Origin of the sequence: Devosia sp. Root105, from assembly GCF_001424865.1 — a bacterium.
Classification (GTDB): Bacteria; Pseudomonadota; Alphaproteobacteria; order Rhizobiales; family Devosiaceae; genus Devosia_A.
The window spans coordinates 783,846-839,283 of the sequence record NZ_LMCR01000012.1 but is presented as its reverse complement, the minus strand read 5'-3'; the positions used below and the strand labels follow the sequence as shown (position 1 = coordinate 839,283).

Annotated in this window: 56 protein-coding genes and 1 tRNA gene (2 of these 57 only partly in view); 23 read left to right on the top strand and 34 right to left on the bottom strand. The window is 65.6% G+C overall.

The window, feature by feature from the left end:
- Both ASC68_RS12730 and ASC68_RS12725 read right to left on the bottom strand, forming a co-directional pair.
- On the bottom strand, window positions 1-996 hold the 5' portion of the coding sequence (locus tag ASC68_RS12730) for a M42 family metallopeptidase (RefSeq protein WP_055879465.1). 102 nt of this gene lie to the left of the window's left edge; 996 of the gene's 1,098 nt are visible here — the first part of the coding sequence; its start codon is at window positions 994-996; its stop codon lies beyond the left edge, outside the window.
- Complete coding sequence (locus tag ASC68_RS12725) at window positions 996-1,808, bottom strand: BtpA/SgcQ family protein (RefSeq protein WP_055879463.1); 813 nt, start codon at window positions 1,806-1,808, stop codon at window positions 996-998. Before ASC68_RS12725 ends, ASC68_RS12730 begins: the two co-directional genes overlap by 1 nt.
- 129 nt (window positions 1,809-1,937) lie before the next feature.
- Between ASC68_RS12725 and ASC68_RS12720 the strand changes: the two genes are divergently transcribed.
- Window positions 1,938-2,216, top strand: coding sequence for a hypothetical protein (locus tag ASC68_RS12720; RefSeq protein WP_156387325.1), 279 nt, complete (start codon window positions 1,938-1,940; stop codon window positions 2,214-2,216).
- 182 nt (window positions 2,217-2,398) lie between these two features.
- Here ASC68_RS12720 and nagA read toward each other — a convergent pair whose 3' ends face one another.
- The 13 genes from nagA to ASC68_RS12655 all read right to left on the bottom strand — a co-directional run bounded on the left by nagA (window position 2,399) and on the right by ASC68_RS12655 (window position 14,834).
- Window positions 2,399-3,526: an N-acetylglucosamine-6-phosphate deacetylase gene (gene nagA / locus ASC68_RS12715; protein WP_055879458.1), complete on the bottom strand. Its 1,128-nt coding sequence runs from the start codon at window positions 3,524-3,526 to the stop codon at window positions 2,399-2,401.
- 52 nt (window positions 3,527-3,578) lie between these two features.
- On the bottom strand, window positions 3,579-4,373 hold the full coding sequence (locus ASC68_RS12710; protein WP_055879457.1) for a sugar isomerase domain-containing protein: 795 nt from the start codon (window positions 4,371-4,373) through the stop codon (window positions 3,579-3,581).
- 24 nt (window positions 4,374-4,397) lie between these two features.
- A complete protein-coding gene (locus ASC68_RS12705) occupies window positions 4,398-5,144 on the bottom strand; it encodes a GntR family transcriptional regulator (protein WP_055879454.1) in 747 nt (248 codons plus the stop codon).
- Window positions 5,137-6,018, bottom strand: a complete 882-nt coding sequence (locus tag ASC68_RS12700; protein ID WP_055879452.1) for an ROK family protein — start codon at window positions 6,016-6,018, stop codon at window positions 5,137-5,139. Before ASC68_RS12700 ends, ASC68_RS12705 begins: the two co-directional genes overlap by 8 nt.
- A complete protein-coding gene (locus tag ASC68_RS12695; protein WP_055879450.1) occupies window positions 6,015-6,752 on the bottom strand; it encodes a PIG-L family deacetylase in 738 nt (245 codons plus the stop codon). Before ASC68_RS12695 ends, ASC68_RS12700 begins: the two co-directional genes overlap by 4 nt.
- Window positions 6,749-7,579: a carbohydrate ABC transporter permease gene (locus tag ASC68_RS12690; protein ID WP_055879447.1), complete on the bottom strand. Its 831-nt coding sequence runs from the start codon at window positions 7,577-7,579 to the stop codon at window positions 6,749-6,751. The genes ASC68_RS12695 and ASC68_RS12690 overlap by 4 nt, the downstream gene beginning before the upstream one ends.
- Window positions 7,576-8,511 carry a sugar ABC transporter permease gene (locus ASC68_RS12685; RefSeq protein ID WP_055879445.1) on the bottom strand — a complete coding sequence of 312 codons (936 nt, stop codon included), beginning with the start codon at window positions 8,509-8,511 and terminating at the stop codon, window positions 7,576-7,578. The genes ASC68_RS12690 and ASC68_RS12685 overlap by 4 nt, the downstream gene beginning before the upstream one ends.
- Before the next feature lie 56 nt (window positions 8,512-8,567).
- Complete coding sequence (locus tag ASC68_RS12680) at window positions 8,568-9,818, bottom strand: extracellular solute-binding protein (protein ID WP_055879442.1); 1,251 nt, start codon at window positions 9,816-9,818, stop codon at window positions 8,568-8,570.
- Window positions 9,819-9,947: 129 nt separating this feature from the next.
- Window positions 9,948-10,823, bottom strand: coding sequence for a carbohydrate ABC transporter permease (locus tag ASC68_RS12675; protein ID WP_055879440.1), 876 nt, complete (start codon window positions 10,821-10,823; stop codon window positions 9,948-9,950).
- Window positions 10,820-11,716 (bottom strand): sugar ABC transporter permease, encoded by an 897-nt coding sequence (locus ASC68_RS12670; protein ID WP_055879438.1) that lies wholly within the window; start codon window positions 11,714-11,716, stop codon window positions 10,820-10,822. Before ASC68_RS12670 ends, ASC68_RS12675 begins: the two co-directional genes overlap by 4 nt.
- A gap of 232 nt (window positions 11,717-11,948) precedes the next feature.
- Complete coding sequence (locus ASC68_RS12665) at window positions 11,949-13,244, bottom strand: sugar ABC transporter substrate-binding protein (protein WP_055879435.1); 1,296 nt, start codon at window positions 13,242-13,244, stop codon at window positions 11,949-11,951.
- Between the two features lie 317 nt (window positions 13,245-13,561).
- Window positions 13,562-14,107, bottom strand: a complete 546-nt coding sequence (locus ASC68_RS12660) for a hypothetical protein (RefSeq protein ID WP_055879434.1) — start codon at window positions 14,105-14,107, stop codon at window positions 13,562-13,564.
- A 653-nt stretch (window positions 14,108-14,760) separates the two neighbouring features.
- A tRNA-Gln gene (locus tag ASC68_RS12655) sits at window positions 14,761-14,834 on the bottom strand.
- Window positions 14,835-15,356: 522 nt separating this feature from the next.
- Here ASC68_RS12655 and ASC68_RS12650 point away from each other — a divergent pair.
- A complete protein-coding gene (locus tag ASC68_RS12650) occupies window positions 15,357-16,280 on the top strand; it encodes a Ppx/GppA phosphatase family protein (protein WP_055879432.1) in 924 nt (307 codons plus the stop codon).
- Window positions 16,280-16,993, top strand: a complete 714-nt coding sequence (locus tag ASC68_RS12645; RefSeq protein WP_055879430.1) for an RlmE family RNA methyltransferase — start codon at window positions 16,280-16,282, stop codon at window positions 16,991-16,993. Before ASC68_RS12650 ends, ASC68_RS12645 begins: the two co-directional genes overlap by 1 nt.
- 193 nt (window positions 16,994-17,186) lie before the next feature.
- Here ASC68_RS12645 and ASC68_RS12640 read toward each other — a convergent pair whose 3' ends face one another.
- A complete protein-coding gene (locus tag ASC68_RS12640) occupies window positions 17,187-18,584 on the bottom strand; it encodes an MFS transporter (protein WP_055879428.1) in 1,398 nt (465 codons plus the stop codon).
- 8 nt (window positions 18,585-18,592) lie between these two features.
- Window positions 18,593-19,960 (bottom strand): MFS transporter, encoded by a 1,368-nt coding sequence (locus ASC68_RS12635; RefSeq protein ID WP_055879940.1) that lies wholly within the window; start codon window positions 19,958-19,960, stop codon window positions 18,593-18,595.
- A 212-nt stretch (window positions 19,961-20,172) separates the two neighbouring features.
- Between ASC68_RS12635 and ASC68_RS12630 the strand changes: the two genes are divergently transcribed.
- Window positions 20,173-21,489 carry a hypothetical protein gene (locus ASC68_RS12630; RefSeq protein ID WP_055879426.1) on the top strand — a complete coding sequence of 439 codons (1,317 nt, stop codon included), beginning with the start codon at window positions 20,173-20,175 and terminating at the stop codon, window positions 21,487-21,489.
- Window positions 21,490-21,739: 250 nt separating this feature from the next.
- Here ASC68_RS12630 and ASC68_RS12625 read toward each other — a convergent pair whose 3' ends face one another.
- Both ASC68_RS12625 and ASC68_RS12620 read right to left on the bottom strand, forming a co-directional pair.
- Window positions 21,740-21,973 (bottom strand): GIY-YIG nuclease family protein, encoded by a 234-nt coding sequence (locus tag ASC68_RS12625; RefSeq protein WP_248310535.1) that lies wholly within the window; start codon window positions 21,971-21,973, stop codon window positions 21,740-21,742.
- 118 nt (window positions 21,974-22,091) lie between these two features.
- The gene (locus tag ASC68_RS12620) at window positions 22,092-24,143 is read right to left on the bottom strand and encodes an elongation factor G (RefSeq protein ID WP_055879425.1); all 2,052 of its coding nucleotides are present in this window, start codon (window positions 24,141-24,143) and stop codon (window positions 22,092-22,094) included.
- A gap of 432 nt (window positions 24,144-24,575) precedes the next feature.
- Here ASC68_RS12620 and guaB point away from each other — a divergent pair, with 432 nt between their 5' ends.
- From guaB to ASC68_RS12590, 5 genes are all read left to right on the top strand, one after another.
- Window positions 24,576-26,078, top strand: coding sequence for an IMP dehydrogenase (guaB, locus tag ASC68_RS12610; protein ID WP_055879419.1), 1,503 nt, complete (start codon window positions 24,576-24,578; stop codon window positions 26,076-26,078).
- Window positions 26,079-26,227: 149 nt separating this feature from the next.
- Window positions 26,228-26,647, top strand: coding sequence for an MAPEG family protein (locus ASC68_RS12605; RefSeq protein WP_055879416.1), 420 nt, complete (start codon window positions 26,228-26,230; stop codon window positions 26,645-26,647).
- Window positions 26,648-26,708: 61 nt separating this feature from the next.
- Window positions 26,709-28,001, top strand: coding sequence for an RsmB/NOP family class I SAM-dependent RNA methyltransferase (locus tag ASC68_RS12600; protein ID WP_055879413.1), 1,293 nt, complete (start codon window positions 26,709-26,711; stop codon window positions 27,999-28,001).
- 2 nt (window positions 28,002-28,003) lie between these two features.
- Window positions 28,004-28,408 (top strand): hypothetical protein, encoded by a 405-nt coding sequence (locus ASC68_RS12595; RefSeq protein ID WP_055879410.1) that lies wholly within the window; start codon window positions 28,004-28,006, stop codon window positions 28,406-28,408.
- Window positions 28,409-28,440: 32 nt separating this feature from the next.
- Window positions 28,441-28,926, top strand: a complete 486-nt coding sequence (locus ASC68_RS12590; RefSeq protein ID WP_055879408.1) for a TspO/MBR family protein — start codon at window positions 28,441-28,443, stop codon at window positions 28,924-28,926.
- 5 nt (window positions 28,927-28,931) lie between these two features.
- Here ASC68_RS12590 and ASC68_RS12585 read toward each other — a convergent pair whose 3' ends face one another.
- Both ASC68_RS12585 and ASC68_RS12580 read right to left on the bottom strand, forming a co-directional pair.
- Window positions 28,932-29,507, bottom strand: coding sequence for a DUF1349 domain-containing protein (locus ASC68_RS12585; protein WP_055879406.1), 576 nt, complete (start codon window positions 29,505-29,507; stop codon window positions 28,932-28,934).
- Between the two features lie 4 nt (window positions 29,508-29,511).
- Window positions 29,512-30,738 carry an acyltransferase gene (locus ASC68_RS12580; protein WP_055879403.1) on the bottom strand — a complete coding sequence of 409 codons (1,227 nt, stop codon included), beginning with the start codon at window positions 30,736-30,738 and terminating at the stop codon, window positions 29,512-29,514.
- Between the two features lie 202 nt (window positions 30,739-30,940).
- Between ASC68_RS12580 and ASC68_RS12575 the strand changes: the two genes are divergently transcribed.
- From ASC68_RS12575 to ASC68_RS12555, 5 genes are all read left to right on the top strand, one after another.
- The gene (locus ASC68_RS12575; RefSeq protein ID WP_082528115.1) at window positions 30,941-31,642 is read left to right on the top strand and encodes a cyclic nucleotide-binding domain-containing protein; all 702 of its coding nucleotides are present in this window, start codon (window positions 30,941-30,943) and stop codon (window positions 31,640-31,642) included.
- Between the two features lie 75 nt (window positions 31,643-31,717).
- Entirely contained in the window at window positions 31,718-32,422 is a 705-nt protein-coding gene (locus ASC68_RS12570) for a cyclic nucleotide-binding domain-containing protein (RefSeq protein ID WP_055879400.1), read from the top strand.
- Between the two features lie 56 nt (window positions 32,423-32,478).
- Window positions 32,479-34,047, top strand: coding sequence for a glutamine-hydrolyzing GMP synthase (gene guaA / locus ASC68_RS12565; RefSeq protein ID WP_055879397.1), 1,569 nt, complete (start codon window positions 32,479-32,481; stop codon window positions 34,045-34,047).
- Window positions 34,044-35,444: an alpha-L-fucosidase gene (locus ASC68_RS12560; protein WP_197421184.1), complete on the top strand. Its 1,401-nt coding sequence runs from the start codon at window positions 34,044-34,046 to the stop codon at window positions 35,442-35,444. Before guaA ends, ASC68_RS12560 begins: the two co-directional genes overlap by 4 nt.
- Window positions 35,445-35,448: 4 nt before the next feature.
- Complete coding sequence (locus tag ASC68_RS12555) at window positions 35,449-35,847, top strand: YbaN family protein (RefSeq protein ID WP_055879395.1); 399 nt, start codon at window positions 35,449-35,451, stop codon at window positions 35,845-35,847.
- 128 nt (window positions 35,848-35,975) lie between these two features.
- Here ASC68_RS12555 and ASC68_RS12550 read toward each other — a convergent pair whose 3' ends face one another.
- Together ASC68_RS12550 and ASC68_RS12545 are read right to left on the bottom strand one after the other, a co-directional pair.
- The gene (locus ASC68_RS12550; protein WP_055879392.1) at window positions 35,976-36,350 is read right to left on the bottom strand and encodes a nuclear transport factor 2 family protein; all 375 of its coding nucleotides are present in this window, start codon (window positions 36,348-36,350) and stop codon (window positions 35,976-35,978) included.
- Complete coding sequence (locus ASC68_RS12545; protein WP_055879389.1) at window positions 36,325-37,242, bottom strand: NAD(P)-binding domain-containing protein; 918 nt, start codon at window positions 37,240-37,242, stop codon at window positions 36,325-36,327. The genes ASC68_RS12550 and ASC68_RS12545 overlap by 26 nt, the downstream gene beginning before the upstream one ends.
- Window positions 37,243-37,296: 54 nt before the next feature.
- Here ASC68_RS12545 and ASC68_RS12540 point away from each other — a divergent pair, with 54 nt between their 5' ends.
- Window positions 37,297-37,713 carry a helix-turn-helix domain-containing protein gene (locus ASC68_RS12540; RefSeq protein ID WP_248310534.1) on the top strand — a complete coding sequence of 139 codons (417 nt, stop codon included), beginning with the start codon at window positions 37,297-37,299 and terminating at the stop codon, window positions 37,711-37,713.
- 46 nt (window positions 37,714-37,759) lie between these two features.
- Here ASC68_RS12540 and ASC68_RS12535 read toward each other — a convergent pair whose 3' ends face one another.
- Window positions 37,760-38,179, bottom strand: coding sequence for a L,D-transpeptidase (locus tag ASC68_RS12535; protein ID WP_055879384.1), 420 nt, complete (start codon window positions 38,177-38,179; stop codon window positions 37,760-37,762).
- 209 nt (window positions 38,180-38,388) lie between these two features.
- Between ASC68_RS12535 and ASC68_RS12530 the strand changes: the two genes are divergently transcribed.
- Window positions 38,389-39,300: a tetratricopeptide repeat protein gene (locus ASC68_RS12530; protein WP_055879380.1), complete on the top strand. Its 912-nt coding sequence runs from the start codon at window positions 38,389-38,391 to the stop codon at window positions 39,298-39,300.
- Between the two features lie 34 nt (window positions 39,301-39,334).
- Window positions 39,335-40,765 carry a ribosome biogenesis GTPase Der gene (der, locus tag ASC68_RS12525; protein ID WP_055879377.1) on the top strand — a complete coding sequence of 477 codons (1,431 nt, stop codon included), beginning with the start codon at window positions 39,335-39,337 and terminating at the stop codon, window positions 40,763-40,765.
- Between the two features lie 36 nt (window positions 40,766-40,801).
- Here the strand turns inward: der and ASC68_RS12520 are convergent, their stop codons facing one another.
- Window positions 40,802-41,761 carry an aldo/keto reductase gene (locus ASC68_RS12520; RefSeq protein ID WP_055879374.1) on the bottom strand — a complete coding sequence of 320 codons (960 nt, stop codon included), beginning with the start codon at window positions 41,759-41,761 and terminating at the stop codon, window positions 40,802-40,804.
- Window positions 41,762-41,896: 135 nt separating this feature from the next.
- Here ASC68_RS12520 and ASC68_RS12515 point away from each other — a divergent pair, with 135 nt between their 5' ends.
- Window positions 41,897-42,778, top strand: a complete 882-nt coding sequence (locus tag ASC68_RS12515; protein WP_055879371.1) for an AraC family transcriptional regulator — start codon at window positions 41,897-41,899, stop codon at window positions 42,776-42,778.
- A gap of 124 nt (window positions 42,779-42,902) precedes the next feature.
- Window positions 42,903-44,165 (top strand): hemolysin family protein, encoded by a 1,263-nt coding sequence (locus tag ASC68_RS12510; protein ID WP_055879930.1) that lies wholly within the window; start codon window positions 42,903-42,905, stop codon window positions 44,163-44,165.
- Between the two features lie 143 nt (window positions 44,166-44,308).
- On the opposite strand, the gene ASC68_RS12505 is transcribed toward ASC68_RS12510, so the two are convergent.
- The 5 genes from ASC68_RS12505 to ASC68_RS12485 form a co-directional block, all read right to left on the bottom strand.
- Window positions 44,309-45,043 carry an SDR family NAD(P)-dependent oxidoreductase gene (locus ASC68_RS12505; RefSeq protein ID WP_055879369.1) on the bottom strand — a complete coding sequence of 245 codons (735 nt, stop codon included), beginning with the start codon at window positions 45,041-45,043 and terminating at the stop codon, window positions 44,309-44,311.
- A 245-nt stretch (window positions 45,044-45,288) separates the two neighbouring features.
- Entirely contained in the window at window positions 45,289-46,779 is a 1,491-nt protein-coding gene (purF, locus tag ASC68_RS12500) for an amidophosphoribosyltransferase (protein ID WP_055879366.1), read from the bottom strand.
- A gap of 92 nt (window positions 46,780-46,871) precedes the next feature.
- Window positions 46,872-47,522, bottom strand: coding sequence for a CvpA family protein (locus ASC68_RS12495; RefSeq protein ID WP_055879363.1), 651 nt, complete (start codon window positions 47,520-47,522; stop codon window positions 46,872-46,874).
- A gap of 124 nt (window positions 47,523-47,646) precedes the next feature.
- Window positions 47,647-49,035 carry a DNA repair protein RadA gene (gene radA / locus ASC68_RS12490; protein WP_055879360.1) on the bottom strand — a complete coding sequence of 463 codons (1,389 nt, stop codon included), beginning with the start codon at window positions 49,033-49,035 and terminating at the stop codon, window positions 47,647-47,649.
- Between the two features lie 313 nt (window positions 49,036-49,348).
- Window positions 49,349-49,963, bottom strand: coding sequence for a 2'-5' RNA ligase family protein (locus ASC68_RS12485; RefSeq protein ID WP_055879357.1), 615 nt, complete (start codon window positions 49,961-49,963; stop codon window positions 49,349-49,351).
- A gap of 202 nt (window positions 49,964-50,165) precedes the next feature.
- Here ASC68_RS12485 and ASC68_RS12480 point away from each other — a divergent pair, with 202 nt between their 5' ends.
- Window positions 50,166-51,380, top strand: coding sequence for an enolase C-terminal domain-like protein (locus ASC68_RS12480; protein WP_055879354.1), 1,215 nt, complete (start codon window positions 50,166-50,168; stop codon window positions 51,378-51,380).
- A 180-nt stretch (window positions 51,381-51,560) separates the two neighbouring features.
- Here the strand turns inward: ASC68_RS12480 and ASC68_RS12475 are convergent, their stop codons facing one another.
- Window positions 51,561-51,902, bottom strand: coding sequence for a hypothetical protein (locus ASC68_RS12475; protein WP_055879350.1), 342 nt, complete (start codon window positions 51,900-51,902; stop codon window positions 51,561-51,563).
- 19 nt (window positions 51,903-51,921) lie between these two features.
- On the opposite strand from ASC68_RS12475, the gene ASC68_RS12470 reads away from it, so the two are divergent.
- The gene (locus ASC68_RS12470; protein ID WP_055879347.1) at window positions 51,922-52,524 is read left to right on the top strand and encodes a S41 family peptidase; all 603 of its coding nucleotides are present in this window, start codon (window positions 51,922-51,924) and stop codon (window positions 52,522-52,524) included.
- On the opposite strand, the gene ASC68_RS12465 is transcribed toward ASC68_RS12470, so the two are convergent.
- The gene (locus tag ASC68_RS12465) at window positions 52,521-52,988 is read right to left on the bottom strand and encodes a VOC family protein (RefSeq protein WP_055879344.1); all 468 of its coding nucleotides are present in this window, start codon (window positions 52,986-52,988) and stop codon (window positions 52,521-52,523) included. The genes ASC68_RS12470 and ASC68_RS12465 overlap by 4 nt on opposite strands.
- 141 nt (window positions 52,989-53,129) lie before the next feature.
- On the opposite strand from ASC68_RS12465, the gene ASC68_RS12460 reads away from it, so the two are divergent.
- Complete coding sequence (locus tag ASC68_RS12460; RefSeq protein ID WP_055879341.1) at window positions 53,130-53,900, top strand: SDR family oxidoreductase; 771 nt, start codon at window positions 53,130-53,132, stop codon at window positions 53,898-53,900.
- 44 nt (window positions 53,901-53,944) lie between these two features.
- Here the strand turns inward: ASC68_RS12460 and ASC68_RS12455 are convergent, their stop codons facing one another.
- Together ASC68_RS12455 and ASC68_RS12450 are read right to left on the bottom strand one after the other, a co-directional pair.
- Window positions 53,945-54,487, bottom strand: a complete 543-nt coding sequence (locus ASC68_RS12455; protein ID WP_082528112.1) for a YidB family protein — start codon at window positions 54,485-54,487, stop codon at window positions 53,945-53,947.
- Between the two features lie 32 nt (window positions 54,488-54,519).
- Window positions 54,520-54,774, bottom strand: coding sequence for a GlsB/YeaQ/YmgE family stress response membrane protein (locus tag ASC68_RS12450; RefSeq protein WP_055879338.1), 255 nt, complete (start codon window positions 54,772-54,774; stop codon window positions 54,520-54,522).
- Between the two features lie 143 nt (window positions 54,775-54,917).
- Here ASC68_RS12450 and ASC68_RS12445 point away from each other — a divergent pair, with 143 nt between their 5' ends.
- A protein-coding gene (locus tag ASC68_RS12445; protein WP_055879923.1) for a pirin family protein crosses the window boundary here: on the top strand, window positions 54,918-55,438 show its 5' portion. It continues 292 nt past the right edge of the window; the window shows 521 of its 813 coding nt (coding positions 1-521); its start codon is at window positions 54,918-54,920; the stop codon falls past the right edge of the window.

Genomic DNA, 55,438 nt, shown 5'->3' with positions numbered 1-55,438 from the left:
GACTTCCAGTGATGAGTGTGAATAACGCATCGGAAAGCCGACATCGATCGAGGCGACGCCCTGGCCAACCAGCTGCACATAGCTGAGGTCGGTCAGCGCCCCGATATGGGCGCTGCGCTGCAGCGGCAGCTTTTTCGCCATGGCGCTGTCTTCGAACAGTTTCACCATCGCCGGATGCGGCAGCGTGCCGTTCAGCGTGCCGCGCCCGTGGAACGAGTAGAGCGACATCGCCGGGCCGCCGCCGAGCTTCACGTCGCCACGCGCCGCCATGTCGGGGGTATCGGTCGCAAGGATCAGGTCGAGCTGGATCGCCACATCGGGCATCAGCACCTGCGCCGCCGTCACCGCGCCGCGGAGGTTGAACTCCTCCTGCACGGAAAAGACGAAATGCACCGTCGGCCGCTTCTTCACGTCGACCAGCGCCTTCGCCACCTCGATCATCACCGCGCAGGCGGCACGATCGTCCACTGCCGTGCCGGCGATCCGTCCATTGGCGAGTTCGGTCACCTTGGGCGCGTAGACGATGGGCGTTCCCACATCGATCCCTGCCGCCAGCACCTCGGCCGCCGATTTGAACCCGGCGTCGATATAGAGCTCGGGGTAGGGCAGCACCTTGTACTTTTCGTCCTGCGATGTGGCGTGGTGGCTCTTATGCGCGATCAGCCCAGGCACATCGGCGCCTTCGCCGATGCAGAACAGCACCTCCGTCGACGGCAGGGCCCGTTCCGGTACGCCGCCCAGCCGCTCGACGCGAACCATCCCGTTCGGCTCGATCTTCCTCACGATCAGGCCGAGCTGGTCCATATGCGCGAACAGCATGACGCTGGGCGCACCCTTGTCGCCCGGCAGCGTCGCGATCAGGTTGCCCAGCCGGTCGGTCGTGGAGGTGATCCCCAGCCCCGCCATCGCTGCCTTCAGATATTTCCTGACCCGTCCCTCATAGCCCGAGAGCCCGGGAATGAGCATCAGGTCGATTACCCATTGCTTGAGGCTCATCAATACCCCCGCGCCGCGCGGACCAGCCGCATAAACTCGGCGGCCCGGTCGGCATCCACGGCCTTCCAGGTGTCGCCATCGACCTTCAGCGACGAGCCGACAATGCAGCCGTCGGCGACGTTGAGCACCTCGGCCACCGTCGCGTGCTTCACGCCGGTATTGGCCAGTACCGGCGTGGTCGGCAGCGCCTTCTTCACCGCTTCGAGGTCGACCATCTTGGCCGCCTCACCGGTGATCGCGCCCGAAACAAGGATCGCATCGGGGATCGACGAGAACACCGCGCTGCGGGCCCGGTCGCTCAGCGGCCGCTGGTCCAGCGAATAGGCGAACTCGGCCGAGACATTGTAGAGCAGCGCCAGGTCCTGCCGGCCCAGCCGGTCGCGATAGCGCATCGCCTTGCCGGCATCCGGCGTCCACGGCCCCATGTCTGAGGCATAGGTGCCGGTGAAGATCTCGCGCACGAAGCGCGCGCCGGTCGCCGCAGCCAATGCGATCGAACTCTCCGGATCCCACAAAACGTTGACGCCGAACGGCACGGTGATCTCCGAGCGCAGCCGCCCGATCACGTAGCCCATGGTCGCGGTCGAGGCGGTATCGACCTCGAATTCATACGGCCGGTCATTCTCGTTGCCGAACATCACGGCATCGAACCCGGCCGCTTGCAGCGCCACGAGGTCCTTGCGGGCCCCCTCGACGATGGCCTCCACGCCCCCCTCGTAGTCGTGCAGCGGCGCGCCCGGCAGCGCCCCCAGATGCACCATGGCAATCACCGGCTTCTTGTCGCCGAACACCGTCTTGAATTTGCTTGTCATTGTTTTTTGTAAACCGCTTTACTAGACGCCTATGCGTAGCAGCGGCAACGCCCGGCGTCTACGGCCCGCGGCGGGTCGAGAGGGTGCTCCACACCAATCCTTAACCACGATCCGGTAGAGTGCACGGGAATGAGTGCGAGGTTCCCCGAGATGGAACTGCTCTTTCTCCTCCTGCTGATCCCCGTGGTCTGGCTGCTGTTGCTGCCCGGACGGATCGCCAAGCGCGCCCGCAAATACCGCTTCACCGGCGCCGGCATTCTCGTCGGCGTGCTGGTCGCCGGCTGGATCGGGGTGCAGGCCATGTCGAAACCGCCGGCCGAGATGGTCGATTACGCGGCCGGCGACAGCGACCTGCGCGCCATCCTGCTGCAACCCGAAACCGCCCCGCGCTATAGTTTTCGGGAGTAGGTCGGGGCGATAAGCAAGAGTTGCAGACTTTTGCGGTGCGAGGGCGCGAGAACGCGAAATGCTCCCGGTGATTACACACCCACCGGCTGTCATCCCAGCGAAAGCTGGGACCCATTTCACAACCCGCGCCAGCTGATAGTTGGGTCCCAGCTTTCGCTGGGATGACACCGAGTTGGAGGGGCTTATCGAGGCAAAACGCGAGGCTTCAGCTCGCTATTCAGCCACGCGAGATCAGCTTCGGCTCCGGGCACCAATCGCCCCAACCCCTTCGCCCCGATCGCCTGCGCGGGATAGAGTGACGCCATCCTCAGGCACTCACCTAGCTCCAGCCCGAACGTCAGGTGCATGTACCGCACCGCGGCATCGAGTGTCAGGTCGGCCCCGGCCAGTGTGCCGTCGCCGAGCCGCAATGCGCCGTCCTGGCGGTAGATCGTTCGTCCGTTGAGCGAGAAGCTCGTCAAGTCAGTACCGGCTTGCGACATCGAATCCGAGACGAGGAATATCCGTCCCGGTCCGGTCTTGGCCCTGAGCGCCAGCCCCAGTGTCGCCGGGTGCACGTGAATGCCATCGGCGATCAGTCCGGCCCAGACGCTGCCATGGTGCAGCGCCGCGCCGACCACGCCAGGGTCGCGGTTGCCGATCTGGCTCATCGCGTTGAACAGGTGCGTCGCCATGCTCGCCCCGGCCCGCATCGCCGCCGAAGTCACCTCGAACGAAGCATCCGAATGCCCGATGCTGACGACGATGCCGGCGCGCACCAACCGGGCAATCTGCTCCGGCGTTACCGTCTCGGCGGCGACTGTCACCAGCAGGTGGGGCAGGGCGCCGCGCGCCCGCTCCAGCCGCACCAGGTCCGCCTCATCCATCGGCCGGATCAGCGCCGGATCGTGCGCCCCCTTTCGCGCGAGCGATAGATGCGGCCCCTCGAGATGCAGCCCAAGAAAACCCGGCACTTGCCGCCGCGCCGCCTCGGCCCCGGCCGCCAGCACCGCGTCGGTGACTTCGCCCGTGTCGGTGATCAGCGTCGGCAGCAGCCCGGTCACCCCGAATGCGCGGTGCGTGGCGCAGACCACGCCCAAGTCGTCCGCGGTGGTTCCCGGCCCCACCAGGTGCCCGCCACCGCCATTCACCTGCAGATCGATCAGCCCGGGCGCCAGCACCCCGCCATCGAGGGGCACGCGCGTGGCGCCAGTGGGAGCATCGCCGATGGTTTGCACGACGCCGTCAGCGACGACGAGCGCGGCATCATCGTGCCACGTCTCGCCATCGAAGATGCGGGCGCCGGTATAGGCAGTGAGTGTCTGGGTCATGGTAGAGAAACGTCCCGGGCGTCAGGGTCAGCTTCCGCCCGGGACTCGTCCGTCAGCCTTCCTTGGCCATGGACTTCTTGAACTGCGGCAGGTGCTTCTGCTGCGCTTCCAGCATGCGCTCGCGGTACTGGCCGTAGATGATGTCGGTGTCGTGCAGCGTCACGCCCGGGATGGTCGGCGAAGCAAACACCGGCAGCTCGATGCCGCGGTCGGCGAGCTTCTGGGCGCTCTCGGCGAGGAGCTCGTGCATCATCATCATGGCAAGCACCGTCGAGGAACCGGCCACCGGACGCGACCAGCCCTTGATGTTGACGATGGCATCTTCCACCGGCGAGCCGGTGTCGATGACGATGTCGGCGGCATGCGGCAGGCGCTTGCCCGACGAGTGCGTCGCGGGCTTCGATGCGTTCGACTGCGCGGTGATGGCGATCACCGTCAGCCCACGCTCCTTGGCGTAGAGCGCCGTATCGATGCCCGAGGCGTTCGAACCGGAATGGCCGAAGATCACGATGGTGTCGCCGGCGTTCAGCGGCTGATGGTCGAGGAACTTCTCGGCATACTTCTCGGTACGCTCGAGCCACAGCAGCTCGCGCACGCCACCGGCGCCCAGGATGTTGTGCCACATGACGCGCGGGTCGGTCAGCGGGTTGAAGCCGACATAGGAGCCGTAGCGCGGGTAGGTTTCCTGCACCGGCAGCACCGAGTGACCCGAACCGTAGAGATGCACCAGGCCCTTGTTGGCGAGGGTTTCCGCGACCGCGGACGAGGCCTTGTCGAAGGCGTCGGCATTCGCTTCGGCCGCCGCCTCGGCGATCTTCACGAGCTTGCTGATATAGAGGGTGGACATAGGTTTGCCTTTCAGAACAAAGCGTTACACGTAGAGGGTGGAGCGGATCTCGTAGCGGTCCGCCCGCATGGTGGAGAGGGCGTATTCGAACGGCCCCCTCGCGTCATAGGCGATGCGTTCGACCTCGAAGGCCGGCGTACCCGCCGTAAGCTGGAGGAGTTCGGAATCCGCCGCCGCGACGCTGCCGACGCGGTAGACTTCCTTGGCCTTCACCGGGCTGATGCCGCAGCGCTCCTTCAGCCAGCCATAGAGCGACTGCACGTTCGCCGCGTCTTCCAGCAGCCCGGGCACCCGCACCTCGGGCAGGTGGCTGGCCTGGATGCCGATCGGCATGCCGTTGCCGAGCCGAAGGCGCTTGAGCTGCACCACGGGATCGCCGATCGCGATCTCCAGCGCATCGGCCATCTCTTCATCGGCCGGCACGCGGTTGGCTTCGATCAGCCGGGTCCCGGCCTGCAGCGACAGCGATTTCATCTCGTCGGTGAAGCTGGTGAGCCCGCGCACGCCGGCGACGACCGTGGCCGAACGCACGAACGTACCGCGTCCATGTTCGCGCCGCAGCAGCCCGGCTTCCTCGAGGTTGCGCAGGGCATGGCGCAGCGTGATCCGCGAAATCCCCAGCATCTCGCCCAGCCGATCCTCGTTGGGGATCTGCATGCCCGAGCTCCATTCGCCGCGCTCGACCAGCTCACGCAGCGCCATCTCGGCCTGATGCCACAGCGGCTCCGGCCGCCGCCGATCGGGCTTTATGAGACCGTGTGGTTCATCCATGCCCATTCCTCCAGTTCGGCCCATAGGCGCCGGCAAATGCCGCGCCCACCAGTCCCGCCTTCGGCCCGAACTGTCCGGGGCGGATATCGATTGCTCTCAAATGCGGCGGCAGTTGCCGGTGCAGCGCCGGTAGCAGCAGCGGCCTCAGCACATCCAGCGATGCCGCGACGCCGCCGGCGAAAATGATGGCCTCGGGCGCGAGGAGCGCAACGGCGCCCGCCAGCGCCGCACCGAGCGCCTGCATGGCAGGCGTCAGCGCCTCGATCGCTGCAGGGTCACGCCCGCGCGCCGCTCGCACCAGTGTCGCACCGTCAGCCAGCCCGATCGACCGCGCGGCCGCATCGAGCGCCCGGCCCGAGGCCTGCCGCTCCAGCCAGCCGCTGCGGTCCTCGCCGGGGTCATGGAGGTCAGCCACCGCCCAGCCGAACGAACAGGCCGCGCCGCCATTGCCGGCGACGATCCGCCCGCCGGCCAGCACGGAGGAGCCGATGCCGGTGCCGATGGCGAGCAGGATCGCATCCTCCAGCCCCTTGGCCGACCCGGCCGAAACCTCGGCGAGCAGCGCGAACTGCGCATCATTGCCGAGCCCCACCGAGACACCGGGCAACTCGGTCGCGAGGTCCAACCCGTCGAGATAGCCGAGGTTGGGCACCCAGCGGCACACCGTCCCCTGCGCCAGCCCGGGAATGCCAAGCCCCAGCCGCGTCGCCTGGTGCGCGCTCAGTTGCTGGGTCAGCAGTTCCATGAACGCCGCCAGGGTCTGCGGCGCCGCCCATTCGCCCACGGCGCGCACGGCTGCCGGATCGTCGAGATCGGCAATGCCGGCGCGGAAGCGCGTGCCGCCGAGATCGATGGCGAGGATCGTCTCGGTCATCGCGCCCCCGATCCCACCGGTGGGGCAAACAGCCCGGCACCCGCATTCCATGAGTTCGAAGTGCTCATGAACGCCTGCGCATAGGTCGTGCCGCGGATGCAGCCGCGCAGCCGGTACAGCGAGGCGTAATAATCCATGTAGGGGAACGAGCTCAGTCCACGCGCCAGCTCATACTTCTCGGCCGCCTCGCGCCACGGTGCAAAGCCCTCGGTGACGTCGACGAGGTGTGTCGGCACGAACCCTTCATCGTCCTCCCAGTTCTCGCCGAACAGCAGCAGGGCAGGGGAGTGCACCGGCAGCGCCCGCTCGAGCGTCGGCAGCGCCGCGTAAAACACCGCCGTCTTGGTGAGCTCGCTCGCTGCCCGGTGGTCCTTGTGCCAGCTGCCCTGCCAGTGGGTGATCACCACCTCGGGCTTCAACTCACGCAGCACATCGCACACCGCGAGCGCCGTGGCGTCGTCACTGGGGAGGAACCCATCGGGCAGGTCGAGGCTGCGCCAGCCTATCCTCAGCCGCTCGGCGGCCGCGCTTGCTTCACTCCGCTTCTGCTCGGCATAGAGCGGTGGCGCGAGGCAGCGGTGCCCCTGCTCACCCATGGTCAGGTGCAGGAACGTCACCTCGGCCCCACGCGCCGCTGCGACGAAGGCCAGCGGCCCGGCAATCACTTCGGCGTCGAAGGCATGCGCCCCGACCACGAGAATGCGCTTGGCGGCATAAACCTGGGCTTCGATCATTTCACGGCTCCCGACGCCGCAGCGCCTTCGCGGATCTGGCGCGCCAACAGCAGATACATCGCCAGCACCGGGGCAAGCGAGATGCCCAATGAGGCAAACACCATGCCCCAGTCGGTGCGGAACTGCCCGACGAAACCGGTGATCGCCAGCGGCACCGTCTTGAGGCTGTTGTCGAAGATGAAGATCAGCGGGAAGAAGAAGTCGTTCCACACCGCGATGGTGGTGAATATGGCGACGATCGATACCGCCGGCGCCACCACCGGCAGGATGATGCTGAACAGGATGCGCAACTCGCCCGCTCCATCCAGCCGCGCTGCCTCCTCCAGCTCGCGCGGCAGCACCCGCATGAAGTTGGCGAAGATGAAAATGGCGAACGGAATGCGGATCGCGACATAGACCGAGATCAGCCCGAGATGGCTGTCCAGCAGCTCGAGGTCGCGCATCAGCGTGAACAGTTCGACCGAGGCAAGGCGGATCGGCAGCATGATGCCGGCAAGAAACAGCGCCAGCATCCAGACGCCCCATTTGAGGCCGTAGCGGCTCAGCGGGTAGGCCGCCATCGCCGCGACGACGATGGTGACGATCACCGCGCCGCCGGTGACAATGAGGCTGTTGATCAGGTTGCGCCCCAGGTCGGCGCGCTGCCAGGCGTTGATGAAGTTGTCGAGGCTCAGGCTCTGCGGCAGGCCCAGCGGATCGGCATAGATCTGCTGCGTGGTCTTGAAGCACGAGACTACCAGCGCATAGAGCGGCAGCAGCACCACCACGGTCCAGCCGAGCAGCACCAGCCAGCGTGGCAGGCGGGCGAGGAAACCGGCCGGAGTCATGGCTGCACCGTCGCGCGGTCGAAGGCGCGCAGCAGCAGCAAGGTGCCGACGCTCAGCAACAGGAACAGCATGGTGCCGAGCGCCAGCGCCAGACCGATATCGGTGATGCCCACCGCGCCCTCGGCGCCGAACGCCAGGCGGTAGAAATAGGTGACCAGCGTGTCGGTCGAAAAGTTCGGGTTCCCCTGCACGCCCTGCATCACATAGACGATGTCGAACTGGTTGAAGGTGTTGATGAAGCTCAGCGTCGTCACCGACGAGATCGATGGTACCAGCAGCGGCAGCGCCACCGTGGTCAGCATGCGGGTGGAGCCGGCGCCGTCGAGCTTGGCGGCCTCGAACACCTCGTAGGAGATCTGGCGCAGCCCGGCGGTGAAGATCAGCACCGGCAGGCCCATCCAGTTCCACGCATCGATGGCGATCAGCACCCACAGCGCCCAGCCGGAATCGCCGAGCACCGTCAGCCGGCCCTCATGCAGGCCAAGGCCGTTGAGCATCCATTCGACCACGCCGTTCGGCGCCAGCAGCAGCCGCCACAGCGCGCCGACGATCACCGGGCTCAGCACCGCCGGAAAGAAGAACACCGACTGAAAGAAGTTCGCGCCTTTCCGCGACCAGAACAGCAGGTAGGCGAGGATCAGTCCAAAGCCGTTCTGGAACAGCATGATGCCGAAGAACCACGCCACATTGTGCCAGAGCGCCCCGAACAGCTTCTCCGAATTGGGAAAGGTGAACAGCCGCAGGTAGTTGTTGAACCACGAGAAATCGAGCTGGCGCAGCCCGCGCCACTCGAACAGGCTGCCCCACAGCGAGGTCAGCAGCGGGTAGAGCACGAACAGCCCGTAGATCAGCAGCGCCGGCAGCACGAAGCCGAGCGCGGCAAGGTGCCGTGACAGCCTGGCAGGTTCGGTGCGGTTGGCGGCGTCGCTCATCGTGCGGAGGTCCGGAAGAGGGGAGGGCGGCCCGCCGGGGCAGGCCGCCAGTGTCGTTACGGCTTGGGCTTGAACCAGGTGCTGACCGCCGCATTGACGTCGGCGGCGAGCTTTTCGGGCGTGATGTTGCCCTCGACCATGTCGATCACTTCGGCCTGGATCACCGACGAGGCCGTCGGGGTTTGCCAGCGGTAGCCGACGAGGCTGAGATAGGGCGTGGTGTTGCCCTGCATCGCGATCATCGCCTTGAGCACCGGATCTTCCGAGGTCACGTCGGGACGCGCCGCCGGCCAGCCGAGCTCGTCGGCGAACAGCTGCGCAAACTCGGGCGAAGCGATGAAGTTCAGCACCTTGGTCGCCGCTTCCTTCTTCTCGCTGTCGGCCACCAGCCCGTACGAGCCATCCGAGAAGGCCGCGACCAGCGGCTTGTCGGTGGCGGCATCGCCCGGGAACGCGAACACCGAGAACTTCAGGTCCGGGTTCTGCGCTTTGAAGCTGCCATTCTCCCACGAGCCGCCGAAGAACATCGCGGCCTGGCCGTTGATGAACTGCTGCGTCGAGGTGGTGTAGTCGATGCCGGCAAAACCATCCGAGTAGTAGGGCTTCAGCTCGGCGAAGCGCTTCAGCGTGGCGATGAAGCGCGGGTCTTCGAATGTCGCCTTGCCCGACATCATCTCGCCGTAGAAGTCGGCGCCGTAGATGGTCGGGCCGATCATGCCGACGCCGATCTCGAGCGCCCAGGCCGAGCCCTGCGCCCCGCCGCTGGCGATCGGCGTGATCCCGGCGGCCTTCAGCTTCTCGCAGGCCGCGAGGAACTCGGCGTAAGTGGTCGGCACCGCAACGCCATTCGCTTCGAACAGGGCGGTGTTGTAGAACACGCCGAGCACCGGCACCGAATACGGCACGCCGTAGAACTTGCCGTCGGCAACGCTGATCACGCCACCGGTGGCGGTCTCAGGCATCTCGGCAATAGCCGGCACGCTGTCGTTCAGCGGCTCGAGATAGCCGGCCTCGACCAGCGGCTGCAGCTCGCCATAGGCCTTGAGCTGGGCGATGTCGGGGCCCTTGCCGCCGCGCAGCGCGGTGGCCAGCCGGTTCTGGTAGTCGGCGTCGGGGGTGAACTGCAGGTCCACCTTGATGTCGGGGTTGGCCGCCTCGAAGGCCGCGAAGATGCGACCCATGGCGGCCTGGTCCTCGGTGCGCCAGCTCCACAGCGTGACGGTTTCCTGTGCGGCGGCAAAGGACATGAACGGGGTGCTGGCGGCGAGCGCCAGCCCGATGGCGAATAGTCTGCGAGACAACGGCATCTATCAAAGAGCTCCCTGGACTCATTGGGTGAGATCGGCGGAACGCAAACCGACCCGGAAAGCTAAGCAGCAATGCTGAAACAGGTAAAGAGGTTATAACGTCATTTCGTTATATCCACATGCGGCCACTCAGCCCTTCACCCCCGAACTGACGATGGAATCGACGAAAAAGCGCTGCAGGATCACGAACAGCAGCACCGGCGGCAGCACCGCGAGTGTGGCTCCGGCCATCACCAGGCCGGTATTCATGGCGCCGCGGTTGTAGCTGAGGAGCCGCGAGAGCGAGATGACGATCGGGTACTGGTCGGCACTCCCCTGCAGCACCGTCAGTGGCCAGAGATAGCTGTTCCAGTGGTAGACGAAGGCGAACAGCACCAGCGCTGCGATGGCCGGCATCACCGCTGGGGCGACGATCTGGAACAGCACCCGCACTTCAGACGCGCCATCCACCCGCGCCGCCTCGATCAACTCATCGGGCACGCCCTTGATGAACTGCCGCATCAGGAAGATGCCAAAGGCATTGGCGAGGTTGGGGACGATCACCCCGGCGAGGCTGGCGTTTAGCCCGAGATAGCCGGTGATCCGGTAGAGCGGGATCAGCGTGACGATCGGCGGCAGGAACATCGTCGCGATCAACAGTGCGAACAGTGCTTCCTTGTAGCGGAACTCGTACTTGGCGAAGGCGTATCCGGCCATCAGGCTGGTGACGATGATGGCGATCGTGGTCACCACGGCGATCACTGCCGAGTTGAGGAATGAGCGCCCGAGGCTCACCACTTCGGCGACCTGCGTGTAGGCGTCGAGGTTGGGTGCGCCGGGCAGCCATACCGGCGGCACCTGCATGGTCTCCTGGGGCGTCTTCAGGCTGGTGAGGATCATCCAGGCCAGAGGAAACGCTGCGATCACTGCCACGACGATGATCACCAGCACCAGCACTGCGCTGGCCGGCGTCGCCTTGAAGCGCGGGCCCTCGAGCCGGCGGCGGTCTGCAACTGCGGTGGTCATGCGGACTTTGCCTCCCGCGAACGGGCGAAGGCGAACAGCAGCGCGATCGCCACGACCAGCGCCAGCATCAGCGTCACCGCCATGGCCGAGCCGAGCCCGCCCTGCGCCCGTTCGATGCCGACGCGACGGATGTGATAGGTGAGAACGTTGGTGGCATTCACCGGCCCGCCCTGGGTGATCAGCGCCACCGGCTCGAACACCTGCACGGCGTTGATGATGGCGATCACCGACGAGAACAGCAGCGTATTTCCGAGCAGTGGCAGGGTGATCGAGAAGAAGCGCTGGATCGGATTGGCGCCGTCGATCTTGGCCGCCTCGTAGAGCGAATCCGGGATCTGCGTCAGCCCTGCGACCGCCAGCACGGTGAAGTAGCCCACCTGCTGCCAGACATTGAGGATGACGATCGCGAACAGCGCCGTCTGCGGCGCACTCAGCCAGGTCTGCGGCGGGATGCCGACCCAGCCGAGGATCTGGTTCAGCGGTCCCTCGGTCGGTGAGTAGAGCTTTGAGAACACCAGCGCCACCGCGATCATCGGCACCATGTAGGTGGAGAACAGCACGGTGCGGAGGAACACCCCGCCTGGCGCGATCTTCTGGTGCACCAGGAGGCCCAGCAGCACCGACAGCGGCAGGATGATCGCTACCGAGCCCACCGTGTAGAGCGCGGTATTGACCAGCGCCGCCTTGAAGTCGCGGCCCACCGAGTTGCTGGCGAAGATATCGAGGAAGTTCTGTACGCCGACGAACGTCGCCGTCTCGAACCCGGTCTGCGTCGACCAGTTCTGGAAGCTGAGCCAGATCGTCAGCAGCATCGGGATGATGATGAAAACCGCCAGCAACCCGGTCGCGGGCGCCAGCATGAAGACCGCTGATCGGTGCTGAGTGTTGGTCATAGGCAAGAGTTCGTCTCTAACGGTGCTCAAAGATACCCCCACCCCTGTCCCCTCCCCGCAAGGGGGAGGGAGACGATAGAGCCGCCGCGACCGCGCCGTTGGCCGCGATGGGAGTGGGAGGGTCTCCCTCCCCCTCAGGGCGCTACCGCGTCCCTTGCGGGGAGGGGACAGGGGTGGGGGTTGTTTCCCGCACCGGTGATAGAGGAGGGCGGGTCGCCCCGCCCCCCCACCATTACTTCGCGTTACGCTCGAGGATCTCGGTGGCGTCGGCTTGGGCCGTCGCCTGCGCATCGGCGGCCGAGAGCTGGCCGAACTGGATGGCTTCCAGCGTCTTCTGCAGCGATTCCGAGAACTCCTGGCCGCCCAGCACCACCGGGAACGGCTTGGCATTGGCCAGCGTGCCGGTATAGCCGGCGAGGAACGGATCGCTCGACAGCCGCTCGGCGAACGCCGTGCCGTCAGAGGTGCGCGACGGCAGGATGCCCATCGACATCAGGATATCGCCCATCGCCGAGGCGCCGTTCGGACCCGATTCCGGCCCGTTGAGCCAGTTGAGGAAATCCCAGGCCGCAGCCTGCTCCTCGGCCGAAGCCTTGGCGTTGACCACGGTCATCCACGAGTACGAGATCGAGCGGGCGGTGTCGCCCGACGGGCCGACCGGGATCGGAGCGGTGGCGATATCGGCGAAGTTGTCGCCCATGCCGGCCTTCAGCGCCGATTCCCACCAGTTCGCCATGATGATCATGCCGGTCTTGCCGGAAACGAAGCTGTCGAGGAACGGCCCAGTTGTGTTGGCGTCGGCCGTGGCCATCGCCGGATCCGAGTAGCCCGATTTGATCAGCTTCTCGTAGAGCTCGAAGGTCTGCTTGGCCGCCTCGCTGTCGAGCACCGGCTTGCCGTCGACCACCAGGTCGCCGCCGTTCGACACCAGCAGCGACGAGAACGGGTGGAGGACGCCTGCCGCCCACGAGTTGATCAGCCCGAAGCCCTGCTGGCCCTTGGATTTGTCGGTCAGCTTCTCGGCCGCGGCGAGGAATTCGTCCCAGGTCTTGGGCGCCTCGGTGATGCCGGCAGCTTCGAACAGCTTCTTGTTGTAGTTGAGCGCATAGACGTCGATCTCGTTCGGGATGCCGTACAGCGTGCCGCCGATCGAGGCCGCGCCGACCACGCCGGCCGGCCAGTTGGCCTTGGTGTCGGCGGCAATCGCGTCCGGCACCGCTGCGACCAGCTGGTCCTTGGCGAGATCCGGCAGCCAGGCATCATAGATGCCGGCAATGGTCGCCCCGCCGGCGCCGCCGCCCGAAGTGCGGAGCGTCGTCAACAGGTCGCCGAACGGCACGGCGCGGACGGTGATCTTGGTATCGGGGTGGGCCTCAGTATAGGTCGCGGCGGCCGCCTCCAGCTTGGCCACCGTATCCGGTGCCCAATGGGTGAGGAACGACACATCCGCGGCCTGGACCAGTGCGGTGCTCGAAAGCAGGACCGCGACCGCCCCCGCGGAGCGCGTGAAAGCCTGGAACAGCTGCATGTTTGAATTCTCCCTGTGGCGCCAGTGAGCTCTATGCCCGCCTGACGTCATAGAGTTATGACGTTATAACGACATTGGTCAAGAGCCATGCCAAGGCTGTGGAAGCGTATGGGTGCGGTGAGGAATGAGGCGAGGATCCTTGCGCCCAGGGTTGAGCTGGTTCGGCCTTGCCGAAGCGCACTTTCCGGGGAGCGATGTCGCCTGGTGATGCCCGGTCTGGGCGGCCAACAGAAGCGGCCCCGCGCTGCGCGCCGGGGAGACCGCCGTCTGGCGAGGGGCGACAGGCCGGACAAGCCGGCCCATCGCGGAGTCGTTAATCAGTCGGCGAGCAGCGCGTCGATATACGCCTTGACCGCCGGATCGTCGGACTTGGTGATTGCCGCCAGCGCCGCATCCCGGTCGCCGACCGCCTCATCCAGCGCCGCCTGGGCGGCTGCCAGGGCCTGCCCCTCTGGGCTATCCAGCGCTTCGGCCTGCTCTTCCTCAGTAAGGTCGTCGAAGTCCGGATAGGCGTCGTCGAAGTCAGTCTGCGCGTCGGTCACGGCCTGCTGCAACTCGCCCGACTCCACTGCGGCGTCGAGGGCCGCATAGGCACGAACCTTGCCGACCATCGACTTGTCGCTGGCATGCGCCAGTCCTTGCTCGGAGGCATGCGCCGCATTGCCGCCGCCGGCCTTGGAGGCGACGCTGCCATTGCCATTGCCATTGCCGTTGCTGTTCTCGCTGCCGGCGTTTTCATGCGCGGATTCCGAGTTGCCGGGGCTTTCGGGGCGGCCGCCGGCGACTGCGCCGCTCAGGTTGGCTGCGACCAGCGGCGACAGGGCGAGCAGCCCGACCAAGGCGAATTTCGACAGGGATTTCATGAGTGTGGCCTCATCTGCAAAGGGATGCCCGTTCCTGCGGGCGTCTCTCTGGTACCACTGGCGCCCTGATCTCCGGCTGAGCCGCCGTGTCAGCGCAATTACAGGAACGGCCGCCCGTCACCGGCCCCGGCGCCAATTACACGCTAATCGTCCAGAGGCTTACAGGGTTTCGGCAACTGCGGGCTGCCATGCCGACCCGATCCGGACGCCTCACGCACCCAGCGCTTTCCCGGAACGCCACGCGTGAGGAGAGGTTTGATGCGAGAATTCGCCTGGTCCGTCGCTACCATTCTCGTCGCCGGCCTGTCGCTCACGACACCCGCTGCAGCCCAATACTGGAACAACGACTACAACTACGGCTGGCTCGCCAACCCCAACAACCCGAACTTCGATCCGGCGGCCGCGGCCATCAACGCGCTGAACACCTCGTTCCCACGCCAGCGAGGCTATTCCACCCCGATCGATTTCAGCCTGATCGACGCCATGGAACGCGGCGACACGCGGACCTACTCCACCCACCGCGGCCGTTGCGCCGCGCGCTTCGTCACCTACAGCCTCCACCGACAGCTATGTTGGCAACGACGGCAGGCCAAAGCGCTGCAAGCTCTAGGCGCACAGCAGTCGAAACATCGGCAGTATCAGAAGGAGAGGGCTGGCTGGGGAACCTGGATTCGAACCAAGATTGACGGAGTCAGAGTCCGCAGTTCTACCATTGAACTATTCCCCAAGCGCTGAGCCTGGATGCTGTGCGGCGGAACCGTCAGCATTCGGTGCGCCTTCTAGCGGCAATCGATCGTCTGATCAACACCCCTTTTCGGCATTCTTCAGCCTTTGCGATCCGGCCCGCCGCCGTTCAAGTTTGCGGCAGATTCAGGGCGTTGCGTTGGCGGGTATCATCCTCTACCCTCATTGGCGACACTGAGATATGCCCGTGTCGGGCGCCCACGGCTTCGGCCGGATGCCGGCGACTGCGCGGGGAAATGGAGCAAGGTTGACCGATCAAGATCGGTCCGCCGCCGCAGCCGGGGCCGAGAGCCTGGAGCGGCACCGTGACGGGCAGGGCCGTAGCCCTGCCCAGACCACCGCGAATCCTGGGGGGCAACCTGGGCCTGGCGGAGCGGAGCGGCGGACGCACCCCGCAGGGAATCCCTCTTCGCGCCGGTCGCGAGGGCCGCTCTATGCGGCGCTGGATCTCGGCACCAACAATTGCCGCCTACTGATCGCCCGCCCGCACGAGAACAGCTTTCGCGTGCTGGACGGCTTCACCCGCATCGTGCGCCTCGGCGAGGGCCTGTCGACCACCGGAAAACTGTCCGACGCCGCCATGGAGCGGACCATGGAGGCACTGCGGCTCTGCCGCAACAAGCTGCGCGAGCACGAACCGACCCGCATGCGCCTCATTGCGACCGAGGCCTGCCGCTCGGCTTCCAACGGCGCCGAGTTCATCGCCCGGGTCGAACGCGAACTGGGTCTGGTGCTCGAGATCGTCGACCGGCAGACCGAGGCTTCGCTCGCGGTCACCGGTTGCGCTGACCTGATCGAGGAGGAATCGTCGGGTGCCTTGATGTTCGATATCGGCGGTGGGTCGTCTGAACTGGCCTGGCTGGATTTCCGCGGCGGCCGGCCGCGCCGCCAGGGCCGCATGTCGTCTTCCATCCGCTCGTGGCAGTCGCTGCCAGTTGGGGTCGTCTCGATCGCCGAAAAGTTCGGCGGCGTGAACGTCACGCCCGAGACGTTTGAGGACATGGTGGCGTTCGTCGCCGGACAGCTCCGCCAGTTCCGCGGCCGCGAGAAACTTCGCCAGATGATCGCCGAGCACCCGGTGCACCTGATCGGCACCTCAGGCACTGTCACCACGCTGGCCGGCCTGCACCTCGGCCTCGAGCGCTACGAGCGCCAGAAGGTCGACGGCCTGTGGATGACTCGCGCCGATGTCGACGCCACCATGACGGCGCTGCTCGGCATGAGCTTTGACCGTCGCGTCGCCCATCCCTGCATCGGCAAGGACCGCGCCGATCTGGTGCTGCCCGGCTGCGCCATCTTCGAGGCGATCCGCCGCGAATGGCCGACCGAACGCGTGCGCGTCGCCGATCGCGGCCTGCGCGAAGGTATTCTCATCTCGCTGATCGACGCCGACCGGGCGGATCGCGCCAATAGTCGCAGGAGTCGCTGATGGCCAAGGGAACAGGGCAGGGAGCGGGACGCAAATCGGCGACCGGTCTCAAGGTTCACGTAAAGACCGCCAAGGGCCGGAAGATTGGCTCGACGATCTGGTTGCAGCGCCAGCTCAACGATCCCTATGTCGCCAAGGCCCGGACCGAGGGACTGCGCTCGCGCGCCGCCTACAAGATCAAGGAACTCGACGAGCGCTACCACCTGTTCAAAAAGGGCATGCGCGTCGTCGATCTCGGCGCGGCTCCCGGCGGCTGGTCGCTGGTGGCGGCGCCCATCGTCGGCACCACAGCGGATAAGCCGCTGATCGTCGGTATCGATTACCTCGAGATGGATGCGATCGAGGGCGTCATCCTGCTGCAGAAGGATTTTAACGACGAGGACGCCCCCCAGGCGCTGATCGATGCGCTGGGCGGGCACAAGGCCGATATCGTGATGTCGGACATGGCGGCGCCGACCACCGGGCACCGCGCCACCGACCATATCCGGATCATGCAACTGGTCGAACTCGCCGCCGATTTCGCGGTCAAGGTCCTGGCGCCAGGCGGGACCTTTGTCGCCAAGGTGTTCCAGGGCGGCACCGAGCATGAACTGCTGCACTTGCTGAAGCAGCACTTCACCACCACCATCCACGCCAAGCCCAAGGCCAGCCGCGCCGATTCCGCCGAGACTTACCTGCTGGCCCGCGGCTTCAAGGGCAACGCGCCGGAGTAAGTGCTTTGGTGCGCGGTGGTCGAACGCCCCACTGTGATCACCCCACCTCCGATGTCATCCCAGCGAAAGCTGGGACCCAACTACCCACAGGCTCGGGCCGCAAGATGGGTCCCAGCTTCGCTGGGATGACAGCCGGTGGTAGGTTTAAGGCCGAGCCTAATCACCGGGTTCGTGCAGCCCAATGATCCGCTGATCACTCGGCCGGCGCGCCGCTCTCGGCCCGGTGGCTGTGCATGTTGGCGCTCCGCGGAACTCGCAGGAAGATCAGCGCCGAGATCAGAGTCACCGTTGCCATGGCCCAGAAGGCAACGTGGAAGTCGTTGAGCCCAGGGGCCCCGCCATGCAGCAGGTGGACGCCCTCAAAGATGCCGCCGCCGATCGCGACACCGAAGGCGAGGGAGAGCTGCACGCTCACCTGGCTCAGCACATTGGCCTGCCCGGCATCCTTGTCAGCGACATCGGCGAAGATGAAGGCATTGGTGGTGGTCCAGAACAGTGACTGGAAGAAGCCGGTGATCACCAGCAGCGCCAGCATCAGCGGGGTCGGGGTGTCGGGCGTGTAGAGCCCCATCGCCAGCACACCGCCGGCCGTGATGGTGCAGGCGATCACCAGCGCCCGGCGGAAGCCTAGCCGCGCGATGAAGCGCTCAGCCATGAACTTCATGGTGAAGGCGCCGACCGCCGAGGCAAAGGTCACCATGCCGCTCTCGAACGGGTTCAGGCCAAAGGCGAGCTGCAGCATCAGCGGGAACAGGAAAGGCATCGCCCCGGTACCGAGCCGGAAGATGGTGCCGCCGATCATGGTCAGGCGGAACAGCGGCTGGCGGAAGATCCTCAGATCGAGCAGCGGGTACTCGGTCCGGCGGAAGTGGAACCAATAGGCGATAGCGGCGACGACGCCGAGGAACAGCGAACCATAGCCAAAGCCAGCGGGCAGGGCCGGCAGCGTCAGCACCGAGATACCGAAGACAAGGCCGGCAAAGCACAATCCGGCCAGCAGGAAGCCGGTGAAGTCCAGCTTGCGCGGCTCGTTCCGATGCCACTCCGGCAGGTACTTGTTGACGAGGATGATTCCAAGGATGCCGATCGGCACGTTGATCAGGAAGATCCAGTGCCAGCTGGCAAAGGTGGTGATGAAGCCACCGATCGGCGGCCCGACGATCGGGCCGACGAGCCCCGGGATCGACAGCCACGCCATCGCATCGACCAGTTGTTGCCGCGGCGTCACCCGCACCAGCACCAGCCGCGCCACCGGCGTCATCATCGCTCCGCCCATGCCCTGCAGGAACCGCGACAAGACGAACGTCAGCAGCGAGTTCGAGATCGCGCAGCACACCGATCCCAGGATGAACACCACGATCGCCCAGGCAAACACCCGCTTGGCGCCGAACTTGTCGGCCATCCAGCTCGACACCGGGATGAAGATCGCCAGCGCCACCATGTAGGTGGTCAGCGCCAGCTTCAGCGCGATCGGCTCGGTGCCGATATCGTGCGCGATGGCCGCCAGCGACGTCGCGATCACCGTCGAATCCATGTTCTCCATGAACAGCGCCACGGCGAGGATCAGCGGGGTCAGGCGGAGCGCGGACATCGGAGCCTTCAGAGTGTTGCCGGAACCGGCTTGGCGATGGGCTTTGCCTTGTGGCCCGACACGTCGCTACCTGCGTCGGGTGGCAGCCGCATGAACGGGATAGCGCTGCAGATGGCGACGGCAGCGACGACGAACCAGGCGATGTGGAAATCGGCCAGCACCAGCTCGCCACCATGCATATTCGAGGCGATTTCCAGCGCGCCACCCGCTACCGCGACACCGGCCGCGACGCTGAGCTGCTGGCTCACCGCGTTGATCGCCGTGGCCTGGCTGGCATGCGCCTCGTCGACATCGGCAAACACCAGGGCGTTGACGCCGGTAAAGAAGAACGAGCGGGTGAGGCCGCCGAACAACAGCGAACCCATCAGCAGCCAGTGCGGCACGGCGGGGGTGAAGAAGCCGTTGATGGCAAGAAAAGTGCAGCCGAGCAGCGCCGTGACCATCAGTGTCCGCGGGAAGCCGAAGGCGGCATAGAGCTTTTCAGCGCCGAACTTCGAGAGGATCGCCCCGATCGCCGCGATGAAGGTGGTGAGGCCGGATTCGAATGGTGTCAGCCCGAAAGTCAGCTGCAGCATCAGCGGCATCAGAAACGGGAAGGCGCCGATGCCGATGCGGAACAGCGAGCCACCGATGATGGCGTTGCGGAACAGTGGCAGCCGGAACATCCTGGGGTCGAGAATCGGAAACGGCGTGCGCTTCGCATGCCGCAGGTAAAGCAGCCCCGCGATCACCCCGACGACAATCGAGCCATAGCCGGCGACGGTCGGGATGGCGGGGAGGCTGATCACCGAGAAGCCGAACATGATACCGGCAAAGGTGATGGCCGAAAGAATCAGCCCCGGCACGTCCACCGGTCGCTCGTTCCGGCCATCGGCCGCATTGAGGTATTTGGTGACGAGGACCAGCCCGATAAGGCCGATCGGGATATTGATCCAGAAAATCCAGTGCCAGCTGAGATAGGTGGTGAGGAAACCGCCCAGCGGCGGGCCGGTGATCGGGCCGATCAGCGCCGGGATGGTGAGCCAGGCCATGGCCGAGACCAGCTCATTGCGCGGTGTGGCGCGCACCAGCACCAGCCGCGCCACCGGCGTCATCATCGAGCCGCCAATGCCTTGCAGGAACCGCGACAACACGAAGGTCAGCAGCGAATCCGAGAAGGCGCAGCAGATCGAGCCGGCCATGAACACCACGATGGCGACGCGGAAAATGTTCTTGGCGCCGAACCGGTCGGCCATCCAGCCCGACAGCGGAATGAAGATGGCGAGCGCCACGAAATAGGCGGTAAGCGCCAGTTTCAGCGAAATCGGCTCGGCCCCGATATCCGCCGCGATCGCCGGCAGCGAGGTCGCAATGACGGTCGAGTCCATGTTTTCCATGAACAGCGCGACCGCGAGGACGAGGGGGATGATGCGCACGGAGGGAGCCTCGATCGAGGCACTGTTAGGATTGAAACTATCGGCGTGAGCTTTACGGTGCGTGGGGCTGCAACGCAACACGTACCTCTGTCATTAATCGCTCGGGTCCTAACCGATTGACCCCCCAAGCCAACACGTGGCTTATTGTGGTCACATTTTATTCGGGTTGAACCATGAAGAGCTTTTCGTCGTCGAGCTTCGCCAGCAATCATGCCGAGGCGCTCGACCTTGCCTTTGCAGCAGTGCAGAAGAACCCACAGGCGCTGTTCACCAATTTCCAGTGGTTCCTCTACACCGGCAAGGACACGATCTTCTTTACCGCCTTCTCCAAGGAGAAGTTCGATAAGCAGAAGCTGAAGGAACTGGTGGCGCAGGTGGTGGCGCTGGCGCCGCAGCTGACGCACGGCTTTGTCGGGGCGCGTCCGGGGCACCCCTTCACCGAGAGCCAGCTCGACGCCATCACTTCGGTGGAGCTGGTTGACAGCTTTGACGGCTACCCGGACAAGTGGCTCGGTAAAAGCGCCGACATCTTCGATCACCCCGACCTGCCGCTGTTCCGCTTCATGGCGGCGACGCTGAAGGACGGCCCGGATGCCGAGGGGCGCATCTCGGTGATCCAGGTGCGCGCCGCGCACTGCGTGCTCGAGGGTTCGGATTCGGCGCTGCTGTCGCGCTCGCAGACCGCCAATCACGGCATCCAGTCCAACAAGGACAACAAGGTCAGCTTCGGCGCCCGCTTCAAAGGCGCGCTACAGGCCGGTATCGGCGTGTCGCTGCACCTGTTCTTCGCCCACATCATGTCGCCGCCGGACAAGCCGTTCGGCTTCAAGACCCTGCCTTTGCGCCGCGACCGGCTGCGTCGCCTCGCCAATCGGCTGGGGGTGCGGCAGCGCTCGCTCTACTTTGCCATCGTCACCCATGCACTTCATTCCGATACCGACCGGCGCCTTAACGAGGCGGTGATCGCCGCGGCTTACACGATGCTGGATACCCGGCGCACCGATGCCGACGACGACTTCTTCCGGGTGCGCGCCCTGCAGGCGAAATTCCCCTACAAGGAGGATTTCGTCGAGTATGTGCGCTCGGTCGACGATGTCGTCAGCCAGATCGAGAACAAGGACATTACCTCGTTCCAGACCCAGATCATGGCCCTGTTCGCCATGCACCGGAAGCTCCATAGCTGGTTCCCGTTCCTCTATGGCCCGCGCTTCTGGCGCTTTTCGGGCCGCGTCGACACCGTGCTGACCCTGGTACCGCCGCACCGCACACTGGGTCCGGTGACCCAGTGGATGATGGAACCGATCTATTGCGGCGCCTACCACCCCGCCTCCAACATCGCCACCTTCTGCCCCGGCCGCGAGTTCATGACGGTGAACTTCGTCATGGAACAGCGCCACATCGACGCGGTCGAGCGGATCGAACCGCTGATCGCGAGGATCGAGGCACTGGATCTGCCGGAGCCGGTGAAGGGTGTGGGCGTCGAGGCGTGACTGGTGCTTAGGCAGGCGGGCGGTTGTGTGAGCACAAATCTCACCACAACCACCGGCCGTCATCCCGGCGAAAGCCGGGACCCAGTGCTCCGACCGCTCAACGAGCGCGAAACCATCCGACCTTGCCGTGATGGTCCGGCGCGGCCCTTGTCTGACCTACCGCTCGAGCAATGGGTCCCGGCTTTCGCCGGGATGACGGCCGGCGGGTGGTGGGAGATCGGGACACCCCGCAGATGCCGCAGCGGGAGAGTCAACCAACAATCTCGTCCCACAGGTCATCCCAGCGTGGGTTCCTGGCTTCGATCAGCTCCACCTTCCACGCTCGTCGCCATTCCTTGATCCGCTTCTCACGCGTGATTGCGGCCTCGGCGTCGCCCTGTTCTTCGAACCACACCAGCTGTGTCACGCCGTATCGCGCAATGAAACTGCCGGCGATTGCGTGCGTTCGGTGTTGCCAGACTCGACCAACCAGATCGGACGTCACGCCGGTGTAGATCGTGCCGCGCTTGCCGTCGCCATCATGTAGGCGAAGAACTGTTTGTCCACCTGCGCCTCCTAACCATCGGATCAACGCAGGCGGACGCTGTCAACGTAGGACCGGCCTAGGCCACCTGCCTCCCATACTTGCTTGCCACTTCCTCGGCCAACCGCCCGCCGATCTCGGCCAAGTGGTCGAATTCCTGTTCGAAGCTGCCGACGCCGGCGGTCGCTGACCTGAGTTCGATGATCAGGTCCTGCATCTCCGAGGCGGGCACGTAGGCGTGGATATCGTCCCAGCCGTCCCAGCCCTCGCGGGTGTCCGAGCCGACGATCTGGCCGCGGCGGCGGGGGAGGATGGCGTTGATGCGGGCCGTAGCCTCGCTCGGGCAATGCACCGTCACCTCCATCACCGGCTCCAGCAGCACCGGCTCGCATTGCGGCATGCCTTCGCGCATGCCGATCTGCGCCGCCTGCCGGAACGCCATGTCGGAGGAGTCGACCGTGTGGTACGAGCCGTCGGTGAGCGTCACCGCCACATCGACCACCGGGAAGCCCAACGGGCCGCCCATGCCAAAGTACTCGCGGACGCCGGCTTCCACCGAGCTGATATACTGCCGTGGCACCACGCCGCCGGTGATCTTCTCGTCAAAGCCCAGCCCACCGCCGCGTGGCAGCGGCTTGATGGTCAGCACCACGTCGCCGAACTGGCCGTGGCCGCCAGACTGCTTCTTGTGCCGGCCGCGCACATTGGCCGACTTCCTGATCGTTTCGCGATAGGCGATGCGCGGCACCGAGGTGGTGACCGGCACGCCGTAGCGTCCGGTAATCCGCTCGACCACCACCCGCAGGTGCATCTCGCCATGGCCCTCGAGCACGGTTTCGCCGGTCTCGGGCACATGGGTGAGATGCAGGGAAGGGTCTTCCTCGAGGATCCGCTGCAGCGCCGTCGACAGCCGCACGTCGTCCTTGCGCTCTTTCGGCGACACGGCGATCGCCATCATCGGCAAGCTCTCGGGCGGTGGCATCAGGTCCGGCACCATGCGGCCGGCCGAAAGCGTATCGCCGGTGCGGGCGGCTTCGACCTTGCCGAGCGCTACTGTTTCGCCCTCCTGCGCCGCCTCGCGCTTCTGCGTTTCCTGGCCCATCACCCGGAAGATGCCCGACACCTTGCTTTCGCGACCGTCGGCAGAGCGGAGCGTCGCGCCATCGGCAACGCTGCCACTGAGCACCCGGGCGACGCACATCTTGCCGCTGCGCGCGGTCTGCATGGTCTTCATGATCTGCACCACGTTGCCGGTTCCGTCGGCGAGCCCGAGCCGGGCTCGGGTTTCCTTCACCGTCGGCGCCTCGTGACGGATCGCCTTCAGCAGTCGGGTGATGCCGTTGCCGTGCTCGGCCGAACCGATGAACACCGGACAGATCTTGCCGGCCCGCATCTCCTCGACCAGGTCCTTGAAGATCAGGTCCTTTTCCGGCTGCACATCCTCGAGCAGCTGCTCCATCAGCACGTCGTCGAAATCGGCGATCTGCTCGAGCATGGCAGTGCGTGCAGCAACTTCGTCAGCCTTTTCGCCATCGGGCAGGGCGATGATCTCGCTCTCCTTGGCCTCGTGGTAGACATGCGCCCGCTCGAGCGCCAGGTCGATGCAGCCGGTCACCACGCCGGCCTTGGTCATCGGCAACTGCCGCAGCACCAGTGGCACCCGGCTCGCCGGCTGCAGCATGGTGAGGATGTCGCGGACCTGGCCCGAGAGCTTGTCGATCTTGTTGAGGAAGATCAGGTGCGGAAGTTTCCGCGCTTCGAGATCCCCGAGGATCAGCTGCAGCGCCGCCACCTTCTTGGGGTCGGCTTCCGCCACCACCACTGCCATGTCGCAGCCGGCGAGGACGGCGAGGGATTCATACTGGAACTCGACAGAACCGGGGCAGTCGATAAAGCTGTAGCGGTCGCCCATGAACTCGGTCTCGGCGACGTTGACCTCGACGCTCATGCCGTTCGAGCGGGCTTCCGGTGCGGCATCGCCCACCATGTTGCCGTCTCTGGCGTGGCCTTGTCGGGTAATGGCCCCAGTGCGCATGAGGATCGCTTCGAGCAGCGAAGTCTTGCCGCTCGCGAACGGCCCCACCAGCGCGATGCACCGGGGCCCGGCTTGTCTGCCGTTGTCGTTTGCCATCTACTCCTCCTCGTTCGTGATTTGTTCCTCTGGCGACGTCCTCCCCGGTGCGTGGTCCTCGCACCGTTGAGGCGCGTCCGCAACGATACTGTAGCGCTCTGGGAGAGCGGAGCCAATCGGGCGATGCCGCCTGTGGAAGGTGCTGAAGCCGGTGGCTGCGGACCCCCACCCTTGATCCCTCCCCGCAAGGGGAGGGAGACGCATACTGAGGTGCCGGTGGTTTGGTCTCCCTCCCCCTCGGGGCGACATCCTGTCGTCCCCTCGCGGGGAGGGGACAGGGGTGGGGGGCGGCGCACACCAGCTTTGCTGCGATCGCCCTTCCCAAACCCGGGGGGCGGTGGTAATCACCCTCGCCAACCCGTGAGCCGGCGACGAGTCGTTCCGCTCACGGGCTTCCGTTTTTCTGATGCTCAGAAGGGAAGGGCCCGACCCTTGGCGAAGATCATTACTTCCATCACCGGCGATAGCGCACTGACGTTCGACGACGTGCTGCTGCAGCCTGCGCGCTCCGATGTGCTGCCGACCGATGTCGACATCCGCACCCGGGTGACCAAGGATATCTCGCTCAATATCCCGATCCTGTCGTCCGCCATGGACACGGTGACCGAGAGCCGCATGGCCATTGCCATGGCGCAGGCCGGCGGCATGGGCGTGATCCACAAGAACCTCGATATCCTGGTGCAGGCCGAGCATGTCCGCGCCGTGAAGAGCTTTGAAAGCGGCATGGTGGTGAACCCCATCACCATCGGACCTGACGCAACGCTCGCCGACGCGCTGGCGCTGATGGAAGCCAACCACATCTCCGGCATTCCGGTGGTGGAGAATGGTGGGCAGGGCGGACGCAAGATCGGCAGGCTGGTCGGTATCCTCACCAACCGCGACGTGCGCTTTGCCAATAACCCGCGCCAGCGCATCGCCGAACTGATGACGCATGAGAACCTGGTAACGGTGCGTGACGGTGTCAGCAAGGACGAGGCCAAGCGCCTGCTGCATGCCCACCGCATCGAAAAGCTCCTCGTGGTCGATGACGATCGCCGTTGCGTCGGGCTGATCACCGTCAAGGATATCGAGAAGGCCCAGCTCAACCCGCATGCGGTGAAGGATGCGCAGGGTCGCCTCCGCGTCGCGGCGGCCACCGGTGTCGGCGACGCTGGCTTCGAACGCTCGCTGGCGCTGATCGATGCCGGCGTTGACCTCCTGGTGATCGACACGGCGCACGGTCACTCGACCGGCGTGCTGAAGTCGGTGGAGCGGGTGAAGCGCGAGAGCAATTCCACCCGCATCGTCGCCGGCAACGTGGCGACTGCCGAAGCCACCCGTGCGCTGATCGAAGCGGGCGCGGATTCGGTGAAGGTCGGCATTGGTCCCGGCTCGATCTGCACCACCCGCATCGTCGCCGGCGTCGGCGTGCCGCAGCTTGCGGCGGTGATGGCCTGCGCCGAAGAGGGTGACAAGCACGGCATCCCGGTGATCGCCGACGGCGGAATCAAATTCTCAGGCGACCTGGCTAAGGCATTGGCCGGCGGTGCGTCTTGCGCCATGGTCGGCTCGTTGCTGGCCGGTACCGACGAGAGCCCGGGCGAGGTCTACCTCTACCAGGGCCGCTCCTATAAGTCGTATCGCGGCATGGGCTCGGTGGGCGCCATGGCCCGCGGTTCGGCCGACCGCTATTTCCAAGAGGAAGTGAACGACAGCCTGAAACTGGTGCCCGAGGGCATCGAGGGCCAGGTGCCGTACAAGGGCGCCGCCGGCAACGTGCTGCACCAGCTGGCCGGCGGTCTTCGCGCCGCCATGGGCTATACCGGCGCGCCCAACCTGCAGGCTTTCCGCGACAATTCGGTGTTCGTGAGGATCTCCGGCGCCGGCCTCAACGAAAGCCACGTCCACGACGTGTCGATCACCCGCGAGAGCCCGAACTACCGCGGCGGCAACTAAGGCCGGCCTGTCACGTTGCTGCCAACTCCACCGGGTCATTCCCGCGAAAGCGGGAACCTCCGTTGGGGATGGCGCAGCAGGCGCAAAAACCGAGGTTCCCGCTTTCGCGGGGATGACTCCGTGGTTCCCGGAAGCAGCGAGGCTATCGGTTGACCTCATTCTGGCTGATCGCCGCCATCCTCGCCCAGGGCGCGCTCGCCCTGGGGCTGCTCTGGTACCTCGGCACCATTCGGCTCCCGATGGTGATGAAGGGCGAGGTGCGGATCGACGACATCGCGCTCGAGCGTAAGGCTTGGCCGAAGCGCGAATGGCAGGCGTCCAACGCCTTCGACAACCAGTTCCAGCTGCCGGTGCTGTTCTATGTCGGGGCTGGGCTGGCGCTCTACTTCGGCCCGACCCCTTTCGAGATCGTGCTGGCCTGGCTGTTCGTCGCGTCCCGCTACGTACATGCCTTCGTGCACATCACCGACAACCATGTGGTCCGGCGCTTTGCCGCCTACCTGGTCGGGCTGCTGCTGCTCTGCGTGTTCTGGCTCGACCTGGTGGCGCGGCTGCTCCTCACACTGTAGCGAGCTTGATCCGCGTGCCGCATCGTGGCACGGACGCGGCTGACGAGAAGAGGATCTTCGCATGAGACTGCCCGGCCGGATTGCCGCCGCCATCGCTGTGCTCGCCGATATCGATGCGCACAAGCGCCCGGTGGCCGAGGCGCTGAAGGCCTGGGGGCTCAACAACCGCTTTGCCGGCGCCGGCGACCGCGCCGCCATCGGCAACCTCGTCTACGACGCGCTGCGCCGCAGGAGTTCGCACGCCTTCGCCATGGGTACGGACGCACCGCGCGCCCTGGTGCTGAGCGTCGTGGTGCGCGAGTGGGGCGAGAACATCGATGAGCTCAACCAGAGCTTTGGCGGCGATCGCTTCGCCCCTGCGCCGATAGATGCCGAGGAGGCGGCAAAGCTTACCGCCGCCGATCCGCTCGCTGGTGCGCCCGACCACGTGCGCGGCGATGTGCCCGAATGGGTCGCGCCGCACCTCGCCGAGAGCTTTGGGGAGGACTGGGTCGCCGAAGCGCACGATCTCTCCGGCCGACCGCCGCTCGACCTGCGCGTCAACACGCTGAAGGCCAACCGCGACAAGGCGCTGCGGGCCCTCGGGCGCTTCGCTCCCGATGCCACCGTCACCATCCCCGAGGGCATCCGCTTTCCCGCCGGCGAGCGCGACAGCCGCACGCCGAACGTCCAGAGCGAGGAAGGCTACATCAAGGGCTGGTTCGAGGTGCAGGATTTCGGCAGCCAGATCGTCGCCGCGCTGGGCGGCGCGCGCGGCGGCGAGCAGGTGCTCGACCTCTGCGCCGGAGCAGGGGGCAAGACCCTTGCCATGGCCGCCGCGATGCAGAACCGCGGCCAGATCTTCGCCTATGACAGCGACCGCACGCGCCTTGCTCCGATCTATGACCGCCTGAAGCGCGCCGGCGCCCGCAACGTACAGGTCCGCGCCCCGGGCGAGGGCGTGCTCGATGATCTCATCGGCAAGCTCGATCGCGTCGTGGTCGATGCGCCATGCACCGGCTCGGGCACCTGGCGCCGCCAGCCGACCGCCAAATGGAAGCTGACGCCCGACCAGCTTGCCCTCCGCGTCGAAGAGCAGCGGGCCATCCTCATCGAGGCGGCGAAGTATCTGAAACCAGGTGGCACACTGGTCTACATTACCTGCTCGGTGCTGCCCGAGGAGAACGCCCGGCAGGCCGCGTCCTTCCTCGAAGCCAACCCGGAATTCAAGGCTGTTGCCGGCAACAAGCTCTGGATGAGCCACTTCTCCGGCGCCAGGCTGCGCGCCCGCTTCTCGCCCGAAGGTGGCGTGTCCCTCACCCCGCACCTCACCGGCACTGATGGCTTCTACATCATCGCCATGCAGCGAGGCTGAGGATGATCCGCGATGATGCCGGCGGCTTGTCGCCCCTGTTCATCTTCACCGTCGGCTCGATCGCCTTCCTGCTGATCGTCGGGGCAGTGGTCTGGTTCGCCATTCCGGGCGCCAGCGCCAAGCACCATTTCGTCTCGCCGTCGGGGCGCGTCGCGCTCGACATCGGCGAGACGTGTGGCGAGGCGAGCTGCGAGCGCCGGATCATCGCCGAGACCATCGCCGCTGACGGCAGCAAGTGGCGCCGCGGCTGCCGGGTCCCACTGACCGATACACATCTCGTGCTGCTCAACGCCTTCCCGCTCTGGGCCGCCGACGAGCAGACGGTTGAGATCGTCTATGCTGATGCCGCGGGGCAGGGCGGCAAATTCCCGCTGAACTTCGCCGCCGACTGTACCGCGACCGAGTGAAACTTGCCTTCGCCTCGCACGTTACTCGAGGCATGAGCACCCTAACGATATCCGACCTCAAGACGCCGCGCGCATTAATCCTGCTGGCGGTTTTCCTTGCCGTAGTGATCGGCGTCGGCGCAGTCATCGGCATCTCGACCGCCCCCGGCGAATGGTACGCCGGCCTCGCCAAGCCGCCGTTCAACCCGCCCAACTGGCTGTTCGGGCCGGTGTGGTTCGCCCTCTATGTGCTGATCGCCATCACCGGTTGGCGCACCTTCCTGAGCGAGCCTGATGGTACCGGCATGAAGCTCTGGTACGGGCAGATGGGGCTCAACTGGCTGTGGTCGCCGGTGTGGTTCTCGCTGCACCTGCTCTGGCCGGCCTTCATCGTGATCATCGCCATCTTCGCGCTGATCCTCATGTTCATCGCCAATCGCTGGGGCCGTGACCGTGTCTCGGCCTGGCTGTTCGTGCCCTATGCGGCCTGGGTCGGCTTTGCCAGTCTGCTGAACCTCGCCATCGCCACGCTGAACTAGCCGGCCTAGTGCAATTCCCGCGAGATCGGCTCACCCAGCGCCAAGCGGGTGAAGCTGACCTCGAGCCCCTCGCCCGTCGGTGAGCAGGTCATCGGGCCGACCTCCACTGTCTCACCCATGCGGAGGAAGCACAGCCGCACCAGTTGCCAGCTGCCATCCGGCTGAAGCAACTGCACCCGCAGCGCTTCGGCATGCCGGGTGAGCCGCAGCGTCACGGCAGCGTCGACCGGTCGATCGAGCTTCAGCACCGACCAATCCGACTGGTCATCGCGGGTCACCACGACCGAAAAGTGCATCGCCCCATCGGTGAACTCGACCCCGCATTTCAGCCAGTTGTCGCCGTCGACGAACAGCATCGCTCCGGCCTGGTCATAGAGGCGCTGGTAGTTGGCGCTGAAACTGAGCTCGAAGCTGAAATCCCCGCTCACCTCGGTGGCGCGAAAATGCCCGTCGGCGTGCTTGAAGCCGTAGAAGGTGTTATTCCAGTAGTCGGTCTCCGGGCCCGTCCGCACCGTCAGCGTGCCGCCGCGCTCCTCGTAGAACGGCGGTTGGTTGCGCCAGAAGGTCTTGCCGGTTTTCATCAGGTCATTCCGCCGCCGCAGTGATTGTCGCCGAACCGGTGCTGCGCCGCTCCTTGCCGCGCGCCCACTGAATCATCGGGTTCTCGACCAGATGATACGACAGGTGCGCCACGGTGAAAGTGATGACCGTGATGATGGTACAGGTAACGATGAAGCGGACGGGATCGGACGACTGCCCGTGGTCGATCTGCGGATCCCAGTAGACCCGCACCAGTTCCAGCACCGGATAGTGCCAGATATAGATGCCGAACGAGATCTTCGCGACATAGCGCGTCACCGGGTTGTCGAGCAGTTGGCCGAGCAGCGCGCTCGATGGCGAGGACGAGAGAAACAGCCCGACCGCCAGCACGAACCAGGGGAAGCCATAGGGCACACCCAGCCAGCCCCAGCCATCGGCGGTCTTGGCCGAAAGCTGCACTTGCATGAGGTAAATGCCCCAGGCGAACGCTGCGAATGCGACAAGGTCGAACAGCGCGTGCCGGTACTTCGCCCAGCGCACCTGTAGTCCGCCGGCCAGCGCGCCGACGGCGAACATGGCGAAGAAGGCGAACGGGTTGAAACGCGGCATCCAGTACTTGGCGCCGCCGATCAGCCCGTAATCCCAGCCGCGCTGGTGCGTGTCGACGCGATAGTAGCGGGCGAACAGCCAGTGCGCGGCGAGCGCCAGCCCGATGACCCCCAACCATATCAGGCGCGATTGCCAGCCCTGGCCGCTCCACCGTCCCAGCAAGAACAGCGCCGCGAAGCCGGCCGGCAGCAGCAGGTATGACGTGACCTCGAAGCTGATCGACCACAGCGGCCCGTTCACCTCGACCGGAAACAGCGTGATCCAGTGCCAATCGGCGACCGTGAAGATGCCGGCGACCAGCCGCAGCACCAGTTGCCCGTCGAGTACCGCGCCGAACACTGTGATGCTGAGGACGAAGGTGACGAGCAGCGCCAGCCAGAAGCCGGGCAGGATGCGGGCAGCGCGCCGCATGGCGTAGACCCGCAGCGACGGCGCCGGCTCACCGCGATCCAGCGCCTGCCAGAACGGCCGCGACAGCAGGAAGCCCGAGAGGACGAAGAACATCGCCACGCCGAACGTGCCGATCTGCGCGAATACCCGAAACCACTCGACGCCGCCGAGCTGATCCTGCCAGCTCATGCGTTGCGCCAGATGGTGGAAAAGCACCGTGAGGCACGCAGCCGCGCGTACGAAATCGGCGCCATTCAGGCGGTTATCAGTCATCGGTTCCCCTCGCGTGGCACGCCGCGTCTTCCGCGCGGTAGTTCGTGCAATCGATTTCATTTGGCACCGCCAAGGGTTGCTGCGCAACCCCCTTGCGCTCGCGCAGACGCGTCAGCGACAGGCGCGGCACAAGCGGAGGTAGCGGTTGACGCGAGGCTGTCGCTGCGTCCTACTGGCGCAATACTTATCGTGTAGAGGCCAAATGACTTTTCAGGATTTTGTCACACGGATGATGGATCCAAGTCATCTGCTGACTCACGTGCCGTATGCTCTACTTGTCATCTCTATGCTGATGAACGATATGGGCTGGCTTCGTGCTATTGCCATTGCTGCAGGCATAATACGTATTATCAATCGCGCCTTCTTTGAGATCGACCCGATCATCGTGTTCTGGGAAGTGATCTTCGTCGCGGTGAATGTCGTTCAACTGTTGATCCTCTGGTACTACGCCAGGCGGCATCGGTTTTCCGAGGACGAGCAGCGTTTCGCCTCGATCATGCCCGCCAGCATCGATCGACGAACCGTCCGCCGCTTGCTGCGCCTCTCCAGGCTTCGCCATGCCCACGAGGGCCAGAAGCTGACTGAAGAGGGCAGGGCCGTTAGCGAGCTGGTGTTCATCGCCGATGGCGTGATGCAGATCGAGCAGGCCGGACGAATCGTCGCCGTGTGTGGACCGGGGGATTTCGTCGGCGAGATGAGCTTCGTCACCGGCGCACCGGCTTCGGCCACTGCCATCGCTGCCAAGCCGGTGCGCTACCTCGCTTTCGAACAGACGAGGCTGCGCGCCGCTGTCGAGGCCGACAGTGATCTTCGCCAGGCGCTCGACGCCAGTCTCAACCACAACCTCGTCGGCAAACTGGCCAAGGCCAACGCCGCCCGTCCTGAGCAGGTCGCTGCAGCCTAGAACATCGAGCCCCTTGTTTGTGACAGTGGGACCGGGCTAGGCCCTCGGTCTCAGTGTTTCCTTTTGCGGTGCACCATGTCGGGCCTGGTTGATCAGTTGTTCGTGGGTTTCACCAACCCGGTCATCCTGTTTGGGCACTTCACCTACTTCCTGCTGATCGTCTCGATGCTGATGCGGCGCATGGTGTGGCTGAGAAGTTTTGCCGTAGCGTCGGGCGTCGCCAAGATCGTCTACCGGGCGTTCTTCGTGTTCGATCCGGTGAGCGTCCTGTGGGAAACGGTGTTCGTGCTGGTGAACATCGGCCAGCTCCTGCTGATCTGGTACTACGAGCGCCACCACCGCTTCACCGACGAGCATCGCCATTTCGTCGACAGCATGCCGCCCAGCGTGGAGCGCCGCGCCCTGAAGCGCCTGCTGGCCTTTGCCACAGTGCGTGAGGTCCCAGCCGACGAAGTGCTGGTGCGCGAAGGGGAGGTGGTCAAGGACCTGCTCTATGTCGCCGGTGGCGTCGCGCGGATCGAGAGCGCCGGCCGGATCATCGCAGTGTGCGGGCCGGGCGATTATCTCGGTGAGATGAGCTTCCTCAGCGGCGAGCCGGCGACCGCCACCGTAGTGGCATCCAGGCCGATGCGCGTGCTGGCCTTCGACCAGCAACGGCTGCACGTCGCGGTGGCCTCCGACGCCGCCATCCATCGCGCCATGGAAGCCGGAATGAACCGCAACCTCGTTGGCAAGCTGGTGCGCGCCAACACGACCAGGGTGGCACCCCTCTCGGCATAGGTGCCTTGACCGGGAGGAGGCTTGCACAATCCCCGTCCGGGCTTTATTTCCCCGCCATGACAGACATCGCCGCCGCCCCCGCCGAGTCCATTCTCATCATCGATTTCGGGTCCCAGGTGACCCAGCTGATCGCGCGCCGCCTGCGCGAGACTGGCGTCTACTGCGAAATCCATCCGTTCCAGAGCGCCGCCGAGGCCTTCGCCCGGCTGCAGCCGCAGGGCGTGATCTTTTCGGGCGGTCCTGCCTCGGTGACCGACGAGGGCAGCCCCCGCGCGCCGCAGGAAGTGTTCGATTCGGGCGTGCCGATCCTCGCCATCTGCTATGGCCAGCAGACCCTGGCGCTGCAGCAGGGCGGCAAGGTCGAAGGCGGCCACGCCCGCGAGTTCGGCCGCGCCGATGTCGAGATCAAGGAGCAGAGCCCGCTGTTCGATGGCTTCTGGAAAGTCGGCGGCCGTTACCCGGTGTGGATGAGCCACGGCGACCGCGTCACCGAGCTGCCCGAGGGCTTTACCGTCATCGGCACCTCGGAGAACGCGCCGTTCGCCATCGCGGTCAACGAGCGCAAGCGCTATTACACCACCATGTTCCACCCCGAGGTGGTGCACACTCCCGATGGCGGCAAGCTCCTCCAATCCTTCGTGCACAACATCGTCGGGCTCAAGTCCGACTGGACCATGTCGGCCTATCGCCAGCGCGCTGTCGACAAGATCCGCGCCCAGGTCGGCAAGGGCAGGGTGATCTGCGCGCTCTCGGGCGGCGTCGACAGCTCGGTTGCGGCGATCCTGATCCATGAGGCGATCGGCGACCAGCTGACCTGCGTCTTCGTCGATCATGGCCTGATGCGGATGAACGAGGCCGACGAAGTCGTCTCGATGTTCCGCGACCACTACAATATCCCGCTCGTCCATGTTGACGCCGCCGACAAGTTCATCGGTGCGCTCGAAGGCGAGGCGGACCCCGAGACCAAGCGCAAGACCATCGGCCGGCTGTTCATCGAAGTGTTCGAGGAAGAGGCCAAAAAGCTCGGCGGTGCGCAGTTCCTGGCGCAGGGCACGCTCTACCCCGATGTGATCGAGAGCGTCAGCTTCTCGGGCGGCCCGTCGGTCACCATCAAGTCGCACCACAATGTCGGCGGCCTGCCTGATCGTATGAACATGCAACTGGTCGAGCCGCTGCGCGAGCTGTTCAAGGACGAAGTCCGGGCGCTCGGCCGCGAACTTGGCCTGCCCGACCGCTTTGTCGGCCGCCACCCGTTCCCAGGCCCCGGCCTCGCTATCCGCCTGCCGGGCGGCGTGACTCGTGAGAAGCTCGATATTCTCCGCCGCGCCGACGCCATCTATCTCGACGAGATCAGGAAGGCCGGGCTCTACGACAAGATCTGGCAGGCCTTCGCCGTGCTGCTGCCGGTGCAGACCGTCGGCGTGATGGGCGATGGCCGCACCTACGAGTTCGTCTGCGCGCTGCGCGCCGTGACTTCGGTCGACGGCATGACCGCGGATTTCTTCCCCTACGACATGAACTTCCTCGGCCGCGCCGCCACGCGCATCATCAACGAAGTGCGCGGCATCAACCGGGTGGTCTACGACGTGACGTCGAAACCGCCCGGCACCATCGAGTGGGAGTGAGTTCGCTAAGCCGCATCGCCGAGGCCTCCGCCGTTCGGCCGACGCCGCGGCAACTGGCCTGGCAGCAGCTGGAATTCTACGGCTTCATCCATTTCGGCATGAACACCATGACCGATCGGGAATGGGGCCTCGGGCACGAGGATCCACCCCTGTTCGATCCGGCGCAGCTGGATGCTGACCAGTGGGTCGAGAGCCTCGCCTCGGCCGGCATGCGCGGCCTGATCCTCACCTGCAAGCACCATGACGGGTTTTGCCTGTGGCCGAGCGCCGTGACTCGGCACTCGGTCGCGTCCAGCCCATGGCGAGGCGGTCAAGGGGATCTCGTCGCAGAAGTCTCGGCGGCCTGCGCGCGTCGTGGCATGAAGTTCGGCGTCTACCTGTCCCCATGGGACCGCACCGAGCCTGCGTACGGCACCGGGGTCGGCTACGACGACTTTTTCGTCGCGCAACTGCGGGAACTGCTCTCGGGCTATGGCCCGATCTTCTCGGTCTGGTTCGATGGCGCCAACGGCGAGGGCGCCACCGGGAGGAAGCAGTATTACGACTGGGACCGCTACTTTGCTGTGGTCCGGGAGTTGCAGCCCGATGCGGTGATCAGCGTCTGCGGCCCCGACGTGCGCTGGTGCGGCAACGAGGCCGGACACACCCGGCCCAATGAGTGGAGCGTGGTGCCTGCCTCGCTGCGCGATGCCGAGCGCACCGCGTCCAATTCGCAGCAGGTCGATGACGGGAAGTTCTCGCGTCAGGTCCGCTCGGACGAACAGGATCTGGGGAGCCGGGCGGCCATCGGCGCCTCGAGCGATCAGCTCGTCTGGTACCCCGCCGAGGTGAATACCTCGATCCGGCCGGGTTGGTTTCACCACGCCAAGGAAGACGCCGAGGTCCGCTCCGCCGACGAGCTGTTCGATATCTACTGCGCATCTGTCGGCGGCAACGCCACGTTCCTGCTCAACGTACCGCCGGACCGCGCCGGCCTCGTCAGTGCGGCAGATCGGCTCGTACTGTCGCAATTGGGAAAGCGCATTACGGGCCTCTACGACGCCGATATCGCCCCAGCGGCCACCGCGTCGCCCGCTGGTGCGCTGGACCAGGAAGGCGCATGGATCATCGACTCCACCGGCGCCAGCCTCGTTCTGTCGTGGCCGGAGCCGAGGCGGATCGCTGGCGTGATCGTCGATGAGGACATCGCCCTGGGCCAGCAGGTCGAACGACTTCAGGTGGAGGTCCGAACATCAGGTGATCGATGGCTTCCGGTCGCCGAATGCGGCTCGGTCGGTTATCGCCGGATCATCTCGTTCCCCGCCGTGGAGACCGACGTGGTCAGGCTGTCGGTTACCGCCGCGCGGGGGCCGGCACGATTGCGAAGCCGGGTCTTGCAGGCCGGGGAGGCTGGCTGATCTCATGGAGCAGGACCGTCCAGACGGGGTCTCGGCCCGCATGGTGCGCCTCGGGTATCTCGTCGCCGGCTTCGCCCTTCTCGCGCTCGGCATCATCGGCGCTTTCCTGCCGCTGATGCCGACGACCATCTTCGTCATTCTTGCCGCCGGCTGCTTTGCCCGCTCCAATCGCCGGGTCGAGGCATGGTTGCTCAATCACAAGAGTTTCGGCCCGACCATCAAGGCCTGGCGGGCCGAGGGCGCCATCTCGCGGCGCGGCAAGTCGCTGGCCACGGGCGGCATGGTGCTCGGCTATGTGCTGTTCCTGATCGGCGCCCGCCCCGACCTGCCGCTGGCGCTCTTCGTCCTCGCCGTCTTCGGCGCCTGCGCCTGGTACGTGCTGTCGCGGCCTGAGCCGTCGTGATGCCCGAGGGCGCAGCCGGGCTTTAGCACGCGGCCACATAGACAGAGTGTTTCACGCCCCTCGGGCACCGTGAGGCCTCAGCAGAAGGGGCCATCGTCGGTAGGTGTCCGGCTATGCGTCCTTCCTCATCAGTGTGCGTCCTGGCTCGTCAGCGGCCCGAAAAAGCCGATGACGCGGGTTACTCGCTTCTGGTTGGGGTCGAGGAAGGCGATGTCCAAACCCTCGGGGAGAGACGATCCGTCGGGCATCACAAACTTCCAGGCAAAGCGCGCGACCCCATGATGAGCATCCACATCGCTCGTCCGAACAATCCGGGCGCCGGGATGCCTGGTCTGAATGCTGGCGATATGCGCGAGCAGCTCTTCCGCGCCAGCGGCATGGACCGTGGGATCGGTGTAAGTGGCCCCATCGCCCCATATCGGCAGCAGTAACTCTCGTCGCTGCTGGGCATCTTCTCGAGACCACGCGGCGCAGTACCTATCGATGAGCAGCGGCAACGACATTCTGTGTGCCTCCGGACTTTCCCATGAATTGCGATAACGCCGCGAAATCGTCCTGCAGGTGGCCAGCGGCAATCGCCCTCTGGAACATCGCGTCGTAAGCGTCGACCACCGAGCGGTCGATCGCGCGGGCGTCCATCACCTCCAGCAGGTGCTGGAATGCGCTGTAGTGCGGGGAGATCGACGAGAGCGTCTCGTCGTCGCTGGCAAAGCGGCCGGCTTTCGTCCGCCTGATGAGGTCGGCGACGAGGCCATCGACAACAGGCGCTGTTGCGGTCCACTGCCTCGCCAGCTCGCTGAGGTCGATCTCTTCGGCCTGGCTCACCGCGATTGCATGGAGAGTTCCGAACAGCGCGCCCCACATCAGCGCCAGCAGCGCGCTGTCGAGTGCATTGGCCCGCCCCGGGTCGTCCCCGACATGCTGAACATTGCCGCCCAGGGCACGAAACATGTCCGGGTTCGCGTCGAAGCTCGGCCTTGGTCCCGAGATCAGGATCGTGCCGGCCTCGGTGCCGATGAAATCCGGTGTGGCCATCATCGCGCCGTCGAGGTAGCTGGCCCCGTGCCCAGCAAACCAGTTATGGGCCTCGCGTGCTCCACCCGGCGTTCCGGAGGTGAGTTGCACGATCAGCTTGCCGCGCAGGGCCGAGGCAACAGCATCGTCGCGTAGGAGTGCGGCAGCCGCCTCATAGTCGGTTACGCACACGATGATGATCTCAGCCGCACTGACGACCTCCGGGATGGACGCCGCGACGGTGGCGCCGAGCGCGGCCAGCGCTTCGGCCTTTGGCTTCGTCCTGTTCCAGACCGTAGTCTGGTATCCTGACTGAAGCAGGGCTCGGGCGAGAGCTGATCCCATGCGACCCGTTCCTACGACACTGATTGAAAGCTTCATTGCAACACCCCATCTCGATTGCTTGCCGGTGACGCAGAGCTGGGGTGCGGGGCGATGAGCGCCAATACGCACGGCGGCGTAAGTGGTTACCTCTGGGTAAGGGAGGATGAGATGCCTGCGGAAAATGGATTCTCGACGGCAATGAGGATGGTCTCCGGCAAGTGGAAGATAGATATCCTCTGCGAACTCGGAGCAGCGCCACGCAGGTTCGGCCGGTTGCGGCAGTCGATTCCGGCGATCAGTGAAAAGGTGCTGACGCAGCACCTTCGAGAACTGGAGGCTGACGGGCTGGTGCACCGAACGGTCTATCCGGGATCGTCGATAAAAGTGGTCTATTCGCTGACCGAGAGCGGAGCGGCGCTCAATGCCGGAGCGGCGGGGCTATGCAGCTGGGGTGAGCAATTCCCTTCCCCCACCAGTGTTGCGCAATCCGGCAACGTCGGCGCGCCATCGGGCTGCTCGGTCCGCTAGCAATCGTATCGGGCAGCGGTGCGTGCACCCGCGCCGACCACTGTTGTCAGCCCTTTACCCGAATGCTCACATTGCCGCTGCCGTGCTGCAGCACCAGGTTGTAGAGCCGGCGGGCGTTCTCGGGGGAGAGGCGGACGCAGCCATGCGAGGCGACGCGTCCCAGGCGCTTGGTGTCATAGGTACCATGAATGGCGTAGCCGCCGCGAAAGAAGATCGAATACGGCATCGGCGACCAGTCGTATTTCTTGGAATAGTACTCCTTGTACATTCGCTGTACGCCATAGCTGCCTTTGGGTGTGGTGTAGCCTTTGCGGCCGGTAGAAACGTCGAAACTGTATTTCGGCGCGCCGCTTACCGACACCCGCATGTGCTGATCCGATAGGTCGATGACGATGGAGACGTTGGCGGCGGTGGCGGGTGTTGCAATGGCGAGAAAGGCAACAAGCAGTAAAACGCGGCTGAACATCTTGATGAACTCGAACTGGCGCTGTCGAAAGCTTCGCGCGAGCCCGTTGCCGACAGATTAATTTGCTCGCTTGCATCTGCAACTTCACGCGCTCGTGACCCCTGGTGAGCATGGCGTGTCCGTTGGGAACACCCGCGTCTGCGGGTTTGCATTCGCGCGGACGCCTCACTATGGTGCGCCGAAATTCGACCCCGTTTCACTTGAGCTTCATGTCCAACGAAAACATCATTCGCGAAATCGACGAGGAACTGCGCAGCGACCGCGCGCGCAACCTATGGCGTCGGTTCGGCCCCTATGTGATCGGCGCGGCCGTAGCCATCGTCCTTATCGTGGCGGTGAAAGAGGGCTGGGACTGGTGGCAGAACTCGAACTCGGCCCAGTCGTCGGACCAGTTCTATGCGGCGCTGCAGCTGGCCGACGGCACCGATGCCGAGGCAGCCAAGAAGGCGCTCGACGAGGTGATCGCGGCCAACCATGGCGGCTATCCGGTGCTCGCGCGCTTCCGCGAAGCCGCGCTGCTGGCCAAGGATGGCAAGACCGCCGAGGCGGTGGCGGCCTATGACGCCCTCGCCGCCGGTCAGCCCAACAAGTATCTGCGCGAACTGGCGCTGGTGCTCGCCGCGAACCTTTTGGTCGACGGTGGCGATGTCGCCCAGGTCGAGCAGCGCGTCGGCGGCCTCGTCGGCTCCGCCAGCCCGATGCGCAACGCCGCCCGCGAGGCGCTGGGTCTCACCAAGTACAAGGCCGGCGATCTTGCCGGTGCCCGCCAGAGCTTCGAAGATGCGGCCAACGATCCGCAGGCGAGCCAGGAGCTGCGCAGCCGGCTGACCGTCTATCTGGCGCAACTGGTGGCCGAGGGCGTCGCCCCGCCGGTGGCGGAAGCTGCCGCGACCGAGACGCCTGTGGTCGTTGACCCTGCTACCGCCGCGCCGGCTGCGACTTCGGTCGGCGACGGACCGGCGCTCGATACCGCTCCGGCGCCCGAGGCCGCTCCCGCCATGGAGGCGCCGGCGATGCAGGCTGCTCCCGCGATGGAAGCCGTCCCGCCCGCCACTACGGACGCACCCGCGTCCACGGACGCACCCGCGTCCACCGAAGCACCTGCCGCGCCCGCGAACTGAGGTTCGCGTCCGGCTCTAAATACTGGGGTCTCGCTTGACCGTTACCGTCGCCATTGTCGGCCGTCCCAATGTCGGCAAGTCGACGCTGTTCAACCGGCTCGTCGGGCGTAAGATCGCGCTCGTCGACGATACGCCGGGCGTCACCCGCGATCGTCGTGAAGCCGAGGGTCGTATCGCCGACCTGCGCTTTAAGGTGCTCGACACCGCCGGCTACGAAGACAAGACCGACGGTTCGCTCGAAGATCGGATGCGCCAGCAGACCGAGATCGCCATCCGCGATGCCGACGTCATCCTGTTCATGATCGACGCGCGGGCAGGGGTGATGCCGCTCGACGAGCGCTTCGCCCAGGTGTTGCGCCGCGCCGGCAAGGACGTGCACCTGATCGCCAACAAGGCAGAAGGCAAGGCCGCCGATCCGGGCCTGCTGGAGGCGTACAATCTCGGCTTCGGCGAACCCGTGGCGCTCTCAGCCGAACATGGCCTTGGTCTCTCCGACCTGCACGCCATTGTTTCGAAAGCCGTGGATGCGGCGGCGGAGAAGGCTGAAGCCCGAGCGCCGTCACTGGATGTGATGCCCGAGGTCGATGTCGACCTGCCCGAGGATGACGGCTCGACCGAGGAGGGCCCGGTCAAGCGCTGGGATCCCAAGCGCCATCTGAACGTGGCGATCATCGGCCGCCCGAACGCTGGCAAGTCCACGCTGATCAACCGCATGGTCGGCGAAGATCGGCTGCTGACCGGGCCGGAAGCCGGCATCACCCGCGATTCCATCCTGGTGCCGTGGGAGTACGACGGCCGGACCATCAACCTGGTCGATACCGCTGGCATGCGCCGCAAGGCGCGCATCGAACAAAAGCTCGAAAAGCTCGCAGTCAGCGATTCCCTCCGCTCGATCCAGTATGCCGAAGTGGTGGTGCTGCTGCTCGATGCGCAGATCCCGTTCGAAAAGCAGGACCTGACGCTGGCCGATCTGGTTGAGCGCGAAGGCCGTGCCCTGGTGATCGCCGTCAACAAGTGGGACACCATCGAGGACAAGAACGCCAAACTCGCCGAGCTGCGCGAGCAGTGCGAGCGCTACCTGCCGCAGCTCAAGGGCATCCCGCTTGTCACCATCTCGGGCCTGCAGGGCCGCAACATCGACAAGCTGATGTCCGCGATCTTCGCCATCGAGCGCAAGTGGAACAGCCACGTCTCGACGGCGCGGCTCAACCGCTGGCTGAGCGGCATGACCGAAAGCCATCCGCCGCCGGCCGTCTCGGGGCGTCGCCTGAAGCTGCGCTACATGACGCAGGCCAAGATCCGGCCGCCGAGCTTCATCCTGTTCGCCTCGCGCCCCGAAGCCGTGCCGAACGCCTACCAGCGCTACCTGGTCAATGGCCTGCGCGACGCCTTCGACATGCCCGGCACCCCGATCCGGTTGTGGCTGCGGGGCGGCAAGAACCCGTTCGACAAATCCGATAAGTAGCGGCGGCGGTCGCCGTGACGGCCGCCGCCACCTGGCCTAAATCCACTGCGGGACCGCACTCGCATAGCGTGCACCAACGCCGCCGTCCGGGAGGATCTCCCTGATCCGCGCGAGATCTTGGGCGCTTAGGGTCAGATCCGCGCTGGCAACATTCTCCTCAAGCCGTGCGATCTGTCGTGTGCCCGGGATCGGCACAATGTCGTCGCCCTGCGCCAGCAGCCAGGCCAGGGCCAACTGCGATACCGTGGCGCCCTTGCTGGCAGCGAGATCGGTCAGTTGCCGCACCGCCGCGACGTTCTTCTCGTAGTTGCCGGGCTGCCAGCGCGGGTCATGTCGGCGCATGTCGTTCTCCTCGTACTCGGCGGCCGGCTTGACCGCGCCGGTGAGGAAGCCGCGGCCGAGCGGCGAGTAGGGAACAAAGCCGATCCCCAGTTCGCGGGTCAGCGGCAGCAGCGCCTCCACATCGCGCTCGAACACCGAGTACTCGGTCTGCAGCATGGTCACCGGGTGCACCGCGTGCGCCTTGCGGATCGTCTGCGGGCCGGCCTCGCTCAGCCCGAAATACTTGACCTTGCCTTCGCCAATGAGGTCGCTGACGGTGCCGGCGACATCTTCGATCGGCACGTTCGGATCGACGCGGTGCTGGTAGAGCACGTCGATGACCTCGACGCCGAGGTTGCGCAGGCTGTTCTCGGCGACCTCGCGGATGTGTTCGGGGCGGCTGTCGGTGCCGTAGGAGCGGGTGAAGCCGAACTTGGTGGCGATGACGATGTCGTCCCGGAATCCCTTGACCGCGCGCCCGATGAACTTCTCGTTTTCGCCCCAACCGTATAGCTCGGCTGTATCGAAGAAGGTGACGCCAAGTTCGTAGGCGCGTTGGATCGTCTGCAGCCCGGCCGTTTCGTCGGCGGCTCCATAGGCGAGGTGGAAGCCCATGGCACCGTAGCCAATGGCGGAAACTTCGGGGCCGTTGGCGCCCAGGGTGCGTTTTTGCATGCTGCGGTTCCTCTCGTGATGGCAGGCCCGGAATGTAGGGTGGAGCAGGGCTGAGCCGATGCCCGATGGTCCCGAATGATTGCCTGATCCTGCCGGTCGCTTGATCTTTCCGGGCAATCGGCGTCCGGTACTCAGATGATCGAACTCGCTGAACTGCGCGCCACCGCCTTCAGGCATGCCGGCTCCATCCATCCCGCGTTGCCGAGGCTGCGCGTCTACCGGCTCGACCAGCAGACCGAACCGGCGGCGCTGGTCTACGATCCCGTGGTTTGCCTGGTGCTGCAGGGCGCCAAGCGCACCTTCATCGGCAACCAGGTGCTGGAGTACGGCGCCGGCGCCTGCATCATCGTCGCCGCCGAACTCACCGCTATGGGCCAGATCAGCGAGGCTTCGCCGGCCGAACCCTACCTTGCGGTCAATCTCAACCTCGACCCGGCGGTGATCTCCTCGCTGCTGCTCGACATGGGCGGGATGGCCGAGCCGACGGCGGCCCCGGGCTTTGGCGTCAGCCAGGCGAGCCCGGCATTGCTCGATACCTGGCGGCGGCTGGTGGACCTGCTCGATCGGCCAGAGGAAATCCGCGTCATGGGGCCCAACCTCGAGCACGAGCTGATGTTCCGCCTGCTGACCGGACCGCAGGGCGCGCTGCTGCGGCAGATCGCCGGCTCCGACTCGCGCCTTTCCCACATCCGCCGGTCGATGGCCTGGGTGCGCCAGCATTTCGCCGAACATCTGAGTGTCGAGGCGATGGCAACAGTCGCCGGCATGAGCGTTTCGGTGTTTCACCGCCGCTTCAAGGCAGTTACCGGGCTCAGCCCATTGCAATACCAGAAGCATATCCGCCTGCACGAGGCGCGCCGGCGCCTCGTCATCGAGCACGCGGAGGCGGGCACGGTGGGGTACGCTGTGGGATACGAAAGCGCATCGCAGTTCAGCCGTGAGTACAAGCGCCTGTTCGGCGCGCCGCCCCGCCGCGACGCTGATGCCCTCCAGACGATCGTCGACGCCAGCCCGTAGTCGAACCGGCGCAACAGAACATCGCATTGCGCCCAACCTGAACGCGGCTATACTCCCGGCCTCTTAAGCGACCCGATGCTGAGTGCGGGGCCGCAACCTTGAAACGACATTGTTCCTCGAAATTCTGATTGTCGCCGTCCTGACGCTGGTCAACGGCCTGCTTGCAATGAGCGAACTGGCGGTGGTCTCGTCCCGCCCGGCACGCCTCAAGGTCCTCGCCGCCGAAGGCAAACGCGGCGCCACCGTGGCGCTGAAGCTGCAGGAAGACCCCGGCAAGTTCCTCTCCTCGGTGCAGATCGGCATCACCCTCGTCGGCGTGCTCTCGGGTGCGTTCTCCGGCGCCACGCTCGGTGAGCGCCTCGGTGACACCTTGATTGGCGCCGGCATCAATCCCACCGTCGCCGCGCCGCTCGGCGTCGGTATCGTGGTCATCATCATCACCTATCTCCAGCTGATCGTCGGCGAGTTGGTGCCCAAGCAGATCGCGCTGCGCGATTCCGAGGGGGTCGCCGCACGGGTGGCGCCGGCGATGGCGCTCATCGCCTCGATCGCGGCGCCGCTGGTCTGGCTGCTCGATATCTCGGGCAAGCTGGTGCTGCGCCTGCTCGGCCAGAGCGGCGAGACCGACGAGCGGGTGACCGACGAGGAGGTAAAAACCCTCATTGCCGAGGCCGAGCATGCCGGCGTGCTCGAGACCGAAGAGCGTCACATGATCTCGGGCGTCATGCGGTTTGCCGACCGTTCGGCCCGCGGCCTGATGACCCCGCGTCTCGATGTCGAGCTCCTTGACCTGAGCGAGACGCAGGAAGAAATGATCGAAAAACTCCGCGCCACCCGCCACTCGGTGCTGCCGGTGCAGGACGGGGCGGTGGATACGATCGTCGGCGTGATCGTCCGCAAGGATCTGGTCGAGAACGTCCTGGCCCGCGAGCCGCTGGACATGCGTACGCTGGTCAAGCAGGCGCCCGTGGTGATGGATCGCTCCAGTGCGCTCGATGTGCTCAAGGCCATCCGTGGCTCGCTGGTGCACATGGCGCTGGTGTTCGACGAATACGGCCACTTCGAAGGCATCGTCACGCCCGGCGACATTCTCGAGGCGATCACCGGCGCGTTCCAGGAGGAAGAGGGCGACGAGAAGGCCTATGTCACCCGCGAGGATGGTTCATACCTCGTCTCGGGCTGGATGCAGGTCGACGAGTTCCAGGCGCACCTCGGCGTGCCCGTTCCCAAGGACGCCAAGTTCGAGACGGTCGCTGGTTTTGTGCTGGCCGAGCTCAATCACCTGCCGGCAGTGGGCGAAACGTTCGAACGCGGCCACTGGCGCTTCGAGGTGCTGGACCTCGATGGCCGCCGCATCGACAAGATCCTGGTGACGCGGCTGAACTAGGCGGTTCCCGTCTGCGCTCCAAACGCGCCGTTATCACCGGGTCATTCCCGCGAAAGCGGGAACCTCCGTTTGCGGTGCCTGCGGCCAGACGCAGATCCCCGCTTTCGCGGGGATGACCCGGTACAGGCGACTCTGCGACGGGCCTAGAGCGGCCGCAGCTCCGACTTCTCCCAATCGAACAGCATACGGTTCTCGGTGAACTCCGGCGCGATCATGTCGATCAGCTTGGGGGTCAGCGCCGCGGGGCGGGGCAGGGTGTCGGGGTTCTCGCCCGGCATTGCCTTGGCCCGCATCGCGGTGCGCACGGCGCCTGGGTAGAACACGTTGACCCGCACCGGCGTGATGCCGCCAACTTCGGCGGCATAGCTCTTGGCCAGCGCCTCGACCGCCGCCTTGCTCGCCGCATACGGGCCCCAGTTGGCGCGCGCCGAGCGCGCCGACGACGAAGAGATGATCACCACGCGGCCCGCCACCGACTGGCGCAGCAGCAGGTCGAGCGAGCGGATCAGCCGGTAATTGGCAGTGACGTTGAGGCCCATCAGCTTGTCGAACTCTTTGGGCTCGACATGCGCCAGCGGGCGCAACTCGCTCAGCATCGCCGCATTGGCGACGAACCCGTCGAGGTGTCCCCAGCGCTCGAAGATCGCATGCCCGAGCCGGTCGATGCCGTCGAAATCGCTGAGGTCCATCGGCACCAGCGTGGTGCTGCCGCCGCTCTTCTGGATCTCGTCATCGAGTTCTTCCAGCCCACCGATGGTGCGCGCCACGGCAATCACATGCGCCCCGCGCCGCCCCGCTTCGAGCGCCGCCTGATAGCCGATGCCGCGCGATGCGCCGGTAACGAGGACGATCTTGCCGGCAAGCGAGTTGGTGGTCATGCGTGAGATTCCCTGGAGTTTCGGCCCGGGTTCTAGCGGGGGAGCTGAATGTGGGGAAGGGCAAAGGTGTCACAGCGATGGCCGGCAGGCCGGTGGCTGTGGACCCCCACCATTGATCCCTCCTCGCAAGGGGGAGGGAGACGACAGTCTCAATGTCAGTGTAGGGGGGCTCCCTCCCCCTTGCGGGGAGGGGACAGGGGTGGGGGTCAGCGCGCGCCGGGTTTCTGGATCATTCCAGAACCCCGTCAGCTCGCTTCCTTCATCAGCGACAGCGTCTTGGGATCGTTCTTGCTGCGGCCATTGAGGTCGGTGAGCTTGGTCGGATAGTCGCCGGTGAAATGGTGGTCGGTGAACTGCGGGCTGAGCGGGTTGCGCTTCACTCCGCCGACCGCGTCGTAGAGCCCGTCGATCGAGAGGAACGCCAGGGAATCCGCGCCGATGAACCGGCACATCGACTCGAGGTCGGGGTGCTGGTTGGCGAGCAGGTTCTCGGGATCCGGCGTGTCGATGCCGTAATAGTCGGAGTAAAAGATCATCGGCGAGGCGACGCGGATATGCACCTCGCGCGCGCCGGCTTCGCGGATCATCTGCACGATCTTCACCGAGGTGGTGCCGCGCACGATGGAATCATCGATCAGCACGACGCGCTTGCCTTCGATCTCGGCCCGGTTGGCCGAGTGCTTCAGCTTCACGCCAAAGGCGCGGATCGACTGGGTTGGCTCGATGAAGGTGCGGCCCACATAGTGGTTGCGGATGATGCCGAGCTCGAACGGGATGCCGCTTGCCTGCGCATAGCCGATCGCCGCTGGCGTGCCGCCATCGGGCACCGGCACCACGACGTCGGCTTCGACCGGCGCTTCCTTGGCGAGGTTGATGCCCATGCGCTTGCGCGCCGAATAGACCGGGCGGCCGGCGACGATCGAGTCCGGACGGGCGAAGTAGACATACTCGAACAGGCAGATGCGCTCGGGGCGGGGGGCGAACGGCTTCACCGAGTCGATGGTGATGGTGCCATCCGGCTGGGTCTCGCAGATCACCACTTCGCCGTTCTCGACATCGCGCACGAACTTGGCGCCGATAATGTCGAGCGCACAGGTCTCCGACGCAAAGATCGGCTTGCCGTCGAGGTCACCCAGCACCAGCGGGCGGATGCCGTTGGCATCGCGTGCGCCGATCAGCTTGGTGCGGGTCATCGCCACCAGCGCGAACGCGCCCTCGAGATGCATCAGGGCATCGATGAAGCGATCCGAGGAGGCGATTTTCTTGGAGCGGGCGATCAGGTGCAGCACCACCTCGGTGTCCGAGGTCGACTGGCAGATGGCGCCCTGTGAGATCAGTTGCTTCCTGAGCGTCAGGCCGTTGGTGAAGTTGCCGTTATGGGCGATGGCGATGCCACCGACTTCCAGCTCGGCGAACAGCGGCTGCACGTTACGCAGGATCGTCTCGCCGGTGGTCGAGTAGCGGACATGGCCCATGGCGAGATGGCCGGGCAGCCGTCCGACGGTCGCCGGGTCGGTGAAGTGATCGCCGACGAGGCCGAGCTGGCGTTCCGAATGGAACTGTTTGCCGTCGAAGCTGACGATGCCCGCCGCTTCCTGTCCGCGGTGTTGCAGCGCGTGCAGGCCGAGCGCGGTGAGGGTTGCGGCCTCGGGGTGGCCGAGGATGCCGAACACGCCGCACTCCTCGCGCAGCGTATCATGGTCCCATTCCGCGATCGGTTTGGCGTTCTGGGTCATCGGGCACCTCCAGGGTTCAGGTCGGGCCAAACAAGACGGGACCGCAGATGCGGCCCCGTTCACAAATATGCAATGCGCTCACCCGAATTTCATCAGGCGTTGGGCGCGGCCCCCTCGGCCGGCGGCTCCAGCGGCGCGTCGTTCTCGAGCTGGTCGGTGCCTTCTTCGTTGGGCACGTCGGCATCCGGCGTCGGCACGTCGTCAGGCGACGCATCCTCGCCCGTGCCGCCACCGGCGCCACGCTGCAGGATGTCGGTGACCTGCTTCTCGAGATCAGGCGGCAACAGCGCGATCAGGCTGTCGCCGAAATTGCGAAGGATCGGCAGCGAGCGCGACTCGGCCGCCCAGGAGGGCAGGTTCGAGGGCATCAGCCACAGCCCGAAGATCACCACGATCACCGCAATCAGCACGCCACGGGCGACGCCGAAGATGAACCCCAACGTGCGGTCGAGCGGCCCGACGCGGCTGTCGACAACGAAATCGGCGATCCGCATGGTGATCAGGTGGAGGATGATCAGCGCCACGATGAAGGTGCCGAGCACCGTCACGATGTCGGCCACGATCGGCTCGGCGATATAGCCGCGCGCGATCTCTTTGTGGTTGAAATAGGCATAGGCGGCAATCGCCGCGGAGCCCGCCCAGGTCGCTAACGACAGGATTTCACGCGTGAATCCACGGGCCGTAGCCAGGATCGCCGAAATCAGGACGAGAACGCCGATGCCGACGTCAAATGCAGTCAACATAGAGAAAATCCGCCCCTGGGACCCGCTTCAGGGTCCCGTGTAACCATTAATCGTGGCAAAGCCAAGCACGGAGGATGAGGTGCATGGCCGATGTTCACGGAAAGCAGAAGGCGTGGCCAAAGCGCTACTCTGCCGCCTGCCGCTGACCACGGGCCGCGATGCGTCCGATGAGCTCGGCGAGCTCGGCATACTCGCCCACGGCGATGCCGTTGGGCACGTCGCCCTTGCCCAGCCGACCGGTTACCGCGCCCAGGAAACCGAGCTTCTGCGCCTCGCGCAGGCGCTGCGCCGCATGGGCCACCGGGCGTACGCCGCCGGCCAGCGAGATCTCGCCGAAATAGACATTGGACGAGGGGAGCGGCGAGCCGGTCAGTGACGAGATCAGCGCCGCCGCCACCGCCAGGTCGGCCGCCGGCTCGTTGATTTTCAGCCCGCCCGCGACGTTGAGATAGATGTCGTTGGCGCCGATCCGCACCCCGCAGCGCGTCTCCAGCACCGCCAGTACCATCGACAGCCGCGACGAATCCCAGCCGATCACCGCGCGGCGCGGCGTGCCGAGCGGCGAGGGCGAGACCAGCGCCTGCACTTCGCACAGCATCGGGCGTGTGCCTTCCATGCCGGCGAACACGGCAGACCCCGCCGCGTCCTTGTCGCGCTGGTCGAGGAACAATGCCGAGGGGTTGGCCACTTCGCGCAGGCCCAGTGTCGACATCTCGAAGACGCCGATTTCGTCGGTGGCGCCATAGCGATTCTTCACGCCGCGCAGAATGCGGAAGGTGTGGCTGGAGTCGCCCTCGAAATACAGCACCGCGTCGACCAGGTGTTCGACGACGCGCGGCCCGGCAATCTGCCCATCCTTGGTGACGTGTCCGACCAGCACCACGGCGGCGCCGGATTTCTTGGCGAAGCGGGTCAGCGCCTGCGCCGAGGTGCGCACCTGGGTGACGGTGCCCGGGGCGCTCTCGACCCGATCGGTCCACAGCGTCTGGATCGAATCGATGATCACCAGGTCCGGCGGCGGGCCGTTCTGCAGCGTGGCGAGGATGATCTCGACATTGGTTTCAGACGCCAGCAGCACGGGACGATCGCCCAGCTCCAGCCGCTGCGCCCGGAGCCGGATCTGCGCCACCGCTTCTTCGCCGGAGACATAGACGATGCGCCGGCCGCGTTCGGCCAGCGCGGCCGCCGCCTGCAGCAACAGGGTGGATTTGCCGATGCCCGGATCGCCACCGATCAGCACCGCCGAGCCCATGACGAAGCCGCCGCCGGTCACCCGATCGAGCTCGCCGATGCCGGTCTCGACCCGCGCCGCCGTCTCGGTTTCACCGGCCAGCGGCAGCAGCTCGATCGGCCGGCCGCCGGCGATTGCCGATTTCGGCCCGGCGCCGACGCCCGAATCGACGATCTCCTCGACGATGGTGTTCCACTCGCCGCACGCCTCGCACCGCCCCTGCCACTTGGTGGTCAGGGCGCCACAGGCCTGGCAGACATAGGAGGTTTTGGTACGCGCCATGAGATGCCCCGGAGGAGTCGACGACAGGTAGCCGACTATGGGGGCAAAGGCAAGAACGAAGAGTGAACAACCAACGGCCGCAGTCACCGGTCTCGTCTCCCCTTTGCGGGGGAGAATTCCAAGGGGCCCATGGTGGGCCCGACCTTGCCATCTCACCGGCTGTCATCCCAGCGAAAGCTGGGACCCAACTCGCGGCTCGCGCCAGCTGATGGATGGGTCCCAGCTTTCGCTGGCATGACACGCGGTGGGAGCGGAGGCCCTGTGCCTCCCATCGGCGCCAACGAGGAGATGGGCTGGTGGAGCGTCCGTGCCTTCACCGCCGTGGCCACTCCCCGATCACCTCATACCGTCCCTGCCCATAAAAACTGCGGACCAGCGCGAACCCGTCCACCCGCAATGTCGGCGGCCGCTCCAGCACCACCTCGGGCGCGTGCACCCGGTCGTAGCAGAGCGTCAGGTGGAACGCCTCGCTGGCGGCCGAGCGCACCTCGAAGCCGCGCTCCAGCATGCCCCAGCGCAGCAGCCGGGCAAGCTCCACCAGCGGCGTGTCCGAACCCGGACGTAGCACCAATGGTGGCGAGCCCACCTTGCGGCGGAAGCTGGCGAGCCGGGTGAGGGCGATATCGAATGGCTGAAAGCCGATCGCCTCACCGGTCGCCATCGCCACCGCGAGGTCGCTGCCGCTCAGTTCCTGGTAGAAGCCGACGCCGACCAGCGAGATATGGAGCGTCGTTGCCGGCAACAGCGCCGCCGTGATGCCGTAGAGGCGCCGCTGCTCGTCGACGATCTCCTGCAATGCCGGGCGGATCCCGCCACCGACCAGCACGGCGAAGAAGACCGGGTCGCGCCCCTGCCGTGGCGGCACCCTGATCGACTTGAGTGGCCGCGTGTCCTCAGCGAACATCGACAGCTGTGGCAGATCGGTCATCTCATCGGTCCTCCGGCTTAGGGACACACAAGGAACCAGTGAGGCTGAGCGGGAGTCAAGAACAAAAAGAGAACAAATTGCACCGAAGCGGTGCGCTCGACCTTCGCCCAACTTGCCTCCGCCGCCGCCGGTTGCGAAGCTCACCTCCTCGCGACTCCGAACGGCCCGACCAGCGGCCGGAACAAGCAGACATAGGGAAGAGATGACCAAGATCACCGGGATCGAGACGATCCGCACGCGCGCCGACGGCACCTGGCTGTTCGTCAAGGTTCTGACCGACCAGCCCGGCCTCTACGGCATCGGATCGGCCTCCGACCACTACCGCGCCAAGGTGGTAGAGGCGGCGATCGAGAACGTCACGCCACTGCTGATCGGTCGCGATGTCAGCCGCATCGAGGACATCTGGCAGTCCGTCTATACCCAGAGCTACTGGCGCAACGAGGCCATCGGCAACACCGCCCAGGCCGGCATCGACATGGCGTTGTGGGATATTAAGGGCAAGGAAGCCGGCATGCCGGTCTACCAGTTGCTCGGCGGCAAGACCCGCAGCGCTGTCGCCGCTTACGCCCACGCCCAGGGCGACTCGCTCACCGAGCTCGAGGACGATGTCCGCCGCTACTGGGAGGAGGGCTACACGGTCATCCGCTGCCAGCTGGGCAATTACGGCGGCGGCGGTTTCCTCGATCGCGCCAATGCCCGCGGGCCGAAAGATCACTGGCCGCAGGACAAGGCCTTTGACGACGACGCCTACCTGCAGGCCATCCCCGAGATGTTCGCGCACCTGCGTGACAAGCTCGGCTGGGGACCGAAATTTACCCACGACGTGCACGAGCACCTGGCGCCGACCAATGCCGTGCAGCTGGCCAAGCTCCTCGAGCCCTATCGGCTCTACTTCCTCGAGGATCTGCTCTCGCCCGAACAGGTCGGCTGGTACCGCCAGGTGCGTCAGCAATGCGCCACGCCGCAGGCGATGGGCGAGCTGTTCGTCAACCCGCACGAATATCTGCCGCTGATCACCGAGCGGCTGGTCGATTTCGTCCGCGTCCGTATCTCGAAGGGCGGCGGCATCACCCAGGCGCGCAAGATCGCGACGCTGTGCGAATGGTTCGGCGTGCAGACCGCCTGGCAGGAAGGTGGCGACAACGACCCGGTGAACCAGATGGCGGCGATGCATGTCGATCTCGCCTCCACCGCCTTCGGCATCCAGGAGGAGAACCACTTCAAGCCCGAGGAGTACGAACTGTTCCCCGGCCACGCCGTGCTCGAGGGCGGCTACCTCTACGGCAACGAGCAGCCCGGGCTTGGCATCGATATCGACGTGAAGAAGGCCGAAGCGCTGCTCGATCCGGACAAGGCGGCGAAGTCGCACTACATGGCCGAAGACCGCCGCCGCGATGGCGGCATCGTCCGGCCGTAGCGAGGGCCGGCGGGCGGACTCGATTGAGGGAGGCGGACCATCGAAAGCCCCAATGACTGGCAGGCCGACCTGGCTCATTTGGCCGAAGGGATCGTCACCCGGCATCGACAGCCGTTTCATCTCATCTCGCAGGCGGCGTTCGAGGCGAAGGTGGCCGAGCTGTCTGCTCGGCTGCCCTCGCTATCCGATGCCGCGGCGGTCGTTGCCTTGCGCGGCATCGCGGCCAGCATCGGGGACGGCCACACCTTCGTCGCCGCGCCGCCTCGGCCGAAATTTCCGGTCGAGTTCTGCTGGTTCGGTGATCAACTTGCGGTGGTTCGCGCCACGGCTGCCCACCGCACGTTGATCGGCACTCAGCTGGTGGCGATCGGCGAGCAACCGGTGGCGGATGTCCAGGGTCGGTTGCAACAGCTCATTCCGCAGGGCGAGAACGCCGGCTATGTGCTGGCGCAGAGCGTCGAGCTTATGCGGGAGCCCGAGGTGCTCTCGGCTCTGGGCATCCCACCGCGGTTTTCGCTTCATCGATACCGCCGGAACCGAGGTGGCTGTCACCCCGGGCCCAGGCGACGAGCCGCTGCTGACCGCCGAGCACGCTCCGCTCTCGATGCAACGTATGGACGAACAGTTCTGGTTCTCGCATGTGGCCGAACGGGATGCGGTCTACGTGCAGTTTCGTTCCTATGGCGGGCTCGAGGCCAATGCCCTCGGGCTGTTCGACACCCTCAAGCAACAGCCGGCGCGACGGCTCATCGTCGACCTCAGGCGGAACGGTGGCGGCAACTTCCTTGCGGGTCGGCAGTGGCTGCTGCTCCCCATCGAGCTGCTGGGGCTGGTCGCGGGTCAGCTGTTCGTGCTGGTCGGTCGCCGCACCTTCTCCGCGAGCATGGTCAACGCCATCGATTTCCACCGCGAAACCGAAGCGATCCTCGTCGGTGAGCCGATCGGCGCCCGGCCATTCGGCTACCAGGAGAACGGCTGGTTCACGCTGCCCGGCTCCGGGCTGCGGGTCTCGGCCGCAACCCGGCTCTACCGCTTCGGTCCGGAGGACGCCGACAGCTTTCATCCGGACCAGCAGATCGATACCAGCTATGCCGACTTCGTCGCCGGCCGCGATCCGGTACTCGAGTGGGCGCTCGGCGCCTAGAGGTCCGGCATGCCGCTGAACACCTCGAGGATCACCCCGATATCCGGGGCGCTATCGAGATAGTGCACCTCGATGCCGGTAAAGGTGCCGCTGAGGGTGGATTGCCCGCCACGCGCCTTCTGGTCCCTCAGCGCCTGCCGGAAGTCCGGCGTCCTTACCGCGACATGGTGCACGCCGCCGACCCCGCCGCGCTGGGCGAGGAACTTGCCGAACATGTCGTTCTCGTCCTGTGGTTCGATCAGCTCCCACATCACATCGCCGATCATCGTCATGGCGATGCGCGAGCGCCACTCGGCCGGTTTGCCGTCGACCAGGACATTCTCGGCGTTCTCGGGCCCGATCTCCATGAACTCCCATGGCCCGATGCCATACTGCTCCTCATAGGCACGGACCGCCGCCTCGAGGTTGGGCACCACGATGCCGAGCTGCATCGTCTTGGTGAAGGTTGGCTGCTTTGCCGGCATGTCGGGGCTCCTGTGTTCAACAAAAGTGTTGATCAACATTATTGTTGAATACGAGTGAGCATCCTCTGTCAAGCCGGTGGGTTGGTCGACCTCGCGACTGCCGCTAGGGTGCCCGCCCACGTGAAGACCAGGGAGTACGGGATGCGGTTCGAGGGCCAAGCGATTTATGTCACTGGGGCAGGGCACGGCATCGGCCGCGCCACTGCGCTGCGCCTCGCCGCCGAAGGTGGCTCGATTGCGGTCTCCGATATCGATGGCCCCGCGGCAGAGGCCGTCGCCGCCGAAATCGTTGCGCAGGGTGGCCAGGCTTTCGCCACCAGCTGCGATGTCACCAGCCGCGACGCCGTCGATGCCTCCATCGCCGATACAGTCGGTCGTTTCGGTAGGCTCAACGTTCTCGTCAACACTGCGGGCGGCGACTGGAACGAGCCGGCGCTCGGCGAAATTCCCGATGAGCTGTTCGACCGCAAGATCGACGTCAACCTCACCGGCGTTTTCCGCTGCGTCCGCGCCGCCCTGCCGGCGCTGATCGCGGCCGGACCGGGCAGCAACGTTGTCAGCATCGGCTCGATCAATGGCAACTGGGCCTTTGGTGGCTACGCCTATTCAGCGGCGAAGGCCGGGCTCGAAATCCTCACCAAGAATTTTGCGGCCCGTTACGGCAGCCAAGGCGTCCGCTTCAACCTGATCAGCCCCGGCACCATCCGCACCCGCAACTGGACGGTGCGTGAAGACGATGGCGGCAAGCGTGCCCGCAAATATCCGCTCGGCCGCCTGGGCGAACCGGAGGACATCGCCGCCGCGGTGGCGTTTCTTGCCTCGGCCGATGCCGCATGGATCACCGGCATCAACCTCCCCGTCGAAGGTGGCATCATGACGGGCGGGCTGCACGACCTGATCATGGAGGGCTGATCAGTCGCGGCCAGTGTGGAGGGCGCCTGCCGCGACCGATGACATTACGCCGTTCCGGTCAACCGGTCGCGGATCTCGGTGTCGGATTGCGGAATGTTGCCACCCGGGGTCAGCCGGTCAACCGACTCGGGAATTGCAGTGGCGAGACGCTTCAACAGTTCCTCGCGTGACAGGCCGGTGCGCTGCGACAGCTCGGCCAGGTTCTCCGCGCCCACCGCCTGCTCAACCTGCGCGGGCGACAGGCCCTTGGTAGGAACGCCTACTGTGACCCAGGAATCGGCAGTTTCCGATTGGCCCGAGTTGCGGAAGCTGTCCATCAGGTCGCCGAGCCCGCCGGTGAGCACGTTGCCGTTCCCGCTACCAGCGGGCCGGCTCGCGTCTGTGCCATTGCCGCCACCACCGAACAGGTCGCCGAGGCTGCCCAGAATGCTCGAAAGCCCATCCTGGGCCGGAGCTCCGTCGGGGCCGGTGCTCGATCGGTTCTGAAAGCCCTTCAGCGCTTCGGCAATCTTGTCACGGTTCTGGTAGCCCGCCACGGCAAGCAACCCGAGCAGGGCGACCATTGAAGGCATTGCGTTCTTGGCCATGTGACTGGTCCTTTCAGGGATGGATTGGGTCGTCAGGTGCGACGGCGCATGAATGCGCCCCAGGCGAACAGCACGATCACGGCACCGACGACGGCGCCGATCAGCCCGGCACCTTCGCCGGGCGCGTACAAACCAAGGGCCTGCCCAAGGAAGGAAGCGACGAACGCGCCCACGATGCCGAGCACCGCTGTCATCACAAAGCCCGACGGTCCGCCGCTGTTGGGCAGGATGAGTTTTGCCACGATGCCGGCGACAAGACCGATGATAATGGTCCACAGAATGCTCATAGGCGAAGTCCCCTAAGCCCTCGCGCCAATGCGCAGAGGTCTCGGACAACGCCCAGTTGCTGACAGTGTTCCGGTCCTCGGGAGATTCGGGTCGAGATCACCAGTGCACCGGCAAGCCAGGTGCTGGCGACAGGAGGGGGATGGTGTTGCTGAAGGCCGGACGCAGCAAGGTGACGCGCGACTCGGGCGGTTTCGTCATCCGCCTCAACATGCCCGGCTGGATCTTCCCGCGTCCCACCGATCATGGGCACGGCGCGTTGGCGCTGGTGGTCGAGTCGTTCCTCGCGCCGGGTCGCCTCGTTGCCCTGCATCAGCACCGCAACGACGAGATCATCTCGTGGGTCCCTGACGGCGTGATGCGCCACCACGATGACGCCAGTGGCGACCTGGTCACCGACCCCGGCCACCTGCTGGTGATGAATGCCGGCCGCAGCTTCTGGCACTCTGAGCGGACGCTGCCGACCGACCCGCCCTTGCGCATGCTGCAGATCATGGTGCGTCCACATAGCATTGACCTCGAGCCGAACATCCAGCACGGGCCGCTTCCAGCCTGGATGCCGAACGTCTGGCGGCACCTGTTCGGACCCGAAGGCGGCAGCGCTCCCTTCTTCGTGCGCAACACCATCGACTTCTTCGATATCCGGCTCACTGTCGGTGCTCGTGT

Bases quoted from the DNA above. Each gene is read 5' to 3' on its own strand.
- ASC68_RS12535 (WP_055879384.1), bottom strand. From the start codon at position 38,179: ATGTTCAGCCGCGTTTTACTGCTTGTTGCCTTTCTCGCCATTGCAACA.
- ASC68_RS12555 (WP_055879395.1), top strand. From the start codon at position 35,449: ATGGAGCAGGACCGTCCAGACGGGGTCTCGGCCCGCATGGTGCGCCTC.
- purF (WP_055879366.1), bottom strand. From the start codon at position 46,779: ATGACCCAGAACGCCAAACCGATCGCGGAATGGGACCATGATACGCTG.
- ASC68_RS12450 (WP_055879338.1), bottom strand. From the start codon at position 54,774: ATGAGCATTCTGTGGACCATTATCATCGGTCTTGTCGCCGGCATCGTG.
- ASC68_RS12520 (WP_055879374.1), bottom strand. From the start codon at position 41,761: ATGCAAAAACGCACCCTGGGCGCCAACGGCCCCGAAGTTTCCGCCATT.
- ASC68_RS12575 (WP_082528115.1), top strand. From the start codon at position 30,941: ATGACTTTTCAGGATTTTGTCACACGGATGATGGATCCAAGTCATCTG.
- ASC68_RS12580 (WP_055879403.1), bottom strand. From the start codon at position 30,738: ATGACTGATAACCGCCTGAATGGCGCCGATTTCGTACGCGCGGCTGCG.
- guaA (WP_055879397.1), top strand. From the start codon at position 32,479: ATGACAGACATCGCCGCCGCCCCCGCCGAGTCCATTCTCATCATCGAT.
- ASC68_RS12590 (WP_055879408.1), top strand. From the start codon at position 28,441: ATGAGCACCCTAACGATATCCGACCTCAAGACGCCGCGCGCATTAATC.
- ASC68_RS12455 (WP_082528112.1), bottom strand. From the start codon at position 54,487: ATGGCCAAGAACGCAATGCCTTCAATGGTCGCCCTGCTCGGGTTGCTT.
- ASC68_RS12570 (WP_055879400.1), top strand. From the start codon at position 31,718: ATGTCGGGCCTGGTTGATCAGTTGTTCGTGGGTTTCACCAACCCGGTC.
- ASC68_RS12480 (WP_055879354.1), top strand. From the start codon at position 50,166: ATGACCAAGATCACCGGGATCGAGACGATCCGCACGCGCGCCGACGGC.
- ASC68_RS12720 (WP_156387325.1), top strand. From the start codon at position 1,938: ATGAGTGCGAGGTTCCCCGAGATGGAACTGCTCTTTCTCCTCCTGCTG.
- ASC68_RS12465 (WP_055879344.1), bottom strand. From the start codon at position 52,988: ATGCCGGCAAAGCAGCCAACCTTCACCAAGACGATGCAGCTCGGCATC.
- ASC68_RS12530 (WP_055879380.1), top strand. From the start codon at position 38,389: ATGTCCAACGAAAACATCATTCGCGAAATCGACGAGGAACTGCGCAGC.
- ASC68_RS12640 (WP_055879428.1), bottom strand. From the start codon at position 18,584: ATGTCCGCGCTCCGCCTGACCCCGCTGATCCTCGCCGTGGCGCTGTTC.
- ASC68_RS12620 (WP_055879425.1), bottom strand. From the start codon at position 24,143: ATGGCAAACGACAACGGCAGACAAGCCGGGCCCCGGTGCATCGCGCTG.
- ASC68_RS12515 (WP_055879371.1), top strand. From the start codon at position 41,897: ATGATCGAACTCGCTGAACTGCGCGCCACCGCCTTCAGGCATGCCGGC.
- ASC68_RS12665 (WP_055879435.1), bottom strand. From the start codon at position 13,244: ATGCAGCTGTTCCAGGCTTTCACGCGCTCCGCGGGGGCGGTCGCGGTC.
- ASC68_RS12635 (WP_055879940.1), bottom strand. From the start codon at position 19,960: ATGGAAAACATGGACTCGACCGTCATTGCGACCTCGCTGCCGGCGATC.
- ASC68_RS12545 (WP_055879389.1), bottom strand. From the start codon at position 37,242: ATGAAGCTTTCAATCAGTGTCGTAGGAACGGGTCGCATGGGATCAGCT.
- ASC68_RS12585 (WP_055879406.1), bottom strand. From the start codon at position 29,507: ATGAAAACCGGCAAGACCTTCTGGCGCAACCAACCGCCGTTCTACGAG.
- ASC68_RS12680 (WP_055879442.1), bottom strand. From the start codon at position 9,818: ATGCCGTTGTCTCGCAGACTATTCGCCATCGGGCTGGCGCTCGCCGCC.
- ASC68_RS12475 (WP_055879350.1), bottom strand. From the start codon at position 51,902: ATGAAGCGAAAACCGCGGTGGGATGCCCAGAGCCGAGAGCACCTCGGG.
- ASC68_RS12695 (WP_055879450.1), bottom strand. From the start codon at position 6,752: ATGATCGAAGCCCAGGTTTATGCCGCCAAGCGCATTCTCGTGGTCGGG.
- ASC68_RS12485 (WP_055879357.1), bottom strand. From the start codon at position 49,963: ATGACCGATCTGCCACAGCTGTCGATGTTCGCTGAGGACACGCGGCCA.
- ASC68_RS12675 (WP_055879440.1), bottom strand. From the start codon at position 10,823: ATGACCACCGCAGTTGCAGACCGCCGCCGGCTCGAGGGCCCGCGCTTC.
- ASC68_RS12595 (WP_055879410.1), top strand. From the start codon at position 28,004: ATGATCCGCGATGATGCCGGCGGCTTGTCGCCCCTGTTCATCTTCACC.
- ASC68_RS12505 (WP_055879369.1), bottom strand. From the start codon at position 45,043: ATGACCACCAACTCGCTTGCCGGCAAGATCGTCCTCGTTACCGGCGCA.
- ASC68_RS12705 (WP_055879454.1), bottom strand. From the start codon at position 5,144: ATGGATGAACCACACGGTCTCATAAAGCCCGATCGGCGGCGGCCGGAG.
- ASC68_RS12700 (WP_055879452.1), bottom strand. From the start codon at position 6,018: ATGACCGAGACGATCCTCGCCATCGATCTCGGCGGCACGCGCTTCCGC.
- nagA (WP_055879458.1), bottom strand. From the start codon at position 3,526: ATGACCCAGACACTCACTGCCTATACCGGCGCCCGCATCTTCGATGGC.
- ASC68_RS12690 (WP_055879447.1), bottom strand. From the start codon at position 7,579: ATGACTCCGGCCGGTTTCCTCGCCCGCCTGCCACGCTGGCTGGTGCTG.
- radA (WP_055879360.1), bottom strand. From the start codon at position 49,035: ATGGCGCGTACCAAAACCTCCTATGTCTGCCAGGCCTGTGGCGCCCTG.
- ASC68_RS12495 (WP_055879363.1), bottom strand. From the start codon at position 47,522: ATGTTGACTGCATTTGACGTCGGCATCGGCGTTCTCGTCCTGATTTCG.
- ASC68_RS12550 (WP_055879392.1), bottom strand. From the start codon at position 36,350: ATGTCGTTGCCGCTGCTCATCGATAGGTACTGCGCCGCGTGGTCTCGA.
- ASC68_RS12660 (WP_055879434.1), bottom strand. From the start codon at position 14,107: ATGAAATCCCTGTCGAAATTCGCCTTGGTCGGGCTGCTCGCCCTGTCG.
- ASC68_RS12710 (WP_055879457.1), bottom strand. From the start codon at position 4,373: ATGTCCACCCTCTATATCAGCAAGCTCGTGAAGATCGCCGAGGCGGCG.
- ASC68_RS12685 (WP_055879445.1), bottom strand. From the start codon at position 8,511: ATGAGCGACGCCGCCAACCGCACCGAACCTGCCAGGCTGTCACGGCAC.
- ASC68_RS12600 (WP_055879413.1), top strand. From the start codon at position 26,709: ATGAGACTGCCCGGCCGGATTGCCGCCGCCATCGCTGTGCTCGCCGAT.
- ASC68_RS12540 (WP_248310534.1), top strand. From the start codon at position 37,297: ATGAGCGCCAATACGCACGGCGGCGTAAGTGGTTACCTCTGGGTAAGG.
- ASC68_RS12460 (WP_055879341.1), top strand. From the start codon at position 53,130: ATGCGGTTCGAGGGCCAAGCGATTTATGTCACTGGGGCAGGGCACGGC.
- ASC68_RS12630 (WP_055879426.1), top strand. From the start codon at position 20,173: ATGAAGAGCTTTTCGTCGTCGAGCTTCGCCAGCAATCATGCCGAGGCG.
- ASC68_RS12645 (WP_055879430.1), top strand. From the start codon at position 16,280: ATGGCCAAGGGAACAGGGCAGGGAGCGGGACGCAAATCGGCGACCGGT.
- ASC68_RS12670 (WP_055879438.1), bottom strand. From the start codon at position 11,716: ATGACCAACACTCAGCACCGATCAGCGGTCTTCATGCTGGCGCCCGCG.
- ASC68_RS12725 (WP_055879463.1), bottom strand. From the start codon at position 1,808: ATGACAAGCAAATTCAAGACGGTGTTCGGCGACAAGAAGCCGGTGATT.